The organism is Streptomyces sp. NPDC091292 (assembly GCF_044757265.1).
Classification (GTDB): domain Bacteria; phylum Actinomycetota; class Actinomycetes; order Streptomycetales; family Streptomycetaceae; genus Streptomyces.
On the sequence record NZ_JBIVUQ010000006.1, the window covers coordinates 113531 to 168540 of the forward strand.

The window sequence follows — 55010 nt, forward strand, 5'->3', positions numbered from 1 at the left end:
CAGCGCCACGTCGTCGTGGTCGTCCGCCCCGCGCAGCAGACGCAACAGGCGCTCGCAGGTGTCCTCCAGGGACGGGTCCGGTGTGTCCAGCAGCCGCAGCAGGGCGTCGAGGCGGGTGTCGATGTCGATCAGGCGGCTCTCGACCAGGCCGTCGGTGTAGAGGACGAGCCGGTCGCCCGGGGCCAGGTCGACGGTGACCGAGCGGAAGGGCACCCCGCCGACGCCGAGGGGCGCGCCCCGGGGCAGGTCGAGCAGCCAGGGCGGGCCGCCGTCCGGGACGAGGACCGGCGGCAGGTGCCCGGCGTTGGCGAGGCAGCACTCCGCGCGGACCGGGTCGTACACGGCATAGAGGCAGGTGGCGAGGTTGGGTTCCAGGTCGGTGGTGATCTCGTCCAGGTGGTGCAGGACCTCGGCCGGGTCGAGGGCCAGCCGGGTCAGGGTCTGCGTCGCCGTGCGGAGCCGGCCCATGGTGGCCGCCGCGTTGATGCCGCTGCCCATGACGTCGCCGACGACGAGCGCGGTCCTGCCGTCGTGGAGGTGGATGACGTCGAACCAGTCGCCGCCGACCTCGCTGGCCGCGCCGGCCGGCTGGTAGCGCGAGGCGATGTCGAGTCCGGCGCGGCTGGCCGGCGGCTCGGGGAGCATGCTGCGCTGGAGGGTGAGGGCGATGTCGCGCTGCTGCCGGTACCAGCGGGCGTTGTCGATGCAGACGGCGGCGCGGGCGGCGAGTTCGCAGGCCAGGAGGATGTCGTCCTCGCCGAACGGCAGGGAGGTGTGGGCGCGTTTGAGGTCGAGGGCGCCGAGCACTTCGCCGCGCGCGATCAGCGGCACGGCCAGATACGAGTGGACGCCGGCCCGCGCGAGGAGTGCGGCGGCCTCCGCGTCGCGGGCGATGGACGGCAGGTCGTGCGCGGCGACCCGGGCGATGTGGACGGGACGGCCGGTGGTGACACAGCGGGTGACGAGCCGGTCGGCGCCGTAGCGCGCGGGTTGCCCCGGCGGGTCGGCGGCCTGGAGCGCGAGCGTCGGATGGGCGCTGGCGACGGCGAGCGCGCGGAACATCGCGGTGCCGTCGGTGAGGACGCGCCCCGGCCGCTCCCGCAGGACGGTTTCGAGGACGTCGACGGCGGCCACGTCGGCGAGTTCGGGCACGGCGACGGCGGCGAGTTCCCGTGCGGTCTGTTCCAGGTCGAGGGTGGTGCCGATGCGTACCGAGGCGTCGGCGACGAGCGCGAGCCGGTGCCGGGCCCGTTCGGCCTCCAGGGCGGCGCGGTGCCTGTCGGTGACGTCGATGACCGAGACGGCGAGGCCGAGGATCCGGCCGCCGGCCGCCTCCAGCCGGTACAGGGACAGCGACCAGGCGTGGTCGGCGGTGAGGTCGGCGGGCGTGCGGCCGACGACCTCGTGGTCCAGGACGGGGTCGCCGGTGGCCAGTACCTGACGCATCAGCCCTTCCAGGACCTCCGCGCCGACGGACGGCAGGATCTCGCCGAGCCGGCGGCCGATGCAGGCCTCGGCGCTGACGCCGTTGACGCGTTCGAGACCGGGGTTGACGGCCATGTACCGCAGTTCGGTGTCCATGACGGCGACGCCGATCGGGGACTGTTCCACCAGGCGTACGGACAGGGCCAGGTCGCGTTCGAGCTGCCGCAGCATCTCCTGGTCGGTGACGAGACCGAGGGCGTAGACGTCCCCGAGGTCGTCGAAGAGCCGTACGTTGCGGAACTCCAGGAGCCGTGACTCGCCGTTCTTGTGGCGCACGGGGAAGACCCCCGACCAGCTCTCGCCGGTCCGCATGACCTCGTCGAAGAGGTTCAGTACGCGCGCGAGGTGGTCCTCGGCGACGAAGAGGCGGGCCGCGTACTGGCCCAGGGCCTCGGTGGCGCTGTAGCCGAAGAGCTGTTCGGCCTGGGGGCTCCAGAGGACGATGCGGCCCTCGGCGTCCAGGACTACGGCGGCGACGCCCAGCATGTCGAGGAGCCCGCCGGTGACGGCACGTATGTCGCCGTCCTTGCCCGTGGCGGCAGCACCGGCCTCCCCGTCCTTGTCGGTCCGGGGCCCGCTCCCGTACGCGTCGCTCTCGCCCATCGCCGCCGATCCTCCACCGCCGCCTCGACACGGGGCCACCCCAGTCTGCCTCCGTGCGCTCCGGTTGGCGCCCCCATGCTCTCGCGGGGGCCCGCCGGACCGCAGCCTCCCCGCAGGGTGTATTCGGGCAGGTGCGGGGCGTGTACGGGGGCGCGCACGCCACCCGATCGGCGCGGGCGGGATGAGTGCGCCCCTCAGGGCGGGTAGACGGCAGTCATGGACGCCACCGCTTGGCTGCTCACGCTGGCCGCGGTCGCCGCGCTGCTCATGGCGGTCGCCGCCGCGATTCTTCTGGTCCGGGTGATACGGGCCCGCAAGCTGCTGCTCGACGCCGGGGTCCCGGTGCGGGACAAGGCCCTGTTCTGGTGTGCGGTGCTCTACACGCTGTCACCGGTGGATCTGCTGCCGGACCCGGTGTACCTGGACGACATCGGCGTACTGCTCCTCGCCCTGCGGGCACTGCACTCGGCGGCGGCGAAGCGCGGGATCGGGGCGGGTGGTGCGGGGCCGGGGGCGGAGGCAGGGGGCGGGGTGGAGGCGCGGGACGTGAAGGGCGCACCCCCTGGATGACTCGGATGACTCGGATGGCCCCGAATGACCCCGTTCACGCGTGTGGTGCCCCTCACGTCGGACGCGAGGGGCACCGCGGTGACGCGGGTGCGGCCGGTACGGGCCACGAGGGCCTTCACCGACCGCTGCCGGCAATGGTCAGCGGTTCTTGCAGACGTTGCCGAAGGCCGGGTTCAGCACACCGATCACGTCGATGCTGTTGCCGCAGACGTTGGCGTCCACGTTCACCGGAACCTGGATGACATTGCCGGAGAGGACACCCGGCGAACCGATCGCGACACCTTCGGCACCGGCGTCGGCGGCTGCGACACCGGCACCACCGAGGACGGCACCGGCGGTCAGGAAACCGGCGACGACAGCAGTACGTACAAACATCTTCATCTCCCATCGGGAAGGGCGTGTGACACACCCATCCGACGGCATGTTCGTCCGACAACCCGCTGATTGATCCGGTCGACGGCGCGTCGCGCCCCTCCGATCCGGGAGCGGGCCCGAACGGAGTGTTACGGGGACCGTCACAGGACGGCGCCGCCGTGCAACCGGTAGTGCTCGATCAGCTTCGTCCGGGCCGTCTCCAGACGGTGCGCCAGGATCTCCGCGATGGTCCGCAGCAGCACGAGTCCGAGGGCCGGCTCGTCGTCGCAGAGCCGGCGCACGGCGGGTGCGTCGAACTCGTAGGCGCGGACCTGGCTGAACGCCTCGGCGCCGAAGTCCCACTGGTGCGGCGGGAACATCCAGGACCAGCCGAGGAGGTCACCGGGGTGCAGGAGGTCCACACCGACGCGCCGCCGGTCCGGGAGGCTCAGATCGAGGCTGACGGAACCGGAGCGGATCACCCAGAACCGGTCGGCCGCGCCGCCCTCCTCGAAGATCCGCACGTCCTGCGGGAACGAGACCTCCTGGGCGAGGGTCATCAGGCGGTGGCGGTGGTCGGGGGACAGCGCCGAGAGCAGTCGAGTCGCTTGGGTCATCCGGAACCTCCTCGCCGGCGGTGCCTCACCTGCGGAAGGGGTGCCCCGGAGGGGTGCGGCCCGGCACCTCCACCCTGCGCCGCGCCGCGCCCCTCGCGCAATACGGGACGGGGAATCCGGTCCACGGACCGGTGTGTCCCGCTGTGTCGCCGTGTGTGTCAGAGCAGGCGCCACAGGTGATCGGCGGTCCCGTTGTCGTCGTACTGCACGACCTGCGCGCTGTTCGCCGTGGACATCCCGTCGACCCCGAGGACCTTGCCGCTGTGCCGGTTGCGGATCCGGTGCCAGCCGTCGCCGTTGTCGACGAACTGCCAGAGGTGGTCGGCGGTGCCGTTGTCCTCGTACTGCACGACACGGGCGCTGTTGGCCGTGGACATGCCGTCGACGCCGAGGACCTTGCCGCTGTGGCCGTTGCGGATGAGGAACCAGCCGTCGCCGCGTGCGACGAGCTGCCAGGCGTGGTCGCCGGTGCCCGTGTTGTCGAACTGCACTACGCGCGCGCTGTTCGCGGTGGACATGCCGTCCACGGCGAGGACTTTGCCGCTGTGCCGGTTCTGGACGCGCCGGAAGGCGGGCTCTTCGGTCCAGGGCGTGCCGTCGGGTGTCGCGGTGGGGAAGGCCGTGATGCGCAGCCGGGCGGCGCCCATGGGGACGAGGCTGACGCGTTCGACGGGTGCGGTGCTGCGGGCGGGGCTCTGCTGGAGCGGGGCGACCACGTGCTCGTCGTCGGCGACCCATTCGCCGACGCGGCGCGCTTCGGCGGTGATCCGGACGGGCACGGTGGCGTGGGTGAACGGGTTGTCCGGGACGGGTCCCTTCGCGCGCGTGACGCGCAGCGGGGTGTCCGGGACGAGGCCGTAGTTCCACGGTGTGGTGGCGTGCACCTCGTACTCGGGGAAGGTGTCGGTGCCCGCGTACCGGACGTACTTCTCGCCGATGCGGAGCGAGTAGGTCAGGGGGCCGTGCTGGACGCTGACGGCGTCGCCGTTGTCGGGCCAGTCGCGCAGGGCGGTGCGCTGGGGCAGCCGCAGTGTGACCTCGTCGCCGGGCGACCAGGTGCGCTCGACCCGGACGAAGGCGGGGCCGGAACTGGCGCTCACCGGGCGGCCGTTGACGCTCACAGAGGGGTCCTCGCACCAGCCGGGGATCCGCAGCAGCAGCGGGAAGGAGACGCGGCGGCGCGGTGACACGGTGAGCGTGACCGTCTCCGTGAACGGGTAGCCGGTGTCCTCGCGCACGGTCACCTCCACTCCCCCGGCGACCCGCGCGGTGACCTCGCTCGGGGCGTACAGGGCCGCCGCGAGCCCGCCGTCCGGTGTGGCGAGCCACATCTCCTCGGCGTAACCGGGCCAGCCCATGCCGTAGTTGTGCGGGCAGCAGCGGTACTGGTCGACGCCGGGCTGGAACGCCTGCATGGCGAACCCGTTCTGGAACTGCCCTTGCGTCTTACGGGTGTTGTCCAGGTCGACGCTGTTGGCGCTGGTGACGTAGTGCACCGCCTTGCCCTCGGGGTCCAGCGACGCGGGCAGCATGTTGAAGGCCAGGTCCTCGCAGCGGTCGGCCCACACCGGGTCGCCGGTGGTCCGGGTGAGGAGTTCGTGGCTGGCCATGAACTCGACGATGCCGCAGGTCTCGAAGCCCTGACGGGGGTCGCCGAAGCCGGGACGGTAGTTCTCGTCGCCCGCGATGCCGCCGCCCGGGAACTGCCCGTACGCGTCGAGCACGGCCGCGTATCCCCGGTAGGTGGCGCGGGTCAGGTCGGCGGAGCCGGTGACGCGCGCGTACTGGGCGGGCTCCCGGAAGCCCTGGGCGATGTTGACGTTGTGCGGCGACGGGCTCGGTCCGGTCCAGTCGGCGCCGTAGGTGTGCATCTTTGCGGCGAGGTCGAGCAGGAAGGCGTCGCCGGTGCGTTCGTACAGCCACAGGGCGATGTCGAGGCCGTCGCCCCAGCGGTACGAGACCCAGCTGCTGTCGAAGGCGCCGGGACCTTGTGCGTTCATGAACCGCAGGAACCGGGTGAGGAACGGCACCACGCGCGGGTCCCGCGTGTACTCCTCGTGCGTGCGCAGCGCCATCAGCAGCGGCAGGAAGGGCCAGAAGTCCGGCCCGCCGTTGAGAGCCGTCCGCAGCTCACGCGGGCCGAAGAAGCCGTCCGGCTGCTCGGTGGCGAGGATCGCGTCGATCCAGGTGCGGGCGCGGCGCAGGGCGTGGGTGTCGCGGGTGGCGACGGCGAGCGGCACATAGCCGCGCAGCCAGTACGGGACCTCTTCCCACCCGCGCTTGTCCGGGTGGACCCACCCGGTGGTGGCGAAGTCGAGGAAGTGCGAGCGCTGCTCGTAGCGCCCGCACAGGCCGTCGAGCTGGAGCCGGAGCTGCCCGGCGAGCCAGCCGCGCGCCCGGACACTGCCCGACGGCAACTTGCGGAACACCTCCGGGACGAGGCCCTGACGGGCGGCCGTACCCGGAGCCGCCGACGCGGTCGGTGTGAGAGGGGTGAGCGGGGTGAGCGGTCCGGCGAGGGCCGTCGCACCGGCGGCCAGGGCTCCGGTGCGCAGAACACGACGTCGGTCGATAGGCATGCGGATGTGTTCCTGTCTGTCGCGGTGAGGGCGGTGACGAGACGGGTGAAGTGCCGCTGGCACAACGGGAACGACTGGAGCGGGGCGCTTGTACAACGTTGTAAGGGCTGTTGGTCCCGCATGACATCACGGCGCCGGAGGGGGTGTCCAGGTTCGTGACAACAACTGGTGCGCGGTGGAGCCTTCGTGGTACGCAAGCAGGCCGCGCTGGGCGGCCCCGTCCGGCCGGGGCTTCCGCTCCACCGGCCGGGCGGGCGATCAGGGCTGTGCGTTGCACGGGAGCAGAGTTCCAGCGCTCAGCCGGACTTGATCGGCTCGTCGCCATCTGCGCAGCTCACCGCGCCCACGTCCCGCAGGCACACCCCGGTGTGTACGAAGCCTCTGTGCGGCGAGCTGTATCCCATCCACACGAGGGGGGCCACGACTGGACTCCGCTCAGCGCCATATGGCGCTCTCGCCAGGCATGGGCCCCGCCTGATTTGATCGCGCGCATGAGCACTCAACCTCCGAGCATGCGCAACCACTGGTGGTGGCGGCCCGGTTGGAGCGTGGGCCGCCGCTTCTACACCTGGCACCTGACCTTCGAGGGCCAGCAGGACGTGCACCGGCTCGCCGCTGAGTACCGGGAGACCCTGGAACCGCTCGGGGACATCCTCACTCCCATTCCGGATCAGTGGCTGCATCTGACCATGCAGGGCATCGGCTTCGTAGGTGAGGTGAAGGAGCAGGACGTCCACGCAGTGGTCGACGCGGCCCGGCCGCGGCTCGCCGCGATTCCCGCCTTCGACGTGCAGATCGGCCCCCACGTTACGGACCCGGAAGCGATCCTCTTGCACGTCCACCCGGACGGACCCGTACGGTCCATCCGCGACGCGATCCGCGCTGCCATGAACGAGGTTCTCGGCGAAGTGCCGGAAAGCGCCGATGCCTTCATCCCGCACGTCTCAGTGGCCTACAGCGCGAGTGACGGCCCGGCCGAACCCATCGACCGGGCTCTCGCCGGAGCCGACCTGCCACCGGCCAACGCCCGGATCTCCAGCGCGGAACTCATCGTGATTCACCGCGACCACCAGATGTACGAGTGGGAATCCTTCGCCACCGTTCTCCTGGACTGACACCGCCGAGGCGCGGGGTCAGCCGGTGTCGGGAAGGTGCCGCAGCGGGGGTCAGCCGACGCACGGCACGAAGACGGCCGTGGGGGTCGCCGCGGCTGCGGGCGGGGCCAGGAGCAGGGGGACCGCTCCGGCGAGTGTGGCGATCAGCGTGACGACCAGCGCCAGTGTTCTTCGCATTGCTGCCTCCACCGGATGGGAACGAACATGCGCGGGACGAACGGGGCACCCCGGTGGCAGACTTGGTCTATACCAATGGGGTCTGGGATGTACGTACCGAGCGGAGAGCGTGCCGTCAAGGCGTCGCGGGGATCGAGCGGGTTTCCCGGGAACGGCGGAGGGGGCCGCCTCGTTCAAGTCGTCAGAGGCGCGGGACAGGATGGTCAGAGGCAACCCAACCGGCACCGGCACCGGCACCGGCACCGGACATGACGTCGGAGAGGAGCGTGTGGGACGACGTGAGGGCACGTGAGGAGAGCCGCGACGTCCCCTGGCCCGGCTCGCCGTGGGACGAGGTCGCGCCCCGCCTCTGGATGGGCGGGCACTTCTGGACGGATGCCGGGGGTGAGGTACGGCCGGTGGTGGTGGACGGGGAGTTCGATCTGGTCGTCAGCCTGTTCACGCGTACGGGACACGGACCGGCGCCAGGGGTCGACCATGTGGTCGCGGAGATACCGGACGCACCGCTCACCGCGGAGCAGATACGCACCGTTCAGCAGGTCGCCCGTACGGCTGCGGGCGCCGTACGCGACGGGCGCGCGACCCTGGTCCGCTGCCACTACGGCTACAACCGCTCCGGCCTGGTCGTCGCACAGACCCTGGTCGAGCTGGGCCAGGACACGGACAAGGCGATCGACCTGCTGCGGCGGCAGCGCTCTCCGCGCGCCCTGAACAACGAGACCTTCGAGCAGTACCTCGCGACGGGCCTCGACACGGCATGCCTGCTGGCGGGGCTCGAACCGCTGGGGTGACGGGGCGGCGGGCGGGGATCTTCCGGCGTAAACCGATCGGTTTCGGTTCGGCGGCGGTCGCGTTAGCCTCGCCGTATGAGCAATGAAGTGAGGCCGAACTCCCGGGACCGACTGCTGGAGGCGGCGGCGGCACGCTCCTACCTCGACGGGGTCCACGTCGGGGTCGAGGCGCTGTGCAAGGCGGCGGGTGTGTCGAAGCGGTCGATGTATCAGCTCTTCGAGAGCAAGGACGAACTGCTGGCCGCGAGTCTGGAACAGCGCGCACCCGGCTTCGCCGCCCGGCTCCTGCCGCCCGATGACGACGGGCGCTCACCCCGGGAGCGGATCCGGTACGTCTTCGAGCGGGTGGAGAAGGAAGCCGCCGCGCCGGACTACCGGGGCTGCCCGTACCTCGCCGTGCAGGTCGAACTCAAGGACGCGAGCCACCCCGCGAGCAAGGTCGCCCATCGGGTCAAGGAGGGCCTGACGTCCTTCTTCCGCGACGAGGCGGCACGGGGCGGGGCCTCGGACCCGGAACTGCTCGCCCGGCAACTGAGCCTCGTCTTCGACGGCGCGAGCGCCCGCGCGGGGATCCGGGCCGACGCCCCGGCCGGACTCCTCGCACCCACCGTGGACGTCCTCCTCGACGCCGCCGGCGTGCGCTGAGCCCCCCGCTTGAATACGGAAACCGATCGGTTTACGGTGATGAGAAACCGATCGGTTTTCCACGCCATGCCGGGAGAATGTCATGACCACACTCAAGGACACCGTCGTCTTCGTCACCGGCGGCAGCCGGGGCATCGGCAAGGCACTGGTGGAGGAGCTGTACGCACGCGGCGCCCGGAAGGTCTACGCCACCGCCCGCGACCCGCGCACCGTGACCCACCCCGACGCCGTCCCGGTGGCCCTGGAGGTCACCGACCCCGCCTCCGTGGCGAACGCCGCAGCGCAGGCCCAGGACGTCACCGTGCTGATCAACAACGCCGGCGCCCTGGTGGGCGCGTCCTTCCTGAACTCCCCCATCGACGACATCCGCCGCGAGTTCGAGACCAACTTCTACGGCCCGCTGCTCGTGACCCGGGCCTTCGTACCGGTCATCGAACGCAACGGCGGCGGCCACCTCCTCAACACCCACTCCGTACTCTCGTGGCTGGGCGTCGCCGGCTCGTACAGCGCATCGAAGGCCGCCCTCTGGTCACAGACCAACACCCTGCGCCTGGAGTTGCGCCCCCACGGAATCGACGTCACGGGACTGCACATGGCGTACGTCGACACCGACATGGCCACCGGCGTGGACGCCCCCAAGTCCTCGGCGCGGGACATCGCCGTACTGGCCCTCGACGGCATCGAGTCGGGAGCACCCGAGGTCCTGGCGGACGACATGACCCGCCAGGTCAAGGCGGGCCTGTCCGGGGACTTGACGGCGCTGTATCCGCAACTGGCGGAGTAGCGGAGCAACACCCCGGCGCGCGCCGACCTCGCCGGGCGGGCCGACCGGCTACGGCTCCACCATCGCGGCACGCAGTCCCTCAAGTTCTCCCTCCGTCAGCCCCTGCCGCAGCAACCACTCCGCGCCGCCCCCGTACTCGGTGTGGAGAGTGGTCAGGAAGGTGCGCATCGCCTTCGGTTCAGCGGCCATGTAGTCGTGGTCGACGGGTGGGAGGTCCGGGTAGGAGCCCAGGTCGAGCAGGCGGGCGTGGACGCGGGGCATGCGCTGGGCGGTGAGTGCGTAGTCCGCCGCGATGACCTCGGCGGCCACACCGACGGCGTCGAGCAGGACGGCCGCGCAGACCCCCGTACGGTCCTTGCCGACCGCGCAGTGGAACACCACGGCGTGCTGGTCGGTGTCGGCGACGATCCGGGCCGCGCCGGCCAGGGACGGGCCGCTGCCCTGGAGCAGGCCGAGGTAGAAATCGGCCATGGCGACGTCCGGGCTGTCCGGGACCGCGTCGGTGGCCGATGGCGCCTCGCGGGACACGGGCAGATTGGCCAGGCGGACGGCGGTGCCCGCGAGCAGCCCGTGCCCTTCGCGGTCGGACTCGTGGGGGTTGCGCAGATCCACGACGGTACGCAACCGCAGCCCGTCCATGAGGAGTTCGACATCGGCCTCGGTGGCGCCCTGGAGAGTGCTCCCCCGGAACACCACCCCGCGCCGGGTCCTCCCGCCACCCCCGACGGGCAGCCCGCCGAGGTCCCGTACGTTGTCGATTCCCGCCAACTCCACCCAGCGGGAAGCCTCCGCGGCCGACCCGTCGTGCGCTGCGTCCATACCGACCCCCTCGTTACGTGCCCTAGGCATGATCCCCCGGACCACGGGTCACCCGGTGCGCTTCGGGGCAATCACCGGTCCCGTTCTCGGCGGCCGGACGCCTATATCGTCGGCTGACCGACCCCGAGGAGCGAACGACCATGGCCGATGCGCGCCGACGCGACGACCCGACCGGAGCCACCGGACCGACCGGACCCACCGCACCGGACCACCCGCCGGTACGGACCGAGCGACGGGGCCGGGTACTGGTGATCCGGATGTGCCGGGAGCACAAGCGGAACGCGATCGACCGGCGGCTCGCCGACGCGCTGGACGAGGCGTTCAACACGCTGGAGGACGACGACACCCTGTGGGCCGGGATCCTCACCGGTTCGGGTGGCGTCTTCAGCGCGGGCAGCGATCTGAACGCCGTCGGGGACTACGTCACCGAGCGCGGCGGCGAGTACGGGCTCATCCGCCGCAGCCGCCGTAAGCCGCTGATCGCCGCCGTCGAGGGCGCGGCGCTGGGGGGCGGCCTCGAACTGGTCCTCGCCTGCGACCTGGTGGTGGCCGCGGCGACCGCCCGTTTCGGCCTGCCCGAAGTACGGCTCGGGCTCGTCCCCACCTGCGCGGGCCTCTTCCGCGGCCCCCGCGCACTGCCCGTCAACCTGGCCCGCGAGCTGGTCCTCACCGGCGACCCGATCGGCGCAGAGCGCGCGTACGCGGCCGGTTTCGTCAACCGCGTCACGGAGGAGGGCGGGGCGATGACCGGCGCGGTCGAACTGGCGGAGCGCGTCTGCGCCAACGCGCCACTCGCGGTACGGGCCTCGCTCCACGCCATGGATCGCTCGCTCTCGTCCGACGACGACCTCGGGTGGCGCGCGACGGAGGAGGCCACGGCGACCGTGCTCGGCTCACGCGACCACGAGGAGGGCATCGCGGCGTTCCTGGAGAAGCGGGCACCGCGCTGGAGCGGCGAGTGACCGAGTGACCGAGTGACCACAGACTTCGGGAAAGGCGGCTCGCCCTTCAACCTGCCTTCACCCGCAGCGCGTTCAGCATGTTCGCCAGAGCCCTTTGCGTGTCCTCCAGGTCGTTCGGGTCGTTCGATGTGGCCAGCCAGAGGGCGGCTTCGTTCATGGCGCCCGAGAGAAGGCGGGTCAGGGGTGGGACCGGCTGGGGCGGCAGGGTGCCGGCCGCGATCAGGTCGGCGAGGGCGTCGGCGAGGTGGGACGCCGACGCCGCCTCGTCCAGGGCGCGCCATTCGCTCCAGCCCAGGACCGACGGGCCGTCCACGAGCATGATCCGCTGGCGACCGGGGGCCGTGCCCGCCGCCAGGAACGCCCGGCAGCCGGCGAGCAGCGCCTCCCACGCGTCGGTCCGGGCCTCGGCGGCCTCCACCACCGCCGTACCCACCTCCTGCTGGACCTCCTCCAGGACCGCGCGGAACAGCTCCTCCTTGCTGCCGAAGTGGTGGTACAGCGCGCCCTTGGTGACGCCCGCCGCGTCCACGATCTCCGACAGGCCGACGGCACCGTAGCCACGGGCCGCGAACAGTCGTCTGCTCTCGCGCAGCAGCACCTGCCGGGTGTGCTCACGCTGCCGTGCCCTGATACCGCTTCCGCCCGCCATCGCCCGCCCGCCTCGACTTCCGGTGACCGTCGCCCCTGGGACCGACCGGGCCGACGTTTGACGTTCCGATGGTATGCCAGTAGCGTCATTTTGCATACCGACGGTATGTGAAAGGTGTTGCCATGAGTCCCACAAGCCCTATGAACCCGACCAGCGTCTATCCCGTGATCTGCACCTCCCGGCTCCAGGAGGCGCGGGACTTCTACACCACCCTGCTCGGCTTCACGACCACCTTCGAGGCCGACTGGTACGTCAGCCTGGTCCACCCGGGACCCCGCCCCTACGAACTGGCCCTCCTCGACCACACCCACCCGACCCTCCCGGAGGCGTACCGCAGGCCCGTCCAGGGGCTGTTGCTCAACTTCGAGGTGGAGGACGTGGACGCCGAGTGGGAGCGGCTGGTCGTACGCGGCGGGCTGAAGCCCGAACTGGAGCTGCGGGACGAGGACTTCGGGCAGCGGCACTTCATCGTCGCCGACCCCGACGGTGTCCTGATCGACGTCATCACCCCCATCGAGCCGAAGGGTGAGTTCGCCGAGCAGTACGTCGAGCAGGTCGATCAGCAGGTCGGCTGACGTCGGCCGGTACGACGCGCCTCCCACGCCCCGCAGCGAGCACCGGCCCCTTGACGGCCCGTACCCGAACCCCCGGGTTCAGGTACGGGCCGGGTCACCCCCGGCCTCCCGCCCCCCGGCCTCCTCACCCCCGGATCCCTCCGCCCGCGCCCCCACCATCCGCAGCGCGATGTCCCCGTACTGATAGGCGAGTTGGTCGACGGAGAACTCGCCGCCCTCGTGGAACCAGCTCGACACACCGATGCCCATGTCGAGGATCGAGTACGACGTGATTCTGGCCGACTGGACCTGGAAGACACCGTCGGCCGCGCCCCGTTCGATGAGTTCGCGGAAGCGGCGCTCGTAGTCGCTGCGGAGGCCGAGCACCCGGTCCTGCTCGCGGCGCTCCAGGCTGCCGATCTCGCGGTTGCCGACGAACGCCTCCAGGCGATGGCGGGCGTGGTAGCGGATATGCGCCTCCACGGAGCGGCGCAGCTGCTCACTCACGTCGCCGGTGCCCGCGACAGCCGCGGTGTTGTCCGCGATGAGCCGCTCCATCGTGCCGGTCATGATCTCGGCCAGCAGCTCATGCTTGGAGGACACGTGCTTGTAGAGGCTCGGACCGCGGATGCCGACGGCGGCGCCGATGTCGGTCATGGTGGTGGACCGGTAGCCCTGCGCGGCGAAGAGCCCGAGCGCGGCCTGCCGGATCGCCGACCGGCGGTCCACCGGCGACGAGCCCTCGGTCCATGCGGGCCGGTGCGGACGCTCGTACGACCCCGGCTCCGGCCCCTGCGATACCGACACATCAACCCCCGAGCTATCGATGATTAGCCCACTTCCACTGCCTCCAGCCTTGATTGTAGCCCGTGCTCTTGACATGCGGCCCCTTCCGCTCTGTGATGGCTAATAGTCAGTAGCCAAGGTGGTCGAGGTCGGGAGTGAGCGTGTCCATCGGGTTCGAGATCGATGAGCGGGTCGCCGACGTCGCCCGGCGCACCACGGACTTCGTACGGGATGTGGTCATCGCCGAGGAGCGGGCGTGCGACGGGAACGTCCATGACGGGCCCGAGCCGCTGCGGCGACGACTCCAGGAAGCGGCACGCGGCGCGGGGGTGTTCGCCCCGCATGTCGCGGCCGGGTGGGGCGGGCTCGGGATGGACCTGTGCGGGCAGGCGGTGGTGTTCGAAGCGGCCGGGTACTCGCTCCTCGGGCCCCTCGCGCTGAACTGCGCGGCGCCCGACGAAGGCAACATGCATCTGCTGGAGAAGGTGGCCACCGAGGAGCAGAAGGAGCGCTATCTGCGCCCGCTGGCGGCGGGAACGGCGCGCTCCTGCTTCGCGATGACCGAGCCGGCCCCGGGCGCCGGTTCGGACCCGCGCGCGCTTGCCACCACGGCGACCCGGATCGCGGGCGGCTGGCGCGTCGACGGCCGCAAGTGGTTCATCAGCGGGGCCGACGGCGCCGCCTTCGCCATCTGCATGGCACGCACCAGCGGCAGCCCCGGCGACCCGGGCGGCGCGACGATGTTCCTCGTGGACGCCGACAACCCGGGCATGAAGATCGTCCGGAACATCGAAACGCTGGACCAGGGGCTGTTCGGCGGGCACAGCGAGGTACTTTTCGAGGGGTGCGAGGTGCCCGACGACGCCGTCCTCGGCGAGGTGGACGAGGGCTTCGCGTACGCGCAAGTACGCCTGGCCCCGGCCCGTATGACCCACTGCATGCGCTGGCTCGGAGTGGCGCGCCGTGCGCAGGACATCGCCCTGGAGCGGGCTGCGCACCGCTCCGCCTTCGGCAGGCCGCTCGCCGAACTGGGCATGGTGCAGCAGATGTTGGCCGACTCCGAGATCGACATCGAGACCGGCAGGGCGATCCTGTGGCGGTCCTGCTGGGAGCTGGACCAGGGCCGTCCGGCCGCCCAGCACACCTCGATCGCCAAGACGTATGTGTCCGAGGCGGTCAACCGTGTGGTCGACCGGGCCGTGCAGGTGTGCGGCGCGCTCGGGATCTCCGCGGACGCACCCCTGTCGCGGCTGTACCGGGAGGTGCGTCCGTTCCGTATCTACGACGGGCCGTCCGAGACCCACCGCTGGGCCATCGCCAAGCGTGCGGTCCGTGCCGCCCGGGAGCGAGGGGCGGCACGGTGACCACGGCCGACCACACGGTGACCGGCATCGACGGACCGGCGCTGCGGCGCTACTTCGAGCGTCATGTGCCCGAGTGCGCGGGCCCGTTGAGCATCGAACCGCTGCACGGCGGACGCTCCAACCTCACCTACCGCGTGACCGACGGCACGCACCGGTGGGTACTGCGCCGACCACCGTTGGGCGTGCTCACGCCGACCGCGCACGACATGGACCGCGAGTACCGCGTCGTCGCCGCGCTCGGCGACACCGATGTGCCGGTGGCGCGGGCGGTGCTGTCGTGCACGGATCCGGAGATCATCGGGGCACCGTTCTGCGTGGTCGACTTCGTGGACGGCGTGGTCCTGCGCGACGGCGACCGGGCCGCCGAACTCCCGCCGGCCGACGCCCGCCTCGCGGCCGAGACCCTGGTCGACACCCTGGTGACACTGCACTCGGTCGACGCGCACGGCGTAGGTCTCGGCGACTTCGGCCGCCCCGACGGCTATCTGGCGCGCCAGCTACGGAGGTGGCGCGGACAGTGGGACAAGGTCGCCACCCGCACCCTGCCCGAACTCGACGCACTCCACGGCCGCCTCACCCGCGCCCTGCCGGTCAGCGGCGCCCCGACGATCGTGCACGGCGACTACCGCCTCGACAACACCCTCCTGGCACCCGGCGACTTCACCCGGATCGCCGCCGTCGTCGACTGGGAGATGGCCACACTCGGCGACCCCCTCACCGACCTCGGGATGCTGCTCATGTACTGGGACCCGGTCTGCACACCGGTGCTCGGCACCCGGCACGTCCCCACAGCCAACCCCGGTTTCCCCTCCGGCCGCGAACTGGCCGAGCGGTACGCCGAGAAGTCCGGCCGCGACATCGGCGCCCTGCCCTACTACCAGGCGCTCGGCTGCTTCAAGCTCGCCGTCATCGCCGAGGGCATCCACGCCCGCTACCTCGCCGGACAGACCGTCGGCACCGGCTTCGACCGCGTGGGTTCGGCGGTGCCCGCGCTGCTCGGCTCTGGCCTCGAACTGCTGCCATGACCCGGTGACCCCGTGAACACGGACCTACCGACGCAACGACGGACACACTGATCGAAGGAGAGCCCATGCGAGCCCGACTGGCCGGACAGGTCGCCCTCGTCACCGGCGCGACCGGCGGCATAGGGGAGGCGACGGTACGACGTCTGGCGGCCGAGGACGCCGCCGTGGTGGTCACCGACCTGGACGCCGAACACTGCGAGAACCTGGCGAAAGAGCTGACCGCAGGCGGAGCGAAGGCCGTCGGCATCCCGCTGGACGTCAGCGACGAGGAGGCGTGGCGCGGCACCGTCGAACGCGTCGTCGCCGAACTGGGTGGCCTGACCGTCCTCGTCAACAACGCGGGCATCGCTCAGATGCGGAACGTCGAGACGGAGACCCAGGAGACCTGGGACAAGGTCGTCGCGGTCACCCAGACCGGCGTCTGGCTCGGTATGAAGCACGGTGGTCCCGCCATCGAGCGTTCCGGTGGCGGCTCGATCGTCAACGTCGCGTCGATCTTCGGTACGGTCGGCGGCTTCGGCAGCCAGTTCTCGTACCACGCCGCCAAGGGCGCGGTACGGACGATGACGAAGAACGCGGCGCTGCACTGGGGTACGCGCGGCGTCCGCGTCAACTCGATCCACCCCGGCTTCATCGAGACACCTCTGTCGCGGGAGCTGTGGGTGGGCACACCCCGGCACACCGCGATGGTCGACGGCACGCCGATGGGGCGGCTCGGCACGCCCGGGGAGGTCGCGGGGGCGGTGGCGTTCCTCGCGTCACCGGACGCGAGCTTCGTCACCGGCTCCGAGTTGTACGTCGACGGGGGCTGGACGGCGCGCTGACGGACGGAAGAGAGGGGCGCGGCCACCTCCGCGCCCCTCACACACCGGTACCCAGTCGGACCGTGCGGTGTGTCACCGCACCCGCGTGTACCGGTTCACCCCGCCCTCCGCCACCACCGTCGCCCGCCCTTGGAGGACAAGGACGTCCAGGTGTGCCGCCGTCTCATTGACCGCGAGCATCTGGTTGAAGGCGCTGAGGTCGCCGAACGGCACCTCGCGCCGCGTCCAGCCCAGCTCGCGTGCCACCGCGTAAGCGTCGAGCGTGCCGTCTCCCAGCGCCGTCAGGCTCTTCGCCAGCCGGTCGTCATGGTGGGTGAGCAGTTCGGCGACGCGGACATGTGCGCTGTCGGCGACCGGCCCGTGCGCGGGCAGCAACCGGGCGTCCGCGTACCGGGTCATCAGCCGCAGGGAGTCCAGGTAGTCGGCGAGCGGCCGGCCGCCGGGCTCGGCGAGTTCGAAGCCGATCGACGGCGTGATGTGCGGCAGGACGTGGTCCCCGGAGAACAGCAGTCCGCGCTGCTCGTCCAGGTAGACGACGTGTCCCTTGGTGTGTCCGGGCGTGGGCACGACGTGCAGCTCACGGTCGCCGAAGCGCAGGGTCTCCGCACCGAGCCAGCGGTCCGGAGCCTCCCAGACGCCCGGGTCGTAGCCGCCGTGGTCCATCGCCCTGATGCGGTCGGCGAGTTCGTCCGCGCCCGCTCTGCGCAAGGTCTCCAGGGAGCCCACGGGTTCGTTGCTGCCCAGCCGGTCGAGCATGTCCAGGCCGGGCCGTTCGCCGGCGCCGAGGTAGACGCGGGAGCCCAGTAAACGGCGCAGTTCGACGGCGTTGGTGTAGTGGTCGCGGTGGATGTGGGTGACCAGGATGTGGCTGATGGCGCCGAGGTCGCGGCCGATGGCGGCCATGGCCTCCTCAAGTGCCTTGCGTGCCTCGGGGATCGCCCAGCCGCCGTCGATCATGACGATGCCGTCGTCGTCCGCCAGGTTCTCCAGCAGATAGACGTTGACGGCGTGCAGGCCGTCGTTGGGCAGCGGCAGCGGAACGCGATGCACCCCGGGCTGCACTGTCTGGACGCCCGCCGCTGCCCATGGGCCCTGGTCGAACCGCGCTGTCATGACTCTCCCTTGCTGGTGTGGCCGTGGGCACGGTCGCGGAGATGGCGGGCCAGTTCACGGGCGCCGGACCGGTCGAGTTTCCCGACCTTGGTCTGGGGCAACTCCTCGACCGCGTACACGAATTCGGGCCACTTGCCCTTGGACAGTCCCACCCGGTCCAGGTGCCCCGTCACCTCCGCCAGGTCGATACCGCCGCCGTCCTCGGTGACGACGAGCAGGGCGATACGTTCGCCCAGGACCTCGTCCGGGACCGCCGCGACGCAGGCCCTGGACACACGCGCGAAGCCGGCGACCGCGCGCTCGATCTCGGTGATGTCGATGTTGCGCCCACCGCGGATGATGATGTCCTTCTCGCGGCCCATGATGCTGACGGTGCCGTCGTCGTGGGTCATCAGCAGGTCACCGGTAGGGAAGTACCCGTCGTCGGTCAGCGTCGGCGGCTCGACCTTGCCGTCCCGTGCGTAGCCGAGGAAGAGGGAGGGGCCGCGCACCTGCGCCCGGCCGGACACACCCGGACCGGCAACGGCCCCGTCGGGCGTGAGCGCGCGCAGGTCCGTGCCGGGGAAGGGGCGGCCGTCCCTGCCGAGCCGGATCTCCTCGGGGTCGTCGGGGCTCGGTGAGGTGTGGCCGAGGCATTCGGACATCCCGAAGACGCGGAGGATCTTCGTGCCCAGGGACTGTTCCGCGCGGGCGAGCGCCCCGCGGTCCATGGGTCCGCCGCCCACGGTGATCGCCCGTACTCCCCCGAGGACGCCGGAACCGGCCGCCTCGGCTCCCATCTGGAGCGCCATCGTCGGGACACACATGGTCCAGCGGACCTCGGCATCGGCCATGCGCCGCAGGGCGAGGGCGCGGTCCCACTTCGACATCAGTACGAGCGGGCCGCCCAGCACCAGGGCCAGGTGGACACCGAAGCAGTACGCCGCCGTGGACGACAGCGGCACGATCGCGCCCACCGCGTCGCCCGGCGCCAGACCGTTGACGCGGATGGTGCTCGTAGCGGCGTAGCGCAGGGCCTCCTCGCTCTGTACGACACCCTTGGGCCGCCCGGTGGAGCCGGAGGTGAGGCCGATGAGGACACCGCCTGCCCACCGTGACACATCGGGCTGCCCGGGGGCGGACCGGCAGCTCCAGCCGTCGAGCACGGGGGCCGCCCGGCCCGCGAGCAGTTCGGGCACCCGCCACTCGTCCATCGCCGACTGCTCGGCGACGACGGCGTCCGGGCGGATGTCGTCGCAGGCCGCGGCGAACTCGGCGCGTGTGGTGTGCCGGTTGACCACCGCGATGACACCCCCGCGCATCCCGACGGCGAGGCTCGCGGCGACGGTGCGCCACGAGTTGTCGGCCTGGACGACGACCGTGCCGCCCGCCCCCTCGGCCGCGCCCGGGAACATCGCGCCGGCCAGCGTGGCCGCCTGGTCGAGCAGCCGACGCGCCGTGTGGCGGCCCGCGTCGTCGATCACGGCGACGAAGTCACCCCGCTCGGCCCTTTGTTGGAACTCCCGCACTACCTGTCGCATCCCGCTTCCTCGCTACGTGGTGCCGAACTCCGTCAGGAACACTGCTCTCATCGCCACTCACCGCCGTACGGCTGAACCGGTCGGTCCGGGCGGACTCAGGCGCTGAACATCTCCGCCTCATGGCCCATCACAGCGATACGGCGGCCCTTCATGTCCCCGACCTGCTCGACGGCCCGCGCCCACGCGGGGCTGTCCAGGGCCTTCCTGAGGTCTTCCGGAGAGTCGAAGCTGAGCACGGAGAGCCCGTCCCAGCCTTCGGAGCGCCGCTCCAGGGCCGTGTCGATCTCGGTGTGCCGCCAGGCCCGCAGGCCGGGCAGGCGGTACGTCAGCTCAGCGTGGTCACCGCGCCACCAGTCGATGAACTGCTCGTGCGTCCACTCGGGCGGCCGGGCTGCCAGCAGGACGAGGTTGTACATGACGGTCCTTCCCGCGTATTCACGACGTCTAAAAACATAGTCCGACACATGCAAAAGTGTTCACGTGAAGCGGATCTCGGACGACCGGCCGATCAGCAGCCGTTGCAGCCGACCGTCGTCGTTCACGCGCCCGGCGGCTACGAAGGTGGCCTCGGGGACACCGGCGCGCCGCACCTCGCCGAGGAAGAGTTCGTCCTGGCCGAGGGTGGTCGCGGACAGTGTGTGGTGGGTACGTGTGCCCTTCTCGCGCTGTTCGAGGTAGCCGACGAGTGCGGCACGGTCCCCGGCGAAGTCGGTCGCCTTGCCGTCCCCGGTGGAGAACAGGATGGACAGCGAGAAGTCGTCGCTGATCAGGTTGAGGATCCGGGTCGGCTCGTCGCTGTCGAGGATCTCGAACCACGCGGTGAGGAAAGGCGCCGCGGTCGCGGAATCGGTCATGCCCGGCTCCTGTCGGTCGGGGTGGGCGGAAGAGTCGGCGGACACCGGTGTGCGGGTTACGGGGTACTCAGACATCCCGGTCGACCAGCGCGAACGATGTCGTGAAGAAAGACTGGTACCGCGCCATCAGCCCCCCGGGCGAGACCACCGCGGCCGACAGGAAGGACCCGGCGTACCGCCCGCCCTCCGTCACCACCCCGTACACGGTCTCCAGGTCACCGTCACGGCTGTAGCGCAGGATCTCATGGGTCCGGTCCACGGGGTTGCGGCCCGCGATGTACGCGGCGAAGTCCTCCCTGGACCGGCCTGTGATCTCGCGGCCCGGCAGGGCGAGAAGGAAGCTGAAGTCGGGTTCGAGCACGTCGAGCGCGCGCTCCGGGTGCGGGCTGTCCATGTGGGTCAGATAGGTGCGCAGGGCCATGGTGACGGTTCCTTTCGCTGACGGGCGGCACCGAGTGACGTACGGGTCCGGATCCGGATCCGGGTCACCCGGTGCGGCGGAGGGGTCTCAGTCGCGGGCGGGCGGAGTGAAGAAGTCGCCGATCGACTCCCAGCGTCCGTCCTTGACGACGACCTTCTGTACATCGCGGGTGCCCAGATGGCTGTCCGCCGAGAACCGCAGCACCGGGCCCACGCCGGTGTCGATCGCCGCGGCCTTCTCGTACGCCTCGGTCAGTGACTCGGAGGTGACCGGGCCGTCGATCGTCCGGGCGATCTCCACGAACGCCTTCGCGGCGGCCCAGCCCCACAGCGAGACGAAGTCGGCCGGCTGCCCTGGCTCGTACTTCGCCATCGCGTCCCGGAACTCCTGGACCGCGGGGTCCGTGTCGTGGGGGGACTTGACCAGTTGCACCGCCTTGACCCCTTCGGCCGCCGGGCCCGCGAGGGTGAGCGTGGCCTGCGCGGCCACGGGCGCGTAGCCGTAGACCGGGGTGGAGAGCCCCTGGAGCTTGGCTTCCTTGAGGTAGGCCGCGGCCTCGGCGGCTGCGAGGATCACCACGACGGCGTCCGGCTTCGCGGCCTTGACCTTGCTGATCACCGGGCTGTAGTCGGTGGTCTGGAACTTGACCGACAGCCGTTCGACGTCGATCGAGGGGTCCGCCTTGCGGGCGGCGGGGGCGATCTCACCGGCCACGTTCACGAACGCGGCCGGGTCGCTGTGGACGACGAGCACCTTCTTCGCCCCGTCCCGCGCCACCCAGTCACCCAGCGCCGCCGCCTGGTCCTCGTAGAGGGTCTGGAGGCCGAACAGCCCGTCGCGGGCGGGGCTGTACCAGGACGCGTCCCCGCCGAGCGTGTTGACGACCGGGACCTTCGACTGCTCCAGGACGAAGGGGAACGTGGCCTGGGACTGGGCGGTGCCGTTGGTGGCGACGATGGCCACGACCCCGTCCTGGTCGACCAGCCGCCGGGCGATCTGCACGGTCTGCTGGGGGTCGAAGGCGTTGTCCTTGACGATCCAGTCGATCTTGCGGCCGTTGATCCCGCCACTGGCGTTGACCGACTTGAAGTACGCGTCGGCGCCTGCCCGTTCGGGGATGCCGAAGGAGGCCAGGGCACCCGTGAGCGGGTACCACGCGCCGATCTTGATGATCTTGTCGTTCGCGTCGGCCGGGGATGCGCCGGCGCCGCAGGCGGTGGCCGCCAGGGTGAGCACGGTGGCGAGCGCGGTGGCAAACACGGCGTGCAGTACGCGAGGGGCGCGTCGTCGCATGACCCTCCTCGGATCAAACTGAGTTAAGTTCAGTTTCGTTCTCGGGATCTTAATCCCCGGGAAACACCTCTGGCAATGGCCGGAAACGGCGCGACCCCCGACGGGCGTCCGTCGGGGGTCACGAAGTGCGGGGGTCGCGAAGTACGGAGAGACCGCTCAGCGCGTCAGGTGGCGACCATGCGCACGCAGGAGCCCTCGATCAGCTCGCTGATCTCCGCGAGCGGCGTCGGCCCGTACGGCCGGTACCAGCGCCACACGCTCACGATCAGACCGAGCACGCTCACTCCGAGCAACTGCGCGTCCCGCAGCGGGAAAGCACCCTGGGACATGCCCCGTACCAGCAGGTTCGTCCAGTCGCGCTCGACGACCTGGACCAGCTGCCGGGCCGCGACCCGCTCGGCCTCCTCGCGCTCGGAGCCACGGGAGCCGGAGAGCAGGTCCATGTGGTTCTGGAGGATGCGCATCTGGAGCACCTCGTGCTCGGACACGTCGTACGCGGCGCGGACCGCGGCCCGCAACGCCTCGACCGGGTCCGATGTCTCCTCGGTCGCCTGGATGAACCGGTCGTGGGAGCGCTGGAGTTCGAGCCGCATGATGGTGAGCAGGCAGTGCGTCTTGGACTCGAAGTAGTGGTAGAGGGCGGTCTGCCCGATGCCCACGCGCTCGGCCACGGTGGACCATTTGGTGGCCTCGAAGCCGGTTTCACCGAAGCAGTCGACCGCGGCGGTGAGGATGGCCGCGCGCTTGGACCGCGGGCCCGCCTCCGGTTCAACGATCTTCGCCATGGCCTCTCTCCTGGTCGTCACCCGGGGTCGTCCCCGGGGTCGTCACACGTCGTCACCCACCGTGTCCGTACCAGAGAGTAAACCCAAGTTGAACTCAGTTGCCAATCGGTGAGGTCACAGACGTTCGACCACGGTCGCGTTGGCCATGCCTCCGCCTTCGCACATGGTCTGGAGGCCGTAGCGTCCGCCGGTCCTGCGGAGCTGGTGGACGAGCGTGGTCATCAGGCGGGCCCCGGTGGCGCCGAGCGGGTGCCCGAGCGCGATCGCGCCGCCGTAGGCGTTGACCCGCTCCGGCGGGGCACCGGTCTCCTGCTGCCAGGCGAGGACGACGGAGGCGAACGCCTCGTTGATCTCCACCAGGTCCATCCGTTCGATCGGCAGGCCGGCCCTGCCGAGGACCTTCTCGGTGGCGGCGATCGGGCCGGTCAGCATGAGGACCGGGTCGGAGCCGACCACCGCCATGGTGTGCACGCGGGCCAGGGGCGTCAGGCCGTGCCGGCGTACCGCGTCCTCGGAGGCGATGAGCAGGGCGGCGGCGCCGTCGGAGATCTGGCTGGAGACGGCCGCGGTCAGCCGCCCGCCCTCGGTGAGGGTCCTCAGGCCAGCCATCTTCTCCAGGGTGGTGTCCGCGCGTGGCCCCTCGTCGGCGGTGAGGCCGAAGGACGGGACGATCTCCTCGTCGAAGGCGCCGTCCGCCTGAGCCGCGAGGGCCCGGCGGTGGCTGGTGAGCGCGTACCGCTCCATGTCGTCACGGGAGACCCCCCACTTCTCGGCGATCAGTTCGGCGCCACGGAACTGCGACACCTCCTGGTCACCGAAGTGCTCACGCCAGCCGTCCCCCGTGAACGGATGGCCCAGCCCCGCCTGTTCACCGGCGAACACCGGGCTCGCGATCGGCACCAGGCTCATCACCTCGACACCGCCCGCGACCACCAGGTCCGCGGCGCCGGAACCGACGGCCTGGGCGGCGAAGTGCACAGCCTGCTGCGACGACCCGCACTGCCGGTCGATGGTGGTACCGGGCACGTGCTGGGGCAGCCCCGCCGAGAGCCACGCGGTGCGGGCGATGTTGCCGGTCTGCGCGCCGATCTGGCTGACGCAGCCGAAGAACACGTCGTCGACGGCTTCCGGGTCGGCGCCGGTGCGCTCCAGGAGGGCCCGCAGGACGTGGGCGCCCAGGTCGGCGGGGTGGACGCCGCTGAGCGCGCCCTTGCGGCGGCCGACGGGGGTGCGGACGGCTCCGACGATGAATGCTTCCGGCACGGTGTGCTCCAGGTCTTGGGGACGGATTCGGGGGCGGTGCGAAGCGGCGGTTCGCGTCGGCGGTGCGCATCGGCTCAGGAACCGTGCGCCTCGGTTCAGAGGCGGTGCGCACCGCCCGTGAAGTCGGGGTCGCGCTTGCCGAGGAAGGCGGCGACGCCCTCGCGTCCGACGTCGGACACGGCCAGCCCGGCGAGTGCGCGTGCCTCGCTGTCCAGGTGCGGCCCGAGGTCGGCGCTCAGCCCCGCGGCGACGAGTCTGCGGGTGGCGCCGAAGGCGGCGGTGGGGCCCCGGCGCAGGGACTCGGCCGTCCGCCGCGCCTCTGCGGCCAGGCGGTCCGGGGAGGTCACCCGCGTCACCAGGCCGATCGCGGCGGCCTCACCCGCGGGTACCCGACGGTTCGTCAGCAGCAGGTCCAGGGCCCTCTTCGGGCCGATGAGGCGGGGCAGCGACCAGCTCACTCCGGCGTCGGGCGAGTAGCCGACACCTGTGTACGCGGCGGTGAAGGAGGCGTCGTCGGCGGCCAGGGTCACATCGGCCGCCGCCGCGAGACCGATCCCCGCGCCCGCCACGGCTCCCTGGACCGCCGCCACCAGCGGCGCGTCGATCCCGGCGAACGTACGCAGCGCGTCGTGCAGCGCGTCGGTGACCGCCATGAGGTGCCGCTCCAGCGCCGCGCCCGAGAGCGCGCCGAACTCCCGCAGGTCGCCGCCGACGCAGAAGGACCGTCCCTCGCCGGTGAGCAGCACGGCCCGTACCGACCCGTGTGCGCAGGCCCGAGCCGCGTCGAGCAGTCCGCGCGCCATGGCGAGGTCGATGGCATTGCCCGCGTCAGCGCGGCGCAGGGTGATCCGGGCGAGGCCGCCGTCCTCGATGTCGACGCCGACCCTCATCGCGCGGTCCATCCGCCGTCGACGGTCAGGACCTGCCCTGTGCAGTACGAGGACGCGTCCGATGCGAGGAACAGCAGTGCGCCGTCGAGTTCGTGGCCGTGGCCGCCCCGCCGCAGCAGGGTGTTGCGCTCGACCCACCGTGCGGACCGCTCGTCGCCGAACAGGTCCGCGGTCATCTCCGTGCGGAACCAGCCGGGGGCGAGTGCGTTGACGCGTGTTCCGTCCTGGCCCCACTGTCCGGCCAGCTCACGGGTCAGACCGATCAGTCCCGCCTTGGACGCGGCGTAGCTCGCGCCGCCGAGCGGGGCGGCGGAGACCAGGCCGAGGATGGAGGACACGTTGACGATGCTCCGGCCGCCGGCGGGAGCGTCGGCGGCGAGTGGTGCTTCCGCGGTGAGCCGGGCGAGGTGGAAGGGCGCGGTGAGGTTGGTGCCGAGTACGCCGGCGAAGGCGTCCGGGGACTCGTCGGCGGCGTGTGTCTCCCCGGAGACGGCCGCGTTGTTGACGAGGACGTCGATGCGGCCGGTGACCGACAGCGCGGTGTCGGCGAGCCTCGTACGGTCGGCCTCGCGGGAGACGTCGCAGGCCACGGGGTGGATACGGGGGTGGGTATCGGCGAGTTCCTTGAGCCGGTCGACACGGCGGGCGGCGGCGAACACGGTGGCGCCGGCCTGTGCGAGGACGGTGGCGAAGCGTGCGCCGAGACCGGACGAGGCTCCGGTGACGATCGCCGTTCTGCCGTCGAGCGAGAACAGGTCGGCGGTCGGTCGGGGCGCGTTCACCGGTCCACGCCGATCGGCAGGGCGGTCGCGCCGCCGTCGAGTACGAGGGTCTGGCCCGTCATCCAGGAGGAGGCGTCGGAGGCCAGGAACAGCGCCGCGTTCGCCACGTCCTCCACGGTGCCGAGGCGCCGCATCGGCAGTTGGGCGGTGAGGACGCTCTCACGGACCTCCCACACCGCTCGGGCCAGCTCCGTCTTGATCAGCCCGGGTGCGATGGCGTTGACGCGGGCGCGCGGCCCGAGTTCGTAGGCGAGCTGCCGGGTCATGTGCAGCATGGCGGCCTTGGTGGCGTTGTAGTAGCCGATGTGCGGGTCGACGATCAGACCGCCGACGGAGGCGATGTTGATCACCGCTCCGCCGTGCTCGGCCATCCAGGCCCGCCAGGCGGAGCGGGTCCAGGCGATCATCCCGTACTGGTTGACGCGGACGGTCTTCTCGGCGCGCGGCAGGTCCAGGTCGAGGAGGTCGCCGTGGTACGGGTTGGTCGCCGCGTTGTTGACGAGGATGTCGACCCGGCCGAAGCGCTCGACGGTGCCCTCGACACATGCCTCGGCCTGGTCGGGTTCGCCGGCGTTGGCCACGACGGTGTGGACGTCACCCTCGCCGGGGCCGCGCAGCAACTCCTCGCGTGCCTCGGCGAGTCCGGACGCCTTGCGGGCGGCGATCACCACATGGGCGCCGGCCGCCCGGTAGGCGGTGGCGATACCGAGGCCGATACCCCGGGATCCGCCGGTGATGACGGCGACCTTGCCGTACAAACTGTCGGCGTTCACGCTGCCCCTGCCTTTGTGCCGGGCTTCTGGTACCGGGCGAGTTCCTGTCGGGCCACCGTCCGCAGATGCACCTCGTCCGGGCCGTCGGCGATGCGCAGCGCCCTTGTGATGGAGAACAGCCGGGCGAGTACGGTGTCGTCGCTCACCCCTGCCGCGCCATGTGTCTGGACCGCGCGGTCGACCACCTTGTGGGCGACGTCCAGCGCCGCCACCTTGATCGCGGCGACCTCCATACGGGCGGCGGCGTTGCCGACGGTGTCCATCAGCCAGGCCGACTTGAGGACCAGGAGCCGCAGTTGCTCGATCTCGATACGGCTGCGGGCGATCCACTCCCGTACCACCCCCTGGTCGGCGAGCGGCCCGCCGAAGGCGACGCGTGCGGTGGCGCGTTCGCACATGAGCTGAAGGGCCCGCTCGGCGAAGCCGATGGCGCGCATCGCGTAGTGCATACGGCCCGGCCCGAGGCGCCCCTGGGCGAGTGCGAAGCCCTCTCCCTCGCCGCCGAGGATGTTCTCGACGGGTACGCGGACGTCCTCGAAGAGCACGTCGCCGTGGCCGAGCCGGTCGGTGTAGCCGAACATGGGCAGGTCGCGCAGGACGGTGACACCCGGGGTGTCCCTGGGGATGAGCAGCATGCTCTGCTGGCGGTAGGTGGCCGCGTCCGGGTCGGTCTTCCCCATCAGGATGATCAGCCGGCAGTCGGGGTCGAGGATCCCGGAGGTGTACCACTTGCGGCCGTTGACGACATACGTGTCGCCGTCGCGGGTGATACGCGTACGGATGTTGCGGGCGTCGGAACTCGCGACCTCCGGTTCGGTCATCGCGAAGCAGGACCGGATCTCGGCGTCCAGCAGGGGCCGCAGCCAGCGGTCCCGCTGCGCGGGTGTGCCGTACAGGGCCAGCAGCTCCATGTTCCCGGTGTCCGGGGCCGAGCAGTTGAAGACCTCGGGGCCGATGACGGAGCGGCCCGCGATCTCGGCGAGCGGCGCGTATTCGAGGTGGGTGAGTCCCGCGCCCCAGTCGCCGTGCGCCATGAAGAGGTTCCACAGCCCCTCCGCGCGCGCCTTCCGCTTCAGCTCGGCCATGACGGGCGGCAGCGCGTGCGGGTCGTCGGCCTCGGCGAGCTGCCGGTCGTAGACCGCTTCCGCCGGAAGCACGTACAGATCCATGAACGACCGCATGCGGTCCTGGAGTTCACTCGCCCGTGGCGAGAACCCGAAATCCACGATTGCTCCTCGGGGTGGTGTGCGGTCGGTGGTACGGGGTGGCTTGCGGTCGGTACGGGCGGCCGGTACGGCGATCAGGCAAGGAGGTCGCGTGCCGTGCGGATCATCGCGGCGATGGTGGGTGGCAGGCGCTCCTGGTCCGGGTCGTGGTGCTTGCCCTCGCGGTGGCGGCGCAGGTTGTGGCCCATGATCGCGGCCATCTTCATGCGGCCGAGGGCGCGGAACCAGTCCATCGCGGGCAGCGGGGGCCGCCCGTCGCGGTAGGTGTCCAGGAGTTCGGCCTCGGTGGGCAGGCCGGGCACGGCGCGTCCGAGGTGGGGGAAGTTGCGGTGGTCGGTGAAGAGCAGGAACCAGCCGAGGTCGATGCGCGGGTCGCCGACGCTCCAGATCTCCCAGTCGACCACGGCCACCGCGCGCTCGCCGGCGCACAGCACGTTGCCGAGCCGGAAGTCGCCGTGCAGCAGCACCGGTTGCCTGCCGTCGGAGGGCAGGGCGTCGGCGAGACGTGTCAGCAACTCCTCACCGCCGGGCCGGAGTTCGGCGGGTACCGCGTGCAGGGTTCGGCTCCACCGCGCCAGCTCTCCGGCCGCGTCGAGTGGTTCGGGTGCGCCGAGTCCGGGCGTACGGATGTCGGTCCCGTGCAGTCTTCGCAGCACGGAGGCGATCTCCAGCATCCGGGCGCGCGCCGTCCCGGCGGGTACCTCCGGTGCGTCGAGTACGGGCTCCACGGCCTCTCCGGCGGCGAAGTCCATCGCGAACCAGGCCGGTTGCCTGTCATCGGAGGCGACGACGGCGGGCACCGGCACCGCGGATCCGGCGAGCGCTCCCAGCACCCGTGCCTGCCGCAGCACATCGTTGCGCCCGACGGGCCGCTGCCCCGGCGGGACCGCCTTGACGACATAGCGCGCGTCGCCCGCGGTGACCGAGTAGGTCAGCCCCGAGTGACCGCCCGGCAGGGTCTTCAAGTCGCCTATGGGGCTGTCCGGGTGGCGGAGTGCCAGGTGTGCGCGGACCCGTGCGGTCAGCTCCGCCAGGTCCGTGGCCGTACTCATCGGGTGGGCTCCTTGGGGAGGCCGAGGACGCGTTCGGCGAGGATGGTGCGCTGGATCTCGTCGGTGCCGCCCGCGATGCTGTAGCCGGGGGCGCCGAGCACGTGTTCCGTCCAGGCGTAGGTGCCCCACTCCCCCGTGTCGGCGGCGAGGCGCGGCCCGAGCAGTTCCGACACCAGGTCGCTGGTGCGCCGCATGGTCCCGGTGGCGTAGAGCTTGCCGACGGATGCCTCGGCCCCGGGCTCACGGCCTGCGACAAGGGCGGCGGTCACCCGCAGTCCGATGAGCCGCTGGACGAGGGCGCAGACGTAGAGGTCGGCGGCCTGTCGCTGGTCGCCGCCTGTGAGGGGGCGGGGTTGGTTGCGGGCGAGGTCCAGGGCGCGGTCGGCGTTGTCGAGGCCGAGGCCGCCGGAGTCGAGCCGTTCGGCGGCGAGCACGCTGAGCGTGACGCGCCAGCCCTCGCCGACCGGTCCAAGCCGGTCGGTGTCGGGCACTCTCACCCCGTCGAGGTAGACCTCGTTGAAGCTGGCGCCACCGGTCATCTGCCGGATGGGCCGTACGGTCACGCCCGGTGCGTCCATACGTACCAGGAAGACGGTGATACCGGCGTGCTTGCGTACGTCCGGGTCGGTGCGGCACACCGCGACCCCCCAGGTGGCGACGCGGGCCCCGGACGTCCAGATCTTGTGCCCGTTGAGCACCCAACTGTCGCCGTCGCGGACCGCCTTGGTCCGTACGGCCGCGAGGTCGGAGCCGGCCTCGGTCTCCGAGAACAGTTGGCAGGCCAGCTCGTCCGTGCGCAGCATGGGGCGCAGCCAGCGCTCCTTCTGCTCGTCTGTGCCCCAGATCCCGATGGCGGGGGCGACGAGTTGCTGGGTCACCGGGAAGATCTCGGTGCGCTGCGGCACGTCGAAGGCGGCTTCCTCGGCCCGGTAGAGCCCTGTGTAGTACGCGGGCAGGTCGCGACCGCCGTACGCCTCGGCCCAGTTGAGCGCGCCCCACCCCTGGTCGTACCGGAGCCGCTCCCACTCCTGGGCGCGGGCCGTGTGCGCGCGTTCCTCCTCCTCGGTCCAGTTCTCGAACACGGCCACGGAGTCGGAGCCGCTGCCCCACTCCCCCTCGGCGGCGCGTGGCCGGGCGACCGTGGTGAGCCAGTGCCGTGCCCGCGCGCGGAACTCCTCGGGCTCCGGAATGGTGCCCATATGTTCCTCCTCCTTCACCTGCTTCACCCCCTCCACCTCCTCCTTCACCGCGTTCAGCGGGACAGCACCGTGCAGGCGCTGACGCCGGGCGCGCCGTACACATGGGTGAAGCCGACGCGTGGTTCGCCGGGGACCTGGCGTTTCCCGGCCCGGCCGCGCAACTGCTGGACGACTTCGTAGACCTGGCGCAGTCCCGAGGCGCCGATGGGTTCGCCGTTGGCGATGCAGCCGCCGTCGGTGTTGACCGGCAGCGCTCCGCCGATCTCGGTGGCACCGGTGGCGATCAGGCCCTCCTGCTCCCCGTCCGCGCAGAACCCGCACTCGGCCAGGTGCATGACCTCGGCCCCGCTCTCGGTGTCCTGGAGCTGGCACACATCGATGTCGGCGGGCCCGATGCCTGCCTCCTCGAAGGCGGCGGCCGAGGCGTCGCGGCTGACGCTGGTCAGGTCGCCGCCGGGGATCCAGGGGCTGAACACCTCGAACGAGCCGAAGCGCCGGGTGCGTACGGCCGCCGCGGAGAGGGTGACCGAAGGGCCGTCCAGGGTGCGGGCGACCTCGGGTGAGCAGAGCAGCAGCGCGGCGGCGCCCGCTCCCGGGGAGCAGAACATGTAGCGGGTCAGCGGGTCGCTGACCATGCCGGAGTCCAGGATCTCCGCCGCGGACACCGGCTCCCGCCGCCATGCCTCGGGGGTCAGGCCGCCGTTGCGGTACGCCTTTTCGGCGACCAGGGCGAGGGTGTGCGGGGTGATGCCGTGGTCGTGCATGTAGCGCTGGATCTTCATGCCGAAGAACTGGGTGGTCACCATCAGCCCGTCGCTGCCGTACTCCTCGCCCAGGCCCCAGTCCTCGGGCCGGGGGTCGAAGGCTCCGCGCGGGTGCTTGTCGAAGCCGACGGCCAGGACGGTGTCCGCCATGCCGGAGCGGATCGCGTTGACGGCGGAGACCAGAGCGCTGCCGCCGGTGGCGCAGCCGTTCTTGACGTTCACGAACGGCAGTCCGGTCAGGCCGAGTTCGGCCACGAGGGTGTCGGCGAGTCCGGCGCTGTCGCTGCCGCCGAACGCGGCCCGCACCCGCGACCATGCGATCCCCGCGTCCGCCAGCGCGGCGCGCACCGCGTCGGCGGCCAGTCGCCGGCCGCTCAGCTCCGTGCGGCCGAACGGGGTGCGCCCGGCGCCGCAGATCAGGACGTCGGTCCGCATGAGACCTCCTCACGGACGGCCGTGGGCCTGGCCCGTGGCACCCCGTCGCCGGCCGTCACGGTGAGCGGCATGCCGATATGGATCGTGTCGAAGTCGTCGACCTGGAGTACGGCGGCGACGCGCACCCCGTCCGCCAGCTCGACATAGCCGAGGGCGAACGGGACGAAACCGCCGGTCGGGGCCCGGTACGGCGGTGACTTGGGCGCGTACCGCTGTACCGTCCAGGTCCACAGGGTGCCCGCGCCGGACAGGGCCGCCGGGTCGGCCGGCCCTCCGCAGCGCGGGCAGGTGTCGTCCGCGGGGTAGACCGCCACCGAGCAGCCGGAGCAGCGTGAGCCCGGCAGCCCGGCGCCGTGCGAGCCGTTCTCCGGTGAGCCGGTGTCGTACGACCCGGTGTCCTGCGAGCCGGTGCCGGCCGTCCGCGGCGGGGTGGGCATGCCGGTCAGCGCCCCTGCCACTTCGGCTCGCGCTTCTCCAGGAACGCCGAGACACCTTCGTTGGCGTCCTCCGAGTTGAGCGCGACACCCACAGCGAGGTGTTCCATCACCATCAGCGACTGGGTGTCGGCGTCCAGGCTCCGGTCGATGGTCATCTTGGTGAGCCACATCGTGAACGGGCTCTTGTCGACCAGGTCCCCGATGAAGTCCTGGACGGTCGCGTCGAGTTCGTCGGCCGGGGCGGACTTGTTGATCAGGCCGAACTCGGCGGCCTCGACACCGGACAGCAGCTTGCCGGTGAGCATCAGCTCCTTGGTCTTGCGGATGCCGATCATGCGCGGCACGCGGTAGATCGGGCCTGCCCCGCCGAACAGGGCGCGGCGGATGTGGAAGTCGCCGATCTTGGCGTCGTCCGCGGCGATCGCGAAGTCGCAGGAGATCATGATCTCGAAGCCGCCCGCGGTGACATGGCCCTCAAGGACCGCGACCGAGGGTGTCTTCATCGAGTAGAGGCGGTCGCACACCTTCGCGGACTTGACCGCGACATCGATGGCGGTCGACTTGCCGACGTACTCCGCCTTCAGGCTGTCGAGGTCGAAGCCCGAGCAGAAGGTGCCGCCGCGGCCACGGAACACCAGGACCCGCAGCTCCGGGTCCTCGTCGACCTCGGTGATGATCTCGTCCAGCCGGTCCAGGATCGGAACCGTCACGCAGTTCTTCTTCCACGGGCGGTTGAGCCAGACACGGGCGACATGACCGTCCCGCTCGAACTGGATTTCGTCTTCCACTGCCATCTCTCGTCCTCCAAATTGAACTGAATTCATTATGATGTTGCGGAGCGGATGATCCACTGTCAACCCCCTGATCGAGACGGGTTCAGTGGACTCCGCCGGAGCCGGCGCCGGTGCCGCCGTCCGACGCGACGTCGACCAGGACCTTCACGCGCCGCCGGTCGCGGACGTCGCGCAGCCCCGCGAGGGTGTCGCCGAGCGGAATGCGGTCGAGCCATCCGCCGGTCGGGTAGTGACCGGCGTCCATGGACGCGATGACGCGCTCGAAGACGCCGTCGGGGTACGCCTCGCAGCCGAGCAGGGCGAGTTCGGCCAGACGCAGCGTCGCGGCATCGATCGCGACGGGGCCCGAGTACAGGGCCACCATCACGACCGGCGCTCGCGCGGCCACCGAGCGCAGGGCCGCGTTCAGGGCCTCCGGGCTGCCGGAACACTCGAAGGCCGCGTCCACACCCCGGCCCCGCGTGCGGACCATCACCTCCTCGACCACGTCGGCCGTGCGGGGGTCGCCTACGTGGGCGCCGTGCAGCTCCGCCGCCGCCCGGCGGACCGGCGAGGGCTCCACCACGAGCACGTCGTGGACGCCCCGCGCCTTCAGCGCGAACAGCACACCCATTCCGACCGCGCCGGCCCCCATGACCAGCGCGCTCCCACCGCTCGTCACCTGGGCGCGCTCCACGGCGTTGCCCCACGGCCATGGGCTCGACCAGCGCGCCCTGCTCCAGGGGGACACCGTCCGGCAGCGCGTGCACGGAGTCGGCCGGAACGACCACGTACTGGGCGAGTCCGCCGCCCGGGGCGGTCACACCGATCGCCGCGAGCGCCGTACACAGATGGGACAGCCCGGCCGTGCAGCGCGGACACACTCCGCAGGTGCGGATCGGCCGTACGCAGACCCGGTCGCCGGGCGCCACCCGGCCGACCCCTTCGCCGAGGGCGACCACGGTCCCGGCGAACTCGTGCCCCAAGGTCTGGGGCAGGACCGCGCCGGTCAGCGGATGGGGCGTGTGCGTGGCGCGCGGCGCCTCGAAGTACTCGTGGACATCCGTACCGCAGATCCCCGCGAACGCGACCCGGATCTTCACCTCTCCCGGACCCGGCTCGGGTTTGGGCATCTCCTCGATCCGCAGATCATCGCTGCGTACAGCCTGGCGGCCAGCATCGACCCTCCCGGGAACCACTCGGCGGTGCGGACGCCCTCAACATTGCCACCAAACTGAACTGACTTCAACTAGTCTGCTGATTCCTGCACCTACTTCGGTTCACTTCCAATGGAGCGCTCATGTCTGACATCCCCCGGCTCGGCGTCGTCGGCTGCGGCCTCATGGGTTCCGGCATCGCGGAGATCGCGGCGCTGCGCGGCCTGGACGTCACCGTCGCCGAGTCGACGCCCGAGCTGGCCGCGGCGGGCCGCGACCGCGTCACCGCATCGCTGGACCGCGGACTGAGGCGCGGCAAACTCACCGAGGACGCCAGGGATCAGGCCCTGGACCGGCTCTCGTTCACCCATGACCTGCACGCGTTGGCCGACCGCCAGTTCGTCATCGAGGCAGCCGCCGAGAACCGGGAGGTGAAGCTCGACATCTTCCGGCGCCTGGACAAGGTGGTGACCGATCCGGACGCCGTCCTCGCCACCAACACGTCCTCGATCCCGGTGGTCGACATCGCCGTCGCCACGGGCCGGCCCTCCCAGGTCGTGGGCATGCACTTCTTCAACCCCGTACCGGTGCAGAAGCTGGTCGAGGTCATTCCCGCCCTGACCACCGCCGCCGCCACCGTGGCCCGGACCCGGGACCTCGCCACCGCGCACCTGGGCAAGCAGGTCGTCCAGGCGCCGGACCGCTCGGGCTTCGTGGTCAACGCGCTGCTGGTGCCTTATCTGCTCGCGGCGATACGCATGGTCGAATCCGGCGCGGCCCGCGCCGAGGACGTCGACCGGGGAATGGAGCTGGGCTGCGCCCACCCGATGGGACCACTCAGGCTCCTCGACCTGATCGGCCTGGACACGGCGCAGGCGGTCGCGGAATCGCTGTACGAGGAGTTCAGGGAGCCGCTGTACGCCGCTCCCCCGCTGCTGCGGCGGATGGTCGCGGCGGGCCACCTCGGCCGCAAGAGCGGGCGGGGGTTCTACGGGTACGACGCCTGACGGGGCGGGTGCGCACGAGGATGCCCCGCACGGCACCCACCCACCGGGCCTTGCCGTGCGGGGCATCCCGGGGATGACCGGAGTCAGACCCTGCGCAGGAGCGCGGCGAGGGCCTGTCCTCCTCCGATACGCATCGTGACGACACCCAGTTCCAGGTCGCGCCGGTCGCTACGACCGGGTGCCCCAACGCGATGGCGCCCCCGTAGGGGCTGAACAGGGCACCGGCGGCAGCATCGTGTCCATGTCCAGCATCGCGGGCATCCAGGCCGGGCTGTCCTCGGCCTCCTACGACTCGGCCAAGGCCGGAGTGATCCAACTGGCGCGCACCGCCGCGTACGAACTGTCGCCGTACCGGATCCGCTCCAACGTCATCATGCCCGGCCTGATCCTCACTCCGATCATGGCCAAGGGGACCGGTCTCGACCCGTCGCAGTACGAGGCGTTCGTCGACGCCCTGGCCGAACCGCTCGGCCGGCTGCACCCGATCGGCCGCGCGGGCCTGCCCCGGGACCTGGCGGGCATGGCCCTGTTCTTCGCCAGTGACCGCTCGGAGTTCATCACCGGCCAGCTCATCCCGGTGGACGGCGGGTTGGTGTCCGTCCGCTAGGTCCTGTGACCGGGGTCGGTGATGGGGGCCTGCGATGGGGGCCCTTCGGTAGGGGGAGCTTCGGTTGGGGAGCGCGGCACAGAGGTTCGCGCGCCCCCGGCCAAGTCCCAGTCGAACATCACTTGCCCCTCTTCCGGTACGCCGCCGGCGCGGCTGTACGTCGCCAGTGCCGCCGCGTTGTCCTCGCCTGTGATCGTCCACACGCCGTAGCAGCCGCGTTCACGCGCCAGATCCGCGAGCGCCGACACCAGGGCCCGGCCGACACCGCGCCCGCGGAACGACTCGTCCACACCCAGCTCGTACAGGAACATCTCGGTCCCCTTGTCCGGATGCGTCATCTCGACACCAGCGACGATCCCGGCGGGAACGTCATCCACGTAGGCGATCACCAGGTGATGCCCCTCGTCCGCCAGAAACCGTTCGGTCGCCTCTCGCCGCGGGCGACCGTCGAAGAGGTGCCCGGCCGCCTCGACGTCCTTCATCCGACTGATGCGACGTATCTCCATGCACGGATACTGGCAGCTCCCGCGCGACATTCTCTCGGCTTCTTCCGTGCGACCGCTCTATGCGCATAGAGTCCCTGTTGTCATGTCCGCATCAAAGACTGACGGTCTGGTCACTGCCCACCGCGCGATCCGGGGAAGGCACATGTCCTCAGGCACCATCACCGCACGACTCCTACCCGCCACGGGTCCGGTCCGCCGGCTCGGCACGATGACGGCGCTGGTCGCCGTCGTCCTGTCCTTGCTGTTCGCCCTGCCCGGCACCGCCTCCGCGAAGACCCCACGGGAGACCGCGCGGGAGAGTGCGCACCCCACACCCGTTACCCATCCGGAGGACGACTACGCCGGATCCGGGCTGGCGCGCCGGAGCGGAAGCGCGCCGCGCGAGGTCATGCTCGCCGCCGCGCCCAGTACCGGCCCGGCCGGACTCGACGTCAGCTCCCATCAGGGGACGGTGGACTGGGCGAGCGTCAAGAGCAAGGGCGCCGCGTTCGCGTACGTCAAGGCCACCGAGGGGACCACGTACACCAGCCCCTCCTTCTCGCAGCAGTACAACGGCTCGGCGGGCGTCGGGCTGATCCGTGGCGCCTACCATTTCGCGCTGCCCAACAACTCCGGCGGCGCGGCCCAGGCCGACTGGTTCGTCAGCCACGGTGGCGGCTGGTCCGCCGACGGCAAGACACTGCCGCCCGCGCTGGACATCGAGTACAACCCCTACGGGGCCTCCTGCTACGGGCTGAGCCAGAGCGCGATGGTGTCCTGGATCCGGGCCTTCAGCGACCAGGTCCGCGCCAAGGTCGGGCGCTATCCCACGATCTACACCACCACCGACTGGTGGAACACCTGCACCGGCAGCAACAGCAGCTTCGGCGCGACCAACCCGCTGTGGGTCGCGCGCTACTCCAGTGCTCCGGGGGCTCTTCCGGCCGGCTGGTCCAGCCAGACGATCTGGCAGTACGCCGACTCCGGCACCTTCCCCGGCGACCAGAACACCTTCAACGGCACGTATGACGACCTGGTGGCCTTCGCGCGCGGCAGTTACTCGCCGCCGCCGACGACCGGCTGGCCCACCGTACGGCAGGGCTCCACGGGCGAGCGCGTCAAGACCGTGCAGTACCTGCTCAACGCGCACGGCTCCGCGCTCACGGTCGACGGCTCCTTCGGCCCCGCCAGCGACACCGCGGTCCGCTCCTTCCAGTCCGCGTCGGGCCTGGCCGCGGACGGCGTGGTGGGACCGGCGACCTGGCAGGCGCTGATCGTGACGGTACGGCAGGGCTCCACCGGCCATGCGGTCAAGGCGGTGCAGAGTCAGCTCAACGCGCACGGCTCCGCGCTCACCGTGGACGGCTCCTTCGGCCCCGCCAGCGACACCGCGGTCCGCTCCTTCCAGTCCGCCCACCGCCTCGCCGTGGACGGCGTCGTCGGTGCCAACACCTGGCAGGCACTGGTCGCCTGAGCGATCGGGCCGCACACCGGGCCTGACGGGGTCGCCCTCGGCACGGCCGTCCAGCGAAGTTCGAGGAGGAAGCATGAGCACAGCAGAGAACTCCGGGCGTGGCATGGACCGCCGCGCGCTGCTCCGGGGTGTGACCGGGCTGGCCGCCGCGGCCGGCGCCGCGACCGCGCTCAACCTGACCACCGCAGGCCCGGCCTCGGCCTACGGCTGGTCCCGCACCCTCCAGCAGGGCATGTCCGGGGCGGACGTGACCGAGTTGCAGATCCGCGTCGGGGGCTGGGCCGCCCCGAGCGCCCAGCGCGTGTTCATCGGCTGGGACGGTTCGTTCGGCCCGGCGACCGACGGCGCTGTCCGGCGGTTCCAGGCGGCGTACGGACTGTCGGCGGACGGTGTCGCGGGACCGCAGACGCACAGCCTGCTCAACAGCCTGGAGAGCGCGGACGGTTCGACGGCGCACTTCGACTGGACCGAGTTCCACTCCAAGGACGGAGCCGGTTTCGGTGGCGGCAAGGTGGGTTCGGCGGAGGTCAAGGAGAACGTCCGCCGGCTGATGTACAAGCTGGAGGCGGTGCGCAAGAAGGCCGGCAACAGCGCGATCACCGTCAACTCCGGCTTCCGCAGCATCGCCCACAACGCGGCATCGGGCGGCGCGTCCAACAGCATGCATGTCTACGGTGTCGCCGGTGACATCGTGGTCTCGGGGCACACCACCCTCCAGGTGTACCGGATCGCCGAGACCTGCGGATTCTCCGGTCTTGAGGCGTACACCCACTCCTGGCAGCACTGCGACAGCCGGGTCCAGTACCCCTCCTACGGATCCGGCTCCTGGTGGTGGGAGAGCGGCACGGTGTGACGGCCGGGCTTCACCGGGCCCCGGCGGCGGCGACTTCGGTCGCCGCCGCGCGGCCTTCCGCCACGGCGTGGGCGATGCGGCGCGGTACGACGCTGTCGCCGATCGCGAGGGTGGTCTGGTGGGCCGCCGGGATGAAGTCCGGTCGGCGCGGGCGGCGTTCGCCGACGGTGACCAGGCAGTCGGCGGGGATACGTGTCTCGCGGCCGTCCATGACATCGCGCAGGACGACTCCGTCGGGGGTGGTGGCGGTGACGGTGCTCAGCACGAGCACGCGCAGGAGCGCGCCCAGGAGGCGGTGCGTCAACTGGGTCCGGTTCTCCGGCGAGAGACCCGTCGCGAAGCCCGTGCCGGGGGTGACGAGGGTGACCTCGCGGGCACCGGCCGCCAGCGCGCTCTCGACCGCGCCGATGCCCTGCCACCAGCCGAAGCCGTCGTCCAGGACGACGACTCGGGGCGCCCGAGGCATGAGATCCGCGTACTGATGCAGGAAGTCCGTGCTGGTGAGGGTCCGCAGCACGCCCGGTACGGGGACGGCCGCCTCCTCGGCTCCGGTGGCGAGCACGATGTGGGCGTACGCGGCCAGCTCCTCCGTTGTCGGAGCCGTCTCCAGAAGTACGCGTACGCCGAGGACGGCGAGCTGGTCGCGCTGGTAGTCGACGAACCGCTGCCAGCCGGAGCGGTGTGCGGCGCGGCCCGCGAGGCGCGCCTGGCCGCCGGTCTCCCGGGCCCTGTCGAAGACGACGACGTCACCTCCGGTGCGGGCGAGGGCCATCGCGCACTCCATGCCTGCGGGGCCCGCGCCGATGACGGCGACGGGGCCGGGCCGGGCGCCGATCCTGAGGCCGGTGCCTGTTCGGGTGCCTGAACGGGTCCCCGTCCGCGTGATGGACAGCGCAACCGCCGGACGGAGTTCCGCTCCCGGCGGGCCGAGTTCGGGGTTGACCGAGCAGGAACCGGTGGGTTCGAAGGTCCGGCAGCCGTCGTTGCAGCCCGTGCAGGGGCGCACCGCGCGCTCGTCGCCCGCGACGACCTTGCGGGCGAAGTCCGGGTCGGCGATGAACGGCCGCGCCATGCCGACCAGGTCGGCCCCGGCGCCGAGCGCGCGCTCGATGTCGGCCACCGACCGGAACCCCTGGCTGACGATCAACGGCGCCGGGACCGCCGCCCGCAGCCGGGCCACGGACTCCAGCAGGGGCGGACGCGTGGTCGCCATCCCGGGTACATAGGTGTTGCGGACTCCGGTGGTGACGTTCACGTACGCGACGGGCGAGGCGGCACACAGGCGCGGAAGCAGCTCGACCAGGTCGTCCAGACCGAGCCCGGAGTCCTCGCCGGCCTCCACCGACACCCGTACGCCGATGGGGAGTTCACCGATCTCGGTGCGGATGGCGTCGATCACCTCGGTGAGCAGGGCAAGCCGGTCGCCGTACGCGTCGTCGCGGGTGTTGTTCGCGCGGGAGAGGAACTGGGCGAGCAGATAGCCATGGGCCGCGTGCAACTCGACGCCGTGGAACCCGGCCCGCACGCTGTTCGCCGCCGAAATACGGAAGGCGTCGACGACTCCGCGTACGTCGTCGCCGCTCAGCGGGTGGGGTGCGGTCGCCTCACGGGGTGAGCGCACCGCCGACGACGACACCGGCGGGTAGTAGGTGCCGGCGCCCAGGGTCTCCCGGCCGAGGTGGACGAGTTGGGCGATGGCCACGGCGCCCGCGCCAGTCACGGCCTCGGCGCGGCGGCGTACGGCGTCCTCGATCCCGGGCCGCCATGCCTCGGTCAGATAGCGGTGCGGCAGCGTCGACTCGGGGGCGACGGCGGTGCCGCCGGTGACCACCATGCCGACGCCGCCCCGGGCGAGCCGTCGCCAGTAGGCCGCGTCGGCCTCTGTCGGGGCGCCGTCCGTGACGGCGGCGGTGGCATGGGCCGTCACGACGAGGCGGTTGCGGAGGGTGAGACCGCCGAGCGTGAAGGGCGCGGCGAGGGCGAGATCCGTACGGTCCGATCGGGTGCTTGGCGTCATGGTGGGTTCCCTGCCTTCTCAGGCGGCGGCGTGCGGGGTGAGGCCGATGAGCGCGGCGAGCCGGTCGCGGTGCCGGTCGGCCGTGCCGAACAGCACCTCGCTGCTGCGCGCCCGGCGCAGATACAGGTGTGCCGGGTGTTCCCACGTGAAGCCGATCCCGCCGTGGAGTTGGACATGTTCGGCCGCCGCGAGGAGGAAGGTCTCGGAGCACACCACGGCGGCGGCGCTCGCGGCCACCGGCAGCTCGGGCGACGCCACGGCCACGCACGCACTCGCGTACGCGGACGCCGAGCGGGCCGCCTCCCGTGCGACGAGGACATCGGCGAGCCGGTGTTTGACGGCCTGGAAGGAGCCGATGGGCCGCCCGAACTGGTGGCGCTGGGAGACGAACGCGACGGTGTCGTCCAGCACGCGACCGCTGCCGCCCACCTGCTCGGCGGCGAGAGCGGCCCGCCCAACGTCGAGCGTCGCCGCGACGACGGCGTCGGTCCGCTCGGGCACACCCACGGCGGTGGCGGTCGCCCCGTGGAACTCCACGAGTGCCTGGCGGCGGGTCTCGTCCAACACGCGGCGAGGTGTCCGGCGGCAGGTGTCCGGGGTCGGCTCACAGGCGAACAGCCCTGTGCCGCCGGGGACTTGGGCCCGTACCAGGATCAGTTCGGCCCCGGCCCCGTCGAGCACGAAGTCGGCCCGGCCGCGCAGGACCCAGCGCGCGCCCACCTGCTCGGCGACGACGCCGGATTCACCGGAGCCGGACGCAGAGGCGTCGAAGGCGTCGAGATCACCGGTCCCGAAGCCGGCCACGGTCGCGGTGAGGGTGCCGTCCGCGATCCGCGGCAGATACCGCTCGGCCGCCTCCCGGTCCTCGCCGTACAGCAGGGCGTGCGCGGCGAGGACGACCGTGGGCAGCAGCGGTGCGCAGTACAGCGCGCGCCCGAACTCCTCCAGGGCGACGGCGAGTTCGAGGAAGGTGAAGCCCGACCCGCCGTACTCCTCGGGGACGGCAAGCCCGTGGACACCGATCTCACCCGCCAGCCGCGCCCACAGCACCTCGTCGTGTCCACGGGGAGTGGCCAGATGTTGTCGGACATCATCGGGACCACTCGCTTCGGCGCAGAAATCCCGCAGGACGGCGCGCAGTTGCCCCTGCTCGTCGGTCTCGGACAGCAGTTGCGGGTCGATGTCGGGGTGTGGGCGGTGCATGGGTCTCCATCGTGGGCGCGAGGGTCAGCGGGGCGTGGTCTGCTGGTGGTACTTCTCGGAGGCGGCGGTGATGGCCGCCATGGTCCGCGTCTTCCATTCGTTGTCGCGGACCCAGGCGTTGTGTTCGCGGATGGGCCGCAACTGGCCCCGGAATTCGGGGATGACGTATTCGGCCCAGAGTTCGACCGCGCGCTTCTGCCGGTCGAAGGTGGTGAAGTCGGTGAGCGTCATCACGAAGCTGCCGAAGCCACCGGTCTGGTCGGCCAGCTTCCGGATCAGCTCGACGGCCGTGTCGGGCGTCCCGATCAGGATCGCCCCGGACGCGATGGCGTCGTCGATCATGCCCTCGACGTCCGGCTTGTCGGATGCGGGCAGCGGTGAGATGTGGGCGAGATAGTTCCAGATCTCCTCGAAGCCGTAGGTGCAGTCCTGGCGGGCCTGTTCCTCGGTCTCGGCGATATGGGTGATCGCGGAGAGGCGCCACTTCCTGCGGTCGACGGTCCTGCCGTGTGCCGCCGCCTCCTTCTCCGCGATGCCCCAGTGCGTACGGAGCGCCTCGAAGGCGGCCGGTGAACTCGCGGACAGGTTGATCATGCCCACGCCGAGCCGACCGGAGGTCACCGGTCCCGACGGCGAGGTGACCGCGGCGACGACCACGTCCAGTTCGGGGACGGTGTAGGGGCGCAGTTGCAGCTTCGCGTCATGCAGGTCGTACCAGTCGGTCGTCTCGGTGACGGTCTCTCCGCGCAGGAGCCGCATGATGACGTCGGCCGCTTCGAGCATGCGGTCGCGCTGGGTGGCCGGGTCGATGCCGAGCATGTGGGCGTCCGAGAGCAGTTGCCCGGGGCCGAAGCCCATCATCGCGCGGCCATGGGTGAGGTGGTCGAGCGTCACCAGCCGCTCGGCGAGCAGGAAAGGGTTGTGGTACGGCAGCGAGTTCACCGCGGTGCCCAGCTTGATGGTGCGGGTGGTGCGCGCGACGGCGGCGAGCATCAGCTCCGGGGAGCCGATCGGTTCATGCCCTCCGGAGTGATGCTCGCCCAGCCATGCCTCCTGGAATCCGAGCCGGTCGGCCATCTCGATGATGGCGAGGTCCCGCTCGAAGAGGACGGTCGGGCTGACACCGATCTTGTGGAAGGGCGCCATGAAGACGCCGAAGTCGGTCGGGTGGTGCGATGTGGACATGGTCGATCAGCCTCTCGCCGGGGAGCCGTACGTGGACTGCGGGGGTGTGGGGCACGGGGAATGTGCGACCACAGGTGTGTGCGTCAGAGCGAGGGCTGTGTCACGCTGCCGCCGAAGGCGAGGACCAGCGGGATCGGGTCGAAGTGCTCCACGAAGCGGACGATCCTGCCGTCCCGGACGGTGAAGCGGGTGACGTACTCGTTCTTGTACTCGACCGGCCGCACCATCTCCATGTCGCTCTTGTAGAAGGTGACGACCTCGCCGGGGTCGGAGTGCAGAGTGTCGACGCGGATGTCGTACAGACCCTCGGTGACGATGGACTCCGGCAGCGGAGCGAGGAACTCCATGACGGCCTCCACTCCGTCGATCCGGCGCGGGAACCCGGCCGGCGCCCACCGCATCTCGAAGACGACATCGGGCGCCAGCAGCTCGCGCTTGGTGTCGAAGTCCCAGTCGTTGATCGCTTGGAGATATCTCGCGGCGATGGCCATGTTCGCCTGCCGCAGCGCTTCGTCTTCCATACGGCTACCTAACTGAGTTTGGTTCGATTCACAGAGAAGCTAGGCGCTCGGAACCCGAGGGTCAATGGTCGCGTAAGGCAAACCTGGGACGGTCAGACGGTGCATGACTCTTCCACATCCGGGGGCGCCCTGAGTACGCTAACCAAAGTGAATTGAGTTCGATAGAAGGGCCGGTTCTGCTGTCCGGCCGACTGATCGGGACACAAGGAGCGCCGTGGCCATGTTCGTCGACAACGGGGACCTCACCACCGACGTGCTCCGGGGTGCCTACGGGCGGTTCCCGTCCGGAGTCACCGCCGTCTGCGGCCTGGTGGACGCCCGGCCGGCCGGTATCGCGGCCAGCTCGTTCACCTCGGTCTCGCTCCGGCCGCCGCTGGTGTCGGTGTGTGTCGCCCGCACCTCGACCACCTGGCCGGTGCTGCGGCAGGCCTCGCATCTGGGGGTGAGCGTGCTCGCCGAGGACCAGGGCCCGGTGGCGCGCGCGCTGGCGGCCAGGTCACCCGACCGGTTCGCGTCCGTGGACTGGGTGGCCGAGCCGCGGGGTTCCGTGTTCGTCCTCGGGGCGGCGCTCTGGCTGGAGTGCCGGATCACCGAGGAGATCCCGGCCGGCGACCATACGATCGCGCTGCTCGAAGTAGACCGGCTCTCCCCGCACGCCACGGTCCCCCCAGTGGTCTTCCATGCCAGCACCTTCCGGTCCCTCGCGAAGAGCTGACATGTACGTCGACGCACGCCACCCCGTCGTCCTCCTGGCGGAGACCGACGACCTGACCCGCTTCAGCGTGGTAGCCGACAGCCACGAAGCCCTCGCCGAGCGAGCCGGGCAGTTCGGCCGGCTCGCCGACGGGGTGGCCTTCGTACGGTGCGACTGGATACGTGGCTCCGGCCCCGGGACCCCGGAGTGGCCGACGGCGCTGGAGGCGATGTTCGCGTTCGCGGAGTCGTCCGGGTGGCTGACGGACGGTCATGTCCAGGCGCACATCGTCGGACCGGATCCGGGTCCGGCCTGAAGTCCCGCCCCATGGCGCTCGTGGAGCGTCTACCTCCAGGGTTCCGCCGGGGTGCCCCAGGGAGTCCGCGAGGGTGCCCCAGGGAGGTGGGGGCACCCTCCGACAACTACGCCTCGCTGACGCCCCGTTCCCGGGCGATGGCGGTGTCCGCCGCCGTCAGGCCGAAGACCAGGGCCGAGGCGAGACCGCCCGCGTAGGCGCGGTGCCACAGGCCGCCGGTGTCCGATCCGGCGGCGAGGAGTCCGTCGAGGGGGCGGCCGTCCGCGCGCAGGACGCGCGCCCGGTCGTCGATGAGCACGCCGTGGAACGGGAAGGTGATGGCCGGTGCCGTCTCGATGACGTAGTACGGGGGTTCGTCCAGCGGGAGGCGGTCCAGCTCACGGCCGGGCGAAAGCTCCGTCCCCAGTGACGCCTGGGCGTTGAACAGCTCGACGGCGTCGCGGATCGTCTCGCCCCGGTATCCCCACTCCTCGGGCAGGAAGGCGAGTTCGTCAAGGTCTTCGGCGAGCCCCACGCGCCCCCCTCGCCTGCTCGCCAGGGCGAACTTGTCGACCGCGACCGCGCCCTCGACGTACGAGCCGACGATCCAGTCACGGAACACCCGCGCGTCGGCGATGAGGAGGCCGCGGCTCTCCGGCTGTTCCAGGAGCGCCATGGTGGTGAGGTGATCGCCCAGGGTCTCGTCGGCGAAGCGCTCTCCGCGCAGGTTGAAGAGGAGGGCGTGCTCGCTGTAGTAGAGCGACATGTCGACGAAGTCGGCCGGGTCGGCGAAGGGGATGCCGCTGGGGACGAGGTGGCCGTAGAAGCCCGCGTCGGCACCGCCGGTGGCCGCGCCGGCCTCGGTGGCCAGACGGTAGCCGCCGCCACGGCTGTGGGGGTTGGAGCGCAGCTCCATCCGGTCGGCGTGCGGGTGCACGTGTGCGGCGCGCAGGGCGGGGTCGCCCTGGAATCCGCCGGTCGCGACGAGCGTCGTACGGGCCCGTATCCGCCGGTGTGCGCCGTCGGCCGTCCGCACCTCCGCCCCGACAACGGCGCCGTCCTCGACGAGCAGCCGTTCGGTCTCGGTTTCGAGCAGCAGTTCGCCACCGCCCTGAAGGACGAGGTGCCGGCAGGTGTCGACGTAGTGGTGGGTGTCGAACTGGTGCCCTTGGCCGAAGCTGAGGATGCGCTGGGCGTCCTTGGCCTCCACGCCGAGGGAGCGGATCCAGGCGATGCCGTCGGCGAACCGGTCCACGAGGGCGCGCCTGAGCGCGAGGTCTCCCCGTGGGTTGTGCCGGTCCATGACCTCGTGGCTCGGTGCGGTCCAGGCGTACCCGGCGAAGCGCGCGGAGCCTCCGACTTCGGCGCCGATTTCGGCGACCACCACGGACAGGCCGTCGCGTACGGCGCGGGCGGCGGCGGTCAGCCCCGCCATGCCCGCACCCACGACCAGCAGATCCACACCTTCAGCGCTGCTCATACGGTTCTCTCCTCCGGGACGGTGACGGGAGACTTCAGCCCTGTGCGACCGCGACGGGAGCGTCGTCCTGGCCGTCGAAGTAGGCCTGTTCGGCGCGGGCGAGGAACGTCGGGTCGGCGGGTCCGCCGCTGACGGCGATGGAGCCGTCGTGCAGGACGACGACCTCGTGGCAGGCGGACGCGGCGCGGCCGAGCGACTGTTCGAGGAGGACGACCGTGATGCCGTCGTGGGCGAGCTTCCCGAGGCGTGCGTACACCTCGTCGACCATCGCCGGGGACAGGCCGAGCGCCGGTTCGTCGACGATCAGGAGGTCGGGTCCCGCCATCAGGGCCCGTGCGACCGCGAGGATCTGCTGTTCGCCGCCGGAGAGCCCGGCCACGGGTGCGCCCATCCGCTCGCGCAGGCGCGGGGGCAGCCATTCGGCGGTCTCCGCGAGCCGTTCCCGCAGCGCGGCTCCCTTGACGCCCGCGGCGTACGCGGCGACCTCCAGGTTCTCCCGTAGCGAGAGCGTCTTGAACAGGGCACGGCCCTCGGGCACGAGCGCGGTGCGCAGCCCGTCGTCCGCCGCGCGCCGGCCGCCGGTGGGCGCGAGTGAGCCGTGCAGGATCCGGCCGAGGGTGCTCTTGCCGGCTCCGTTGGCCCCGACCACTCCGACGACACTGCCGCGCGGGATGGCGAGGTCGACGCCCCGCAGAGCGGTCACCCCGCCGTACGCGTGATCCACGCCGTGGAGCCGTACCGCGGCCCGCTCGGTGCCGTCCCGGAGCGGAAGTTCGCCGCGGGCGCCGCCTTCGCCGAGGTAGGAGGAGCGCACCCGGGGGTCGTCCAGGACCTTGCCGGGCTCGCCCTCACCGATGGGCCGGCCGAAGTCGAAGGCGACCACGCGGTGGGCGACCGCGAACAGGTCGTCGAGGACGTGGTCGATGATCACGACGGTGGTCCCGCGCCGCTGCTGTCGCACGATCTGCCGCGCCAGCAGGGTGCGTTCGGCGGCGTCGAGGCCGCCGAACGGCTCGTCCAGGATGAGCAGTTCGGGCTCCTCGGCGAGCGCCCTGGCGAGGTCGAGCCGCTTGTGCAGGCCGAACGACAGCTCGTCGGGGTACCGGTCCGCGACCTGCGCGAGGCCGATCTCGTCCAGCAGTCCGGTGGCTCTGGCCCGGTCGCGCGCGGTGATGCGGCGGCGCGTGCAGAGGACGTTCTCCAGGACGGTCAGCTCTGAGAAGGTCTCGGCGTGCTGGAAGGTGCGCCCGATGCCGAGCCTGCGGCGGGCGGTGGCGCGGGTCTTCAGCAGGGCCTTGCCCCGGTAGACGGCGCTGCCCGTCACGCGTCCGCCGCCGGCGAGGCCGGACAGGACGTTGAGCAGGGTCGTCTTGCCCGCGCCGTTGGGCCCGATGATCGCCAGGGTCTCGCCGGTCCGTACGGAGAGCGAGGCACCCTCCAGCGCTTTGAGGCCGCCGAAGGTGACCGTCGTGTCGTCAAGTACGAGCACTTCAGGGGCGGTGGGAGCAGGGGGCGGGGCGGGCTGCGGGGGGTCGTCGGAGTGGTCCACGAGGGCGGCGGGGGGCGTCGCGGGCCGCCGCCGCAGGCGGTGGGCCAGCCGGGCGAGGGCCGGCACCACGCCGCCCGGCAGGAACAGCAGCGCCGCGATGAGCACGATGCCCTGGAGGATCGGCTGCGGCAGACCCACGCCCTCGGCGGCCGTGGGCGCCCAGGTCAGATACGCCCCGCCCACCACGGCGCCGGTGAGGGTGCCGGGGCCGCCGAGTACGCACGCCGCGATCAGCGAGATGGACAGTGCCAGCGAGAACCGGTCCGGGCTGACGAATCCGACGACCAGGGCGAGGAGCACACCGGCCATCGCGGCGAACACGGCGCTGACCGCGAAGGCCAGCGCCGACTGGGCCTCGGGCGCGATCCCGATCGAACGGGCCGCCATCGGATGGGACTTGGCGGCGACGAGCCGCATCCGCAGGGCGCTGGGCCGGGCGAGGGCGGCCAGCGCGAGCGCCACCCCGGCCACGCCGACGGCGATGTACTGGGCCTGCGTCCCGGCGCTCGCGAGGGTGCCGAGGCCGAGTGCACTGTCCAGCTTCTCCATGGCGACACCCTGGTCACCGCCGGTGACGCTGGTCCACTGGCCCATCACCTCCAGCGACACCATGGTGAACGCGAGGGTGAGCAGGGCGACGTACAGCATCGAGAACCGTGCGCCCATGCCTCCCAGGAACGCGCCGAACGCCGCGGCGCACCCGGCCGCGCCGAGCACGACCAGCTCCAGGGACCAGCCGTGGGTGCTGCCGTACGCCGCGAAGTAGGCGCCCATGGCGAAGAACGCGGGGTGGGCGATGGACCAGATGCCCGCCCATCCGGCGAGGAGGTTCATCGAGAGGACGAGGACGGTGTAGACGGCCGCGAGCCCGACGGAGTACGCCTGGTACGGCGGTACGGCCCCCGTGCTGAGCACGGTGATGAGCACGGCGGCGAGAAGCGGACCGAGCGCCGCTCTGGCCAGGTGGGAACGCTGGACGACGGACATGTACCGCTCCTCAGACCCGCTGGAACGTGCGCGTGCCGAACAGCCCCTGGGGGCGGATCAGCAGCACGAGGATGGTGAACGTGAACACGAAGGTGTCGCGGTAGCCGGCCGAGACGTAGCTCGCGGCCACGTTCTCCAGGACGCCGACCGTGACACCGCCGATGACGGCCCCGTACATGCTGGTCAGGCCGCCGAGGAAGATCCCGGCGAAGGCGCGGAACAGCGGGGCGCCGAGGACGGTCGGCACCAGTCCGGCGCGCGGTGCGTACAGGAACGCGGCGAGCGCGGCGAGGCCGAGTCCGAGCGCCCAGGCGATCCGGGCGATGCGCTGGGAGCCGATGCCGAGGATCTGCGCGGTGTCGGCGGACTCGGCGACGGCGCGCATCGCGGAGCCGATGGTGGTGCGTCCGAAGAGGTAGGCGACGAGCGCCATCGCGACGGCCGCGACGGCGATGGTCAGCAGGCTCTGCGTCGGGATCGCGGAACCGCCGAAGGACACGGATCCCTGCACCAGGCTGGGGAAGAGCCGTGGTTGGTCGTCCCAGATGGTGCTCATGACGCTCTCGGCGATGAGCGAGATACCCATCGTCATGACGAGCGCCGAGAGCAGATCCCCCTGCCCCAGCGGCCTGATCACCAGCTCGCGGGCGATCAGGCCGGTCGCCGCGGTGACGACCATCGCGGCGAGGAGGACCAGGGGCAGCGGGACACCGCTGTCGTACAGCGTCAGCGCCCCGTAGAGGCCGACGGTCGCCAGGCTGGCGAGCGCGAAGTTGACCACGTCCGTGGCCCTGTAGATGATCACCAGCCCGAGGCCCATCAGGCCGTACACGGCGCCACTGGCGAGCCCGCTCACCAGGACGAGCAGGAACTGATCCACGTCGACCTCTCCCTTGAGCCCAGCACGCGCACGTCCTGCGCACCCGAGCCCACCGCTCCTACAAACTGAACTCAATTCGTGAACCGTAAGTGCCGAATCCCGGGCGGGCAAGACTCGTGCACGACTTGATCCGATCAGGTGGTGAACCGGCCCCCGTTGGCGAGGAGCACCGCCCCGACCAGGTTCGCCGCCGCGTCGCTCGCCAAGAACAGCGCGATGTCCGCGATCTCGTCGGCCGTCGCGTACGGCCGCACCCGGGGGTCGGCGAATCCACTGCGCAGCGCCTCGGGCGTGCGGGCCGCCATCCCGGTCCGGGTCGGGCCCGGCGCGACCACGTTCACCCGGATCCCGTCCGCCACGACCTCCTTGGCCACGGCCTGGCTCACGGCGTGTACGCCGGCCTTGGACGCCGCGTAATGCGGATAGCCGACGGGGGCGTCGAAGGCGGACGAGGAGCCGATCACGACGATCGCACCCGACGCGCGGGGACGCATGGCCCGCACCGAGGCGCGCAGCACATGGAAGGTCCCGTCCAGATTGACCCGCATCACGCGGGCCCAGGCCGCGTCGTCGAGCCAGCCGGTCACCTCGGGCGGGCGGCCCGCCGACAGCGCGTCCGCGATCCACTGCTTCGCCCGCGGGTCGTCCACCCCGGCCGCGTGCACCATGACGTCGAGCCGCCCGTACTCCCGCAGTACGTCCTCGACCGCGCCGTCGACAGCCGCCGCGTCCGCGACATCCAGCGCCGTCGCACGGGCGCCGGGCAACTCCTCGGCGACGGCTCCGGCCGCCTCCCGGTCGACGTCGGCCAGGACCACCGCCCGCACCCCCTCGGCGGCCAGTTGCCGGGCGACCGCCGCCCCGATCCCCGAACCGGCACCCGTCACCATGGCCACCCGATCCCGGAACCGCCCCTGGAATGGCCCCAGTTGCACTGCGTCACTCATCCCGACCACCCTTCCTTCCAGTCACCCGCTCACCCCGCCCACCCCACGGCACTCGGTCGGCGTCGACAGGGACTCAGCCATTGAACTGAATTCGTCTTTGGTATCGTGCCGCCGAGAGACTGACAAGCCCCGGGAAGGTGACCATGCGAGCGATGCGGCTGACCGCCTGGGGACAGGGACCGGTCCTCACCGAGGTCGAACGGCCCGCCCCGCATGGGGTCGAGGTGCTGGTGCGGGTGGAGGCCGTCGGGCTCTGCCACTCCGATCTGCACGTCGTCGACAGCACCCCGGGCGCCCTCCCCTACCGGCTGCCGTTCACCCTCGGCCACGAGGTCGCCGGGCACGTCGCGGAACTCGGCCCCGACGCAGGCGGGTTGGCGCCGGGAGACCGCGTGGTGATCTACGGCCCATGGGGCTGCGGGGAGTGCTCCCGCTGCGCCGCCGGACGGGACAACTACTGCGACCGGCGCGGCGGCCTCGACCGCCATGGGGTCGGACTCGGCCAGGACGGCGGGATGGCGGAGTACGTGCTCGTCCCGTCCGCCCGCCATCTGGTGCCGATCGGTGATCTGCCGGCCGAGCAGGCGGCACCGCTGTCCGACGCGGGCCTGACCTCGTACCACGCCATCGCCGGGCTGCGGCACACGCTCGGCGACCCGGCCTCCACCGCCGTCGTCATCGGCGTCGGCGGGCTCGGCCACCTGGCCGTCCAGATCCTGCGCGCGACCACCCCGGGCCGCGTCCTCGCCGTCGACATCCGCGAGGACGCCCTCGACCTCGCACACCGGTCGGGCGCCCACTTCACCACGCCGGTCCGGGACGACACCGCACACGTGCTCAGGACGCGGACCGGAGGCGTCGGCGTGGACGCGGTGCTCGACTTCGTCGGCAACGGGGCGACCCTCGACCTCGCCGCCGCCCTCCTGCGGCCGGGCGGGGAACTCGCGCTGGTCGGCAGCGGCGGCGGCCGGTTGACGGTCTGCAAGCCGGGCGCACTCCCGCCGGGCGCCCGGCTCTCCCTGCCGTTCTGGGGCACCCGCCCCGAACTCGCCGAAGTCGTCGCCCTGGCGCGCTCGGGCGCTCTCCATGTCGAAACGGAGCAATTCCCCTTGTCCGAGGCACCGGAGGCGTTCGCCCGGTTGCGGCGCGGGGAGGTTCGGGGGCGGGTGGTGCTCGTGCCGGAGTGACGGACACGGCACACCGAGGGGGGTATGGGCACCACCCTTCTGGGACGCCACCCCTTCTGGGACGCCACCGCTATTTGACCGACCGTTCCAGTTAGGTCTAGGGTCCTCCCGTGGCCAGGACCAAGGAATTCGATCCGGACGCCGCGCTCCAGTCGGCCCTTGAGCTGTTCTGGCGGCGCGGCTACGAAGCGACGTCGATGGCGGACCTCGTCGATCACCTCGGCATCGGCCGCGCCAGCATCTACGCGACCTTCGGCAACAAGCACGAGCTGTACCTGAAGGCGATGGACCGGTACGGCGAGACACGCGATCCGCGCCTCATCGCCGAACTGTCCCAGCCGGGCCCCGTACTGCCCGCCGTGCGGGCGTTGGTACGCCGGTTCGCGGCGGAGTCCGCCGCGCCGGAGTCCCGCCGGCACGGCTGCTTCATCACCAACACCGCGGCCGAACTGGCCCCGCACGACCCGGCGGCGGCCCGCCGGGTCGAGATCAGCTGGGAACACATCGAGACCCCCCTGCACGCGGCGCTCGTACGGGCCAAGGCCCAGGGCGAGTTGCCCGACGACCGTGATCCGCGCGCGCTCGCCCGCATGCTGTTCGTCGTGATGCAGGGCGTACGCGTCGTCGGCAAGGCGTCGGGCGACCCGGCCCGGGTGCGCGACGCGGCCGAACAGGCACTGGCACTGCTGGACTGACGACGCACACCCGGCGAAGGCGGCGGGGGCTATCCGCTGCCCGCATATTGAACCGATCGGTCAAATATAGGGAGGGGTCCGACCGCCATGAACGACGTCCGCGTCGACACCACGACGACCCGGCGCCACGCCTTCGTCCTCCTCGGCGCCGTCCAGAGCACCCTGATCTTCACGCTGGCCGCACTCGCCGTACCGCTCCCCCTCATCGGGCGCGAATTCGGCCTCGACCGCGCCGACCTGATCCTGCTCAGCGCCGCCTACGGCCTGACCTTCGCCGGGCTGCTGCTCTTCGGCGGACGCCTCGCGGACCGTTACGGCGGGCGGCGCGCGCTCACCGCGGGCCTGCTCCTCTTCGCCGCCGCGTCGGCCGCCGCGCCGCTCACCCCCGACATCGGGACGCTGGTCGCGGCGCGACTGGCCCAGGGCGCGGGGGCGGCGCTCATCGCGCCGGCCGCCATGGCCGTACTGCGCGCCGTCTTCCCCTCGCCCACCGCGTACGGCAGGGCGATGGTCACCTGGGGCGGCCTTTCGATACTCGGCGCGACCGCGGGCAATCTGCTCTCCGGTGTCATCTCGGCGCTGCTGTCGTGGCGTTGGACCTTCGCCGTGCCGCTCGCGGTCGCGCTCTCGGCCCTCGCCCTGATGCCCCGGCTACTGCCGGACACCGTGTCGCGACCCGGCCGGACGCTCGACCTGCCGGGTGCGCTGCTCGCCACCGTCGGGATCACCTCGGCCAGTTACGGGCTCGTCGTCACCGACACCCACCCCTGGTCGTCGGCCGCCGTCCTCGTGCCGCTGCTGGTCGGGGCCGTGCTGCTGGTCGCGTTCGGGTACGCCGAGCGCCGCGCCCGCGATCCGCTGCTGCCGCCGCGCTTCCTGCGCGACCGGCGGCGGGCCCTCGCCCTCACCGCCATCGCCCTGAGCGCCTGCGGCACCGCGCTGACCTTCGTGGTCCTCTCGCTCCACCTGCAACAGGCGCGCGACTGGTCGGCCCTGCGCACCTCGGCCGCCTTCGTACCGTTCGCCGTCGCGCTGCTCTCGTCCGGTCGCGCGGCGGGCCCGCTCGTCGGCCGGTACGGACCCCGGACCGTCACCGCCACCGGCCTCGGCACGGCCGCATCCGGGCTCGCCCTCCTCGCACTCACCGGGCTCGACGCGGACACCTCGTACGCGTACGGACTCCTGCCGGGCCTGGTGTTGCTGGCGGCCGGTACCGGGGCGTCCTTCGCGGGAGCCGCCGTGCTCGCCACCGAGGGGGTGCCGCCGGAGCGGACCGGGCTCGCGGGCGGTGTGCTGAACACGGCGATGGAGACCGGTCCGACCGTCCTGTTCGCCGTGGTGCTCGCCCTCGGCCGCGACGCCTGGTCCCTCGCCGCTACGGGCATCGCCCTGGCCGTCGCCGCCTTCCTGAACCACCGCGCCAAGTAGTCCACTCACTCACAAGTAGTCATTCACTCACAGGAGTCATCGCCATGAACCGCTTCACCGGCAAGTCCGTCCTCGTCACCGGTGCGGGCTCCGGCCTCGGCCGTGCCATCGCGCTCGCCTTCGCCGCCGAGGGCGCGTCCGTGGTCGCCGCCGGACGCACCCGGGCAACGCTGGACGAGACGGTCGGCCTGATCGAGGCCGCGCACGGTACGGCCGCCGCCGTCACCACCGATGTCACCGACTCCGGCCGTCTCCAGGGCCTCGTACGCGAAACGGTCACCCGCTTCGGCGGACTGGACATCGCGGTCAACAACGCCGGGATACTCCGGGGAGCCGGGCCCGTCGGCGAGGTGAGCGAGGAGGACTGGGACGCGGTGCTGCGGACCAATGTCACCGGTGTCTGGCTGGCGATGAAGCACGAGATCGCGCACATGAAGGCGAACGGCGGCGGCACCATCGTCAACATCTCCTCCAACCTGGGCGCCCACCTCCGGATCCCGGGCATCGCCGCCTACAGCACCTCGAAGGCGGCGGTCTCGGCACTGACCCGCGCCGCCGCCCTCGACCACATCCACCAGGGCATCCGTATCAACGCGGTCAGCCCGGGTGCCGCCGCGGGCCCCATGTCGCTGCGACCCGGCGAGACCGAGGCCGACCGTGCGGAGCGGGTGAAGACGGAGAACCCGCTCGGCCGGATCGCGGAGGCCGAGGAAGTGGCGGCGGCGGTCCTCTACCTCGCGTCGCCCGCGGCCGGCGCGGTCGTCGGCACGGACCTGGTGATCGACAGCGGGGCGTCGGCCTGACGTGAGGGAGCGGCGGCGCGCACCCGCACAGCGCCACCCGCACCGCCGCTCCCCTGCCGTCACCAGCCGACAAGCCACCGCGTCAGCGGCTACGAGGCGGCACGCACGTCGCGCACGGTGAAGGTGTGCGTCCCCGAGGGCACGCCGTAGACGGCCCTGTCTCCCTCGGCGCGCCGCAGGACCGCGCCGTCCGACGCCTCCCGCGAGGTACGGTTCCCCTTCGGCAGCCGTACCTCGGCCGTGGTGTTCGGCGGTACGTCGACCTTCAGCCGGAACACACCTTTCTTGAGCGTCCACTCCGCTGTCACGTGGCCGTACGGAGTGCGGTAGCTCCCTTCGACCTGGGTGAGGTCGCCGACGACGCGTGGATCGATCACCAGCTCGCGGTAGCCGGCGGAGCCGCGCGCCTGCCGGATGCCCGCAAGACCACCGTGGAACCGGAGCACTCTCCACAGCACGTCGTCGCGGCCACCGTCCAGCAGCGCGCGTACGGTCGGGGCGAGTCCGATCGTGCCGCCGCTGAAGTGCGGTCCGCCTCCGAACGGCCGGAAGTCCTCGACCAGTTCGACCAGCGCGTCGAGGACCCGCTGCCGCTCCCGCTCGGGGACGAGTCCCTCGTCGAGTGCGAGTGCCTGGGCGGCCTGCGTCGCACCGGTGGTGCCCTGGTTGCCCTGGCTCGTGTAGCGGCCCAGGGCGGTGTTGTAGAAGGCGTCGTTGAAGGCGTCCTTGATGTGCGAGGCGAGGGCGCGGTACGCGCTCGCATCGGCCGTGCGGCCGAGTACGGCGGCCATCCTCGCCATCCGGTCGGCGATCTGGTGGTAGCCCCAAGTGCCGGTGATACGGCCCGAGGTGGTGTCGGCCACGATCCAATCGGCGAGCGCGGCGTCGACGAGGTAGGCGTTGGCCCCGGTACCCGCCTTCCGTACCCTGATGTAGTCCATGAACGCCTGCATCTGGGGGTAGTAGCGCGCCATCGTCTGCGTGTCGCCGTACGTCTCGTACAGGAACCAGGGCGTCAGGACGATCCCGTTGCCCCAGTTGATCTCGTCGCCGAACCGGCCGGTGTAGCCCCAGTCGTACACGGGAGCCTTCAGGGCGACATTGCCGATGTTGTCGCCGGCCTTGGACTGCCCCTCCGCCAGGTGGCGTTGCATGGTGCGCAGATACGCGGCGTAGCCGAAGTGGCGGTGCAGCGAGCCGAAGGGCTGGAGGTAGTCCGCGGGGTAGGCCAGCTTCTCGCGTCCCGGGCAGTCCGTGAACGTCGACATCGTGT

56 protein-coding genes and 1 pseudogene (2 of these 57 running past the window's edge) are annotated in these 55010 nt (G+C 71.4%); 20 read left to right on the forward strand and 37 right to left on the reverse strand.

Annotation, left to right across the window (positions count from 1 at the left end):
• Positions 1-2088, reverse strand: partial view of a SpoIIE family protein phosphatase gene (locus tag ACIQNU_RS18940; protein WP_401367388.1) — the 5' portion only. The gene continues 24 nt to the left of window position 1, outside the view; 2088 of the gene's 2112 nt are visible here — the first part of the coding sequence; the start codon lies at positions 2086-2088; its stop codon lies beyond the left edge, outside the window.
• Between the two features lie 216 nt (positions 2089-2304).
• On the opposite strand from ACIQNU_RS18940, the gene ACIQNU_RS18945 reads away from it, so the two are divergent.
• Positions 2305-2658 carry a YkvA family protein gene (locus tag ACIQNU_RS18945; RefSeq protein ID WP_401367390.1) on the forward strand — a complete coding sequence of 118 codons (354 nt, stop codon included), beginning with the start codon at positions 2305-2307 and terminating at the stop codon, positions 2656-2658.
• Between the two features lie 138 nt (positions 2659-2796).
• Here the strand turns inward: ACIQNU_RS18945 and ACIQNU_RS18950 are convergent, their stop codons facing one another.
• From ACIQNU_RS18950 to ACIQNU_RS18960, 3 genes are all read right to left on the reverse strand, one after another.
• Positions 2797-3033 carry a chaplin gene (locus tag ACIQNU_RS18950; protein WP_401367392.1) on the reverse strand — a complete coding sequence of 79 codons (237 nt, stop codon included), beginning with the start codon at positions 3031-3033 and terminating at the stop codon, positions 2797-2799.
• A 140-nt stretch (positions 3034-3173) separates the two neighbouring features.
• A complete protein-coding gene (locus ACIQNU_RS18955) occupies positions 3174-3629 on the reverse strand; it encodes a cyclic nucleotide-binding domain-containing protein (RefSeq protein WP_401367395.1) in 456 nt (151 codons plus the stop codon).
• 158 nt (positions 3630-3787) lie between these two features.
• Positions 3788-6208, reverse strand: a complete 2421-nt coding sequence (locus ACIQNU_RS18960; RefSeq protein WP_401367398.1) for an RICIN domain-containing protein — start codon at positions 6206-6208, stop codon at positions 3788-3790.
• A 491-nt stretch (positions 6209-6699) separates the two neighbouring features.
• Here ACIQNU_RS18960 and ACIQNU_RS18965 point away from each other — a divergent pair, with 491 nt between their 5' ends.
• Complete coding sequence (locus ACIQNU_RS18965) at positions 6700-7323, forward strand: 2'-5' RNA ligase family protein (protein WP_401367401.1); 624 nt, start codon at positions 6700-6702, stop codon at positions 7321-7323.
• Between the two features lie 51 nt (positions 7324-7374).
• On the opposite strand, the gene ACIQNU_RS18970 is transcribed toward ACIQNU_RS18965, so the two are convergent.
• A complete protein-coding gene (locus ACIQNU_RS18970) occupies positions 7375-7500 on the reverse strand; it encodes a hypothetical protein (RefSeq protein WP_401367404.1) in 126 nt (41 codons plus the stop codon).
• Between the two features lie 278 nt (positions 7501-7778).
• Between ACIQNU_RS18970 and ACIQNU_RS18975 the strand changes: the two genes are divergently transcribed.
• From ACIQNU_RS18975 to ACIQNU_RS18985, 3 genes are all read left to right on the forward strand, one after another.
• The gene (locus ACIQNU_RS18975; protein ID WP_401367407.1) at positions 7779-8291 is read left to right on the forward strand and encodes a protein phosphatase; all 513 of its coding nucleotides are present in this window, start codon (positions 7779-7781) and stop codon (positions 8289-8291) included.
• A 75-nt stretch (positions 8292-8366) separates the two neighbouring features.
• On the forward strand, positions 8367-8936 hold the full coding sequence (locus ACIQNU_RS18980) for a TetR/AcrR family transcriptional regulator (RefSeq protein WP_401367409.1): 570 nt from the start codon (positions 8367-8369) through the stop codon (positions 8934-8936).
• Between the two features lie 82 nt (positions 8937-9018).
• Complete coding sequence (locus ACIQNU_RS18985) at positions 9019-9720, forward strand: SDR family oxidoreductase (protein WP_401367412.1); 702 nt, start codon at positions 9019-9021, stop codon at positions 9718-9720.
• Positions 9721-9768: 48 nt separating this feature from the next.
• On the opposite strand, the gene ACIQNU_RS18990 is transcribed toward ACIQNU_RS18985, so the two are convergent.
• A complete protein-coding gene (locus tag ACIQNU_RS18990) occupies positions 9769-10539 on the reverse strand; it encodes a tyrosine-protein phosphatase (RefSeq protein WP_401367415.1) in 771 nt (256 codons plus the stop codon).
• Between the two features lie 140 nt (positions 10540-10679).
• On the opposite strand from ACIQNU_RS18990, the gene ACIQNU_RS18995 reads away from it, so the two are divergent.
• Positions 10680-11501 (forward strand): enoyl-CoA hydratase-related protein, encoded by an 822-nt coding sequence (locus ACIQNU_RS18995; RefSeq protein WP_401367418.1) that lies wholly within the window; start codon positions 10680-10682, stop codon positions 11499-11501.
• A gap of 46 nt (positions 11502-11547) precedes the next feature.
• Here ACIQNU_RS18995 and ACIQNU_RS19000 read toward each other — a convergent pair whose 3' ends face one another.
• Positions 11548-12150: a TetR/AcrR family transcriptional regulator gene (locus ACIQNU_RS19000; protein ID WP_401367421.1), complete on the reverse strand. Its 603-nt coding sequence runs from the start codon at positions 12148-12150 to the stop codon at positions 11548-11550.
• A 140-nt stretch (positions 12151-12290) separates the two neighbouring features.
• On the opposite strand from ACIQNU_RS19000, the gene ACIQNU_RS19005 reads away from it, so the two are divergent.
• Positions 12291-12725, forward strand: a complete 435-nt coding sequence (locus ACIQNU_RS19005) for a VOC family protein (RefSeq protein ID WP_401368063.1) — start codon at positions 12291-12293, stop codon at positions 12723-12725.
• A 78-nt stretch (positions 12726-12803) separates the two neighbouring features.
• Here ACIQNU_RS19005 and ACIQNU_RS19010 read toward each other — a convergent pair whose 3' ends face one another.
• Positions 12804-13511, reverse strand: coding sequence for a TetR/AcrR family transcriptional regulator (locus ACIQNU_RS19010; protein ID WP_401367424.1), 708 nt, complete (start codon positions 13509-13511; stop codon positions 12804-12806).
• 140 nt (positions 13512-13651) lie between these two features.
• Here ACIQNU_RS19010 and ACIQNU_RS19015 point away from each other — a divergent pair, with 140 nt between their 5' ends.
• The 3 genes from ACIQNU_RS19015 to ACIQNU_RS19025 all read left to right on the forward strand — a co-directional run bounded on the left by ACIQNU_RS19015 (position 13652) and on the right by ACIQNU_RS19025 (position 16703).
• On the forward strand, positions 13652-14854 hold the full coding sequence (locus ACIQNU_RS19015; RefSeq protein ID WP_401367427.1) for an acyl-CoA dehydrogenase family protein: 1203 nt from the start codon (positions 13652-13654) through the stop codon (positions 14852-14854).
• Positions 14851-15879 carry a phosphotransferase family protein gene (locus ACIQNU_RS19020; protein WP_401367430.1) on the forward strand — a complete coding sequence of 343 codons (1029 nt, stop codon included), beginning with the start codon at positions 14851-14853 and terminating at the stop codon, positions 15877-15879. Before ACIQNU_RS19015 ends, ACIQNU_RS19020 begins: the two co-directional genes overlap by 4 nt.
• Positions 15880-15944: 65 nt before the next feature.
• Positions 15945-16703: an SDR family NAD(P)-dependent oxidoreductase gene (locus tag ACIQNU_RS19025; protein ID WP_401367432.1), complete on the forward strand. Its 759-nt coding sequence runs from the start codon at positions 15945-15947 to the stop codon at positions 16701-16703.
• A 72-nt stretch (positions 16704-16775) separates the two neighbouring features.
• Here ACIQNU_RS19025 and ACIQNU_RS19030 read toward each other — a convergent pair whose 3' ends face one another.
• The 19 genes and pseudogenes from ACIQNU_RS19030 to ACIQNU_RS19120 form a co-directional block, all read right to left on the reverse strand.
• Entirely contained in the window at positions 16776-17816 is a 1041-nt protein-coding gene (locus tag ACIQNU_RS19030; protein ID WP_401367435.1) for an MBL fold metallo-hydrolase, read from the reverse strand.
• The gene (locus ACIQNU_RS19035; RefSeq protein ID WP_401367438.1) at positions 17813-19336 is read right to left on the reverse strand and encodes a class I adenylate-forming enzyme family protein; all 1524 of its coding nucleotides are present in this window, start codon (positions 19334-19336) and stop codon (positions 17813-17815) included. The genes ACIQNU_RS19030 and ACIQNU_RS19035 overlap by 4 nt, the downstream gene beginning before the upstream one ends.
• A gap of 95 nt (positions 19337-19431) precedes the next feature.
• Positions 19432-19752: an EthD domain-containing protein gene (locus ACIQNU_RS19040; protein WP_401367441.1), complete on the reverse strand. Its 321-nt coding sequence runs from the start codon at positions 19750-19752 to the stop codon at positions 19432-19434.
• 60 nt (positions 19753-19812) lie between these two features.
• Positions 19813-20190 carry a hypothetical protein gene (locus ACIQNU_RS19045; RefSeq protein ID WP_401367443.1) on the reverse strand — a complete coding sequence of 126 codons (378 nt, stop codon included), beginning with the start codon at positions 20188-20190 and terminating at the stop codon, positions 19813-19815.
• Between the two features lie 67 nt (positions 20191-20257).
• Positions 20258-20611, reverse strand: coding sequence for a nuclear transport factor 2 family protein (locus ACIQNU_RS19050; protein ID WP_401367446.1), 354 nt, complete (start codon positions 20609-20611; stop codon positions 20258-20260).
• Positions 20612-20698: 87 nt separating this feature from the next.
• Positions 20699-21904 (reverse strand): ABC transporter substrate-binding protein, encoded by a 1206-nt coding sequence (locus ACIQNU_RS19055; protein WP_401367449.1) that lies wholly within the window; start codon positions 21902-21904, stop codon positions 20699-20701.
• Positions 21905-22068: 164 nt separating this feature from the next.
• Positions 22069-22689, reverse strand: coding sequence for a TetR/AcrR family transcriptional regulator (locus ACIQNU_RS19060; RefSeq protein ID WP_401367451.1), 621 nt, complete (start codon positions 22687-22689; stop codon positions 22069-22071).
• 114 nt (positions 22690-22803) lie between these two features.
• On the reverse strand, positions 22804-23952 hold the full coding sequence (locus ACIQNU_RS19065; RefSeq protein WP_401367454.1) for an acetyl-CoA C-acetyltransferase: 1149 nt from the start codon (positions 23950-23952) through the stop codon (positions 22804-22806).
• A gap of 95 nt (positions 23953-24047) precedes the next feature.
• Entirely contained in the window at positions 24048-24842 is a 795-nt protein-coding gene (locus ACIQNU_RS19070; RefSeq protein ID WP_401367457.1) for an enoyl-CoA hydratase-related protein, read from the reverse strand.
• On the reverse strand, positions 24839-25624 hold the full coding sequence (locus ACIQNU_RS19075; protein ID WP_401367459.1) for an SDR family NAD(P)-dependent oxidoreductase: 786 nt from the start codon (positions 25622-25624) through the stop codon (positions 24839-24841). The genes ACIQNU_RS19070 and ACIQNU_RS19075 overlap by 4 nt, the downstream gene beginning before the upstream one ends.
• Positions 25621-26397, reverse strand: a complete 777-nt coding sequence (locus ACIQNU_RS19080) for an SDR family oxidoreductase (protein WP_401367462.1) — start codon at positions 26395-26397, stop codon at positions 25621-25623. Before ACIQNU_RS19080 ends, ACIQNU_RS19075 begins: the two co-directional genes overlap by 4 nt.
• Positions 26394-27623: an acyl-CoA dehydrogenase family protein gene (locus ACIQNU_RS19085; protein WP_401367465.1), complete on the reverse strand. Its 1230-nt coding sequence runs from the start codon at positions 27621-27623 to the stop codon at positions 26394-26396. The genes ACIQNU_RS19080 and ACIQNU_RS19085 overlap by 4 nt, the downstream gene beginning before the upstream one ends.
• Before the next feature lie 74 nt (positions 27624-27697).
• On the reverse strand, positions 27698-28675 hold the full coding sequence (locus tag ACIQNU_RS19090; RefSeq protein ID WP_401367468.1) for a phosphotransferase family protein: 978 nt from the start codon (positions 28673-28675) through the stop codon (positions 27698-27700).
• Positions 28672-29874: an acyl-CoA dehydrogenase family protein gene (locus ACIQNU_RS19095; protein WP_401367471.1), complete on the reverse strand. Its 1203-nt coding sequence runs from the start codon at positions 29872-29874 to the stop codon at positions 28672-28674. The genes ACIQNU_RS19090 and ACIQNU_RS19095 overlap by 4 nt, the downstream gene beginning before the upstream one ends.
• Before the next feature lie 53 nt (positions 29875-29927).
• On the reverse strand, positions 29928-31073 hold the full coding sequence (locus ACIQNU_RS19100) for a thiolase family protein (protein ID WP_401367474.1): 1146 nt from the start codon (positions 31071-31073) through the stop codon (positions 29928-29930).
• The gene (locus ACIQNU_RS19105; RefSeq protein ID WP_401367477.1) at positions 31055-31531 is read right to left on the reverse strand and encodes a Zn-ribbon domain-containing OB-fold protein; all 477 of its coding nucleotides are present in this window, start codon (positions 31529-31531) and stop codon (positions 31055-31057) included. The genes ACIQNU_RS19100 and ACIQNU_RS19105 overlap by 19 nt, the downstream gene beginning before the upstream one ends.
• On the reverse strand, positions 31516-32304 hold the full coding sequence (locus ACIQNU_RS19110) for an enoyl-CoA hydratase/isomerase family protein (protein ID WP_401367479.1): 789 nt from the start codon (positions 32302-32304) through the stop codon (positions 31516-31518). The genes ACIQNU_RS19105 and ACIQNU_RS19110 overlap by 16 nt, the downstream gene beginning before the upstream one ends.
• Positions 32305-32386: 82 nt before the next feature.
• The gene (locus tag ACIQNU_RS19115) at positions 32387-32938 is read right to left on the reverse strand and encodes a zinc-binding dehydrogenase (RefSeq protein ID WP_401367482.1); all 552 of its coding nucleotides are present in this window, start codon (positions 32936-32938) and stop codon (positions 32387-32389) included.
• A gap of 157 nt (positions 32939-33095) precedes the next feature.
• Positions 33096-33416, reverse strand: a pseudogene (locus ACIQNU_RS19120) (alcohol dehydrogenase catalytic domain-containing protein); the annotation flags it as partial.
• A gap of 167 nt (positions 33417-33583) precedes the next feature.
• Between ACIQNU_RS19120 and ACIQNU_RS19125 the strand changes: the two are divergent.
• Positions 33584-34447, forward strand: a complete 864-nt coding sequence (locus ACIQNU_RS19125; RefSeq protein WP_401367485.1) for a 3-hydroxybutyryl-CoA dehydrogenase — start codon at positions 33584-33586, stop codon at positions 34445-34447.
• A 178-nt stretch (positions 34448-34625) separates the two neighbouring features.
• A complete protein-coding gene (locus ACIQNU_RS19130) occupies positions 34626-35054 on the forward strand; it encodes an SDR family NAD(P)-dependent oxidoreductase (protein WP_401367488.1) in 429 nt (142 codons plus the stop codon).
• On the opposite strand, the gene ACIQNU_RS19135 is transcribed toward ACIQNU_RS19130, so the two are convergent.
• Positions 35051-35536, reverse strand: a complete 486-nt coding sequence (locus tag ACIQNU_RS19135; RefSeq protein ID WP_401367490.1) for a GNAT family N-acetyltransferase — start codon at positions 35534-35536, stop codon at positions 35051-35053. The genes ACIQNU_RS19130 and ACIQNU_RS19135 overlap by 4 nt on opposite strands.
• A 166-nt stretch (positions 35537-35702) precedes the next feature.
• Between ACIQNU_RS19135 and ACIQNU_RS19140 the strand changes: the two genes are divergently transcribed.
• Positions 35703-37013 carry a GH25 family lysozyme gene (locus ACIQNU_RS19140; protein ID WP_401367493.1) on the forward strand — a complete coding sequence of 437 codons (1311 nt, stop codon included), beginning with the start codon at positions 35703-35705 and terminating at the stop codon, positions 37011-37013.
• Between the two features lie 73 nt (positions 37014-37086).
• Positions 37087-37866 (forward strand): D-Ala-D-Ala carboxypeptidase family metallohydrolase, encoded by a 780-nt coding sequence (locus ACIQNU_RS19145; RefSeq protein WP_401367495.1) that lies wholly within the window; start codon positions 37087-37089, stop codon positions 37864-37866.
• A gap of 10 nt (positions 37867-37876) precedes the next feature.
• On the opposite strand, the gene ACIQNU_RS19150 is transcribed toward ACIQNU_RS19145, so the two are convergent.
• The 4 genes from ACIQNU_RS19150 to ACIQNU_RS19165 form a co-directional block, all read right to left on the reverse strand.
• The gene (locus ACIQNU_RS19150; protein ID WP_401367498.1) at positions 37877-39883 is read right to left on the reverse strand and encodes an FAD-dependent oxidoreductase; all 2007 of its coding nucleotides are present in this window, start codon (positions 39881-39883) and stop codon (positions 37877-37879) included.
• Positions 39884-39901: 18 nt separating this feature from the next.
• Positions 39902-41086 (reverse strand): acyl-CoA dehydrogenase family protein, encoded by a 1185-nt coding sequence (locus ACIQNU_RS19155; RefSeq protein WP_401367501.1) that lies wholly within the window; start codon positions 41084-41086, stop codon positions 39902-39904.
• 24 nt (positions 41087-41110) lie between these two features.
• Positions 41111-42271, reverse strand: a complete 1161-nt coding sequence (locus tag ACIQNU_RS19160; protein WP_401367504.1) for an LLM class flavin-dependent oxidoreductase — start codon at positions 42269-42271, stop codon at positions 41111-41113.
• A gap of 83 nt (positions 42272-42354) precedes the next feature.
• Complete coding sequence (locus ACIQNU_RS19165; protein WP_401367506.1) at positions 42355-42792, reverse strand: nuclear transport factor 2 family protein; 438 nt, start codon at positions 42790-42792, stop codon at positions 42355-42357.
• Positions 42793-43012: 220 nt separating this feature from the next.
• Here ACIQNU_RS19165 and ACIQNU_RS19170 point away from each other — a divergent pair, with 220 nt between their 5' ends.
• A complete protein-coding gene (locus tag ACIQNU_RS19170) occupies positions 43013-43507 on the forward strand; it encodes a flavin reductase family protein (protein ID WP_401367509.1) in 495 nt (164 codons plus the stop codon).
• 1 nt (position 43508) lies between these two features.
• Positions 43509-43802, forward strand: a complete 294-nt coding sequence (locus tag ACIQNU_RS19175; RefSeq protein WP_401367512.1) for a hypothetical protein — start codon at positions 43509-43511, stop codon at positions 43800-43802.
• Between the two features lie 106 nt (positions 43803-43908).
• Here ACIQNU_RS19175 and ACIQNU_RS19180 read toward each other — a convergent pair whose 3' ends face one another.
• The 4 genes from ACIQNU_RS19180 to ACIQNU_RS19195 all read right to left on the reverse strand — a co-directional run bounded on the left by ACIQNU_RS19180 (position 43909) and on the right by ACIQNU_RS19195 (position 49624).
• Positions 43909-45261 carry an FAD-binding protein gene (locus ACIQNU_RS19180; protein ID WP_401367515.1) on the reverse strand — a complete coding sequence of 451 codons (1353 nt, stop codon included), beginning with the start codon at positions 45259-45261 and terminating at the stop codon, positions 43909-43911.
• 34 nt (positions 45262-45295) lie between these two features.
• Positions 45296-47797: an ATP-binding cassette domain-containing protein gene (locus ACIQNU_RS19185; RefSeq protein ID WP_401367517.1), complete on the reverse strand. Its 2502-nt coding sequence runs from the start codon at positions 47795-47797 to the stop codon at positions 45296-45298.
• A 10-nt stretch (positions 47798-47807) separates the two neighbouring features.
• Positions 47808-48677 (reverse strand): branched-chain amino acid ABC transporter permease, encoded by an 870-nt coding sequence (locus tag ACIQNU_RS19190; protein WP_401367519.1) that lies wholly within the window; start codon positions 48675-48677, stop codon positions 47808-47810.
• A 134-nt stretch (positions 48678-48811) separates the two neighbouring features.
• The gene (locus ACIQNU_RS19195) at positions 48812-49624 is read right to left on the reverse strand and encodes an SDR family NAD(P)-dependent oxidoreductase (RefSeq protein WP_401367522.1); all 813 of its coding nucleotides are present in this window, start codon (positions 49622-49624) and stop codon (positions 48812-48814) included.
• Between the two features lie 143 nt (positions 49625-49767).
• Here ACIQNU_RS19195 and ACIQNU_RS19200 point away from each other — a divergent pair, with 143 nt between their 5' ends.
• From ACIQNU_RS19200 to ACIQNU_RS19215, 4 genes are all read left to right on the forward strand, one after another.
• A complete protein-coding gene (locus ACIQNU_RS19200; protein ID WP_401367525.1) occupies positions 49768-50811 on the forward strand; it encodes an NAD(P)-dependent alcohol dehydrogenase in 1044 nt (347 codons plus the stop codon).
• A 110-nt stretch (positions 50812-50921) separates the two neighbouring features.
• Complete coding sequence (locus tag ACIQNU_RS19205; protein WP_401367527.1) at positions 50922-51506, forward strand: TetR/AcrR family transcriptional regulator; 585 nt, start codon at positions 50922-50924, stop codon at positions 51504-51506.
• Positions 51507-51593: 87 nt separating this feature from the next.
• Positions 51594-52934 (forward strand): MFS transporter, encoded by a 1341-nt coding sequence (locus ACIQNU_RS19210; RefSeq protein WP_401367530.1) that lies wholly within the window; start codon positions 51594-51596, stop codon positions 52932-52934.
• A gap of 44 nt (positions 52935-52978) precedes the next feature.
• Positions 52979-53737, forward strand: coding sequence for an SDR family NAD(P)-dependent oxidoreductase (locus tag ACIQNU_RS19215; protein ID WP_401367532.1), 759 nt, complete (start codon positions 52979-52981; stop codon positions 53735-53737).
• Positions 53738-53826: 89 nt separating this feature from the next.
• Here the strand turns inward: ACIQNU_RS19215 and ACIQNU_RS19220 are convergent, their stop codons facing one another.
• Positions 53827-55010, reverse strand: the 3' portion of a protein-coding gene (locus tag ACIQNU_RS19220) for a family 78 glycoside hydrolase catalytic domain (RefSeq protein ID WP_401367534.1). Its footprint extends 1675 nt past the window's final position; 1184 of the gene's 2859 nt are visible here — the last part of the coding sequence; its start codon lies beyond the right edge, outside the window; it ends in the stop codon at positions 53827-53829.

What these genes read in the sequence shown, in the direction of transcription:
- ACIQNU_RS18945 (WP_401367390.1), top strand. Translation starts at nt 2,305, where the DNA reads ATGGACGCCACCGCTTGGCTGCTCACGCTGGCCGCGGTCGCCGCGCTG.
- ACIQNU_RS18950 (WP_401367392.1), bottom strand. Translation starts at nt 3,033, where the DNA reads ATGTTTGTACGTACTGCTGTCGTCGCCGGTTTCCTGACCGCCGGTGCC.
- ACIQNU_RS18955 (WP_401367395.1), bottom strand. Translation starts at nt 3,629, where the DNA reads ATGACCCAAGCGACTCGACTGCTCTCGGCGCTGTCCCCCGACCACCGC.
- ACIQNU_RS18960 (WP_401367398.1), bottom strand. Translation starts at nt 6,208, where the DNA reads ATGCCTATCGACCGACGTCGTGTTCTGCGCACCGGAGCCCTGGCCGCC.
- ACIQNU_RS18965 (WP_401367401.1), top strand. Translation starts at nt 6,700, where the DNA reads ATGAGCACTCAACCTCCGAGCATGCGCAACCACTGGTGGTGGCGGCCC.
- ACIQNU_RS18970 (WP_401367404.1), bottom strand. Translation starts at nt 7,500, where the DNA reads ATGCGAAGAACACTGGCGCTGGTCGTCACGCTGATCGCCACACTCGCC.
- ACIQNU_RS18980 (WP_401367409.1), top strand. Translation starts at nt 8,367, where the DNA reads ATGAGCAATGAAGTGAGGCCGAACTCCCGGGACCGACTGCTGGAGGCG.
- ACIQNU_RS18985 (WP_401367412.1), top strand. Translation starts at nt 9,019, where the DNA reads ATGACCACACTCAAGGACACCGTCGTCTTCGTCACCGGCGGCAGCCGG.
- ACIQNU_RS18990 (WP_401367415.1), bottom strand. Translation starts at nt 10,539, where the DNA reads ATGGACGCAGCGCACGACGGGTCGGCCGCGGAGGCTTCCCGCTGGGTG.
- ACIQNU_RS18995 (WP_401367418.1), top strand. Translation starts at nt 10,680, where the DNA reads ATGGCCGATGCGCGCCGACGCGACGACCCGACCGGAGCCACCGGACCG.
- ACIQNU_RS19000 (WP_401367421.1), bottom strand. Translation starts at nt 12,150, where the DNA reads ATGGCGGGCGGAAGCGGTATCAGGGCACGGCAGCGTGAGCACACCCGG.
- ACIQNU_RS19005 (WP_401368063.1), top strand. Translation starts at nt 12,291, where the DNA reads ATGAACCCGACCAGCGTCTATCCCGTGATCTGCACCTCCCGGCTCCAG.
- ACIQNU_RS19025 (WP_401367432.1), top strand. Translation starts at nt 15,945, where the DNA reads ATGCGAGCCCGACTGGCCGGACAGGTCGCCCTCGTCACCGGCGCGACC.
- ACIQNU_RS19030 (WP_401367435.1), bottom strand. Translation starts at nt 17,816, where the DNA reads ATGACAGCGCGGTTCGACCAGGGCCCATGGGCAGCGGCGGGCGTCCAG.
- ACIQNU_RS19035 (WP_401367438.1), bottom strand. Translation starts at nt 19,336, where the DNA reads ATGCGACAGGTAGTGCGGGAGTTCCAACAAAGGGCCGAGCGGGGTGAC.
- ACIQNU_RS19040 (WP_401367441.1), bottom strand. Translation starts at nt 19,752, where the DNA reads ATGTACAACCTCGTCCTGCTGGCAGCCCGGCCGCCCGAGTGGACGCAC.
- ACIQNU_RS19045 (WP_401367443.1), bottom strand. Translation starts at nt 20,190, where the DNA reads ATGACCGATTCCGCGACCGCGGCGCCTTTCCTCACCGCGTGGTTCGAG.
- ACIQNU_RS19050 (WP_401367446.1), bottom strand. Translation starts at nt 20,611, where the DNA reads ATGGCCCTGCGCACCTATCTGACCCACATGGACAGCCCGCACCCGGAG.
- ACIQNU_RS19055 (WP_401367449.1), bottom strand. Translation starts at nt 21,904, where the DNA reads ATGCGACGACGCGCCCCTCGCGTACTGCACGCCGTGTTTGCCACCGCG.
- ACIQNU_RS19060 (WP_401367451.1), bottom strand. Translation starts at nt 22,689, where the DNA reads ATGGCGAAGATCGTTGAACCGGAGGCGGGCCCGCGGTCCAAGCGCGCG.
- ACIQNU_RS19070 (WP_401367457.1), bottom strand. Translation starts at nt 24,842, where the DNA reads ATGAGGGTCGGCGTCGACATCGAGGACGGCGGCCTCGCCCGGATCACC.
- ACIQNU_RS19090 (WP_401367468.1), bottom strand. Translation starts at nt 28,675, where the DNA reads ATGAGTACGGCCACGGACCTGGCGGAGCTGACCGCACGGGTCCGCGCA.
- ACIQNU_RS19095 (WP_401367471.1), bottom strand. Translation starts at nt 29,874, where the DNA reads ATGGGCACCATTCCGGAGCCCGAGGAGTTCCGCGCGCGGGCACGGCAC.
- ACIQNU_RS19100 (WP_401367474.1), bottom strand. Translation starts at nt 31,073, where the DNA reads ATGCGGACCGACGTCCTGATCTGCGGCGCCGGGCGCACCCCGTTCGGC.
- ACIQNU_RS19110 (WP_401367479.1), bottom strand. Translation starts at nt 32,304, where the DNA reads ATGGCAGTGGAAGACGAAATCCAGTTCGAGCGGGACGGTCATGTCGCC.
- ACIQNU_RS19115 (WP_401367482.1), bottom strand. Translation starts at nt 32,938, where the DNA reads ATGGGGGCCGGCGCGGTCGGAATGGGTGTGCTGTTCGCGCTGAAGGCG.
- ACIQNU_RS19125 (WP_401367485.1), top strand. Translation starts at nt 33,584, where the DNA reads ATGTCTGACATCCCCCGGCTCGGCGTCGTCGGCTGCGGCCTCATGGGT.
- ACIQNU_RS19135 (WP_401367490.1), bottom strand. Translation starts at nt 35,536, where the DNA reads ATGAAGGACGTCGAGGCGGCCGGGCACCTCTTCGACGGTCGCCCGCGG.
- ACIQNU_RS19140 (WP_401367493.1), top strand. Translation starts at nt 35,703, where the DNA reads ATGTCCTCAGGCACCATCACCGCACGACTCCTACCCGCCACGGGTCCG.
- ACIQNU_RS19145 (WP_401367495.1), top strand. Translation starts at nt 37,087, where the DNA reads ATGAGCACAGCAGAGAACTCCGGGCGTGGCATGGACCGCCGCGCGCTG.
- ACIQNU_RS19150 (WP_401367498.1), bottom strand. Translation starts at nt 39,883, where the DNA reads ATGACGCCAAGCACCCGATCGGACCGTACGGATCTCGCCCTCGCCGCG.
- ACIQNU_RS19155 (WP_401367501.1), bottom strand. Translation starts at nt 41,086, where the DNA reads ATGCACCGCCCACACCCCGACATCGACCCGCAACTGCTGTCCGAGACC.
- ACIQNU_RS19160 (WP_401367504.1), bottom strand. Translation starts at nt 42,271, where the DNA reads ATGTCCACATCGCACCACCCGACCGACTTCGGCGTCTTCATGGCGCCC.
- ACIQNU_RS19165 (WP_401367506.1), bottom strand. Translation starts at nt 42,792, where the DNA reads ATGGAAGACGAAGCGCTGCGGCAGGCGAACATGGCCATCGCCGCGAGA.
- ACIQNU_RS19170 (WP_401367509.1), top strand. Translation starts at nt 43,013, where the DNA reads ATGTTCGTCGACAACGGGGACCTCACCACCGACGTGCTCCGGGGTGCC.
- ACIQNU_RS19175 (WP_401367512.1), top strand. Translation starts at nt 43,509, where the DNA reads ATGTACGTCGACGCACGCCACCCCGTCGTCCTCCTGGCGGAGACCGAC.
- ACIQNU_RS19180 (WP_401367515.1), bottom strand. Translation starts at nt 45,261, where the DNA reads ATGAGCAGCGCTGAAGGTGTGGATCTGCTGGTCGTGGGTGCGGGCATG.
- ACIQNU_RS19185 (WP_401367517.1), bottom strand. Translation starts at nt 47,797, where the DNA reads ATGTCCGTCGTCCAGCGTTCCCACCTGGCCAGAGCGGCGCTCGGTCCG.
- ACIQNU_RS19195 (WP_401367522.1), bottom strand. Translation starts at nt 49,624, where the DNA reads ATGAGTGACGCAGTGCAACTGGGGCCATTCCAGGGGCGGTTCCGGGAT.
- ACIQNU_RS19200 (WP_401367525.1), top strand. Translation starts at nt 49,768, where the DNA reads ATGCGAGCGATGCGGCTGACCGCCTGGGGACAGGGACCGGTCCTCACC.
- ACIQNU_RS19210 (WP_401367530.1), top strand. Translation starts at nt 51,594, where the DNA reads ATGAACGACGTCCGCGTCGACACCACGACGACCCGGCGCCACGCCTTC.
- ACIQNU_RS19215 (WP_401367532.1), top strand. Translation starts at nt 52,979, where the DNA reads ATGAACCGCTTCACCGGCAAGTCCGTCCTCGTCACCGGTGCGGGCTCC.